At 66.4% G+C, this 57,671-nt stretch carries 45 protein-coding genes, 2 tRNA genes and 1 pseudogene (2 of these 48 only partly in view); 33 read left to right on the forward strand and 15 right to left on the reverse strand.

Annotated elements, in window-relative coordinates:
• Nucleotides 1-151: the beginning of a FadR/GntR family transcriptional regulator gene (locus tag LMQ14_RS08160; protein WP_267734256.1), read on the reverse strand. It extends 671 nt beyond the left edge of the window; the window shows 151 of its 822 coding nt (coding positions 1-151); the start codon lies at nucleotides 149-151; its stop codon lies beyond the left edge, outside the window.
• Nucleotides 152-281: 130 nt separating this feature from the next.
• Here LMQ14_RS08160 and LMQ14_RS08165 point away from each other — a divergent pair, with 130 nt between their 5' ends.
• The 3 genes from LMQ14_RS08165 to LMQ14_RS08175 are packed head-to-tail and all read left to right on the forward strand — an operon-like array spanning nucleotide 282 to nucleotide 3,336.
• On the forward strand, nucleotides 282-2,675 hold the full coding sequence (locus LMQ14_RS08165; protein WP_267734257.1) for a CaiB/BaiF CoA-transferase family protein: 2,394 nt from the start codon (nucleotides 282-284) through the stop codon (nucleotides 2,673-2,675).
• An 11-nt stretch (nucleotides 2,676-2,686) separates the two neighbouring features.
• The gene (locus LMQ14_RS08170; RefSeq protein ID WP_267734258.1) at nucleotides 2,687-2,878 is read left to right on the forward strand and encodes a ferredoxin; all 192 of its coding nucleotides are present in this window, start codon (nucleotides 2,687-2,689) and stop codon (nucleotides 2,876-2,878) included.
• 17 nt (nucleotides 2,879-2,895) lie between these two features.
• Nucleotides 2,896-3,336: a nuclear transport factor 2 family protein gene (locus LMQ14_RS08175; RefSeq protein WP_267734259.1), complete on the forward strand. Its 441-nt coding sequence runs from the start codon at nucleotides 2,896-2,898 to the stop codon at nucleotides 3,334-3,336.
• A 1-nt stretch (nucleotide 3,337) separates the two neighbouring features.
• Here the strand turns inward: LMQ14_RS08175 and LMQ14_RS08180 are convergent, their stop codons facing one another.
• Nucleotides 3,338-4,576, reverse strand: a complete 1,239-nt coding sequence (locus LMQ14_RS08180) for a cytochrome P450 (protein WP_267734260.1) — start codon at nucleotides 4,574-4,576, stop codon at nucleotides 3,338-3,340.
• Between the two features lie 149 nt (nucleotides 4,577-4,725).
• On the opposite strand from LMQ14_RS08180, the gene LMQ14_RS08185 reads away from it, so the two are divergent.
• The 6 genes from LMQ14_RS08185 (at nucleotide 4,726) to LMQ14_RS08210 (ending at nucleotide 9,426) form a co-directional block, all read left to right on the forward strand.
• Nucleotides 4,726-5,835 (forward strand): Rieske 2Fe-2S domain-containing protein, encoded by a 1,110-nt coding sequence (locus LMQ14_RS08185; protein ID WP_267734261.1) that lies wholly within the window; start codon nucleotides 4,726-4,728, stop codon nucleotides 5,833-5,835.
• A 9-nt stretch (nucleotides 5,836-5,844) separates the two neighbouring features.
• A complete protein-coding gene (locus LMQ14_RS08190) occupies nucleotides 5,845-7,425 on the forward strand; it encodes an AMP-binding protein (RefSeq protein ID WP_267734262.1) in 1,581 nt (526 codons plus the stop codon).
• Nucleotides 7,426-7,487: 62 nt separating this feature from the next.
• Nucleotides 7,488-7,913, forward strand: coding sequence for a nuclear transport factor 2 family protein (locus tag LMQ14_RS08195; protein ID WP_267734263.1), 426 nt, complete (start codon nucleotides 7,488-7,490; stop codon nucleotides 7,911-7,913).
• A gap of 70 nt (nucleotides 7,914-7,983) precedes the next feature.
• Nucleotides 7,984-8,457 carry an FAS1-like dehydratase domain-containing protein gene (locus tag LMQ14_RS08200; protein WP_420714669.1) on the forward strand — a complete coding sequence of 158 codons (474 nt, stop codon included), beginning with the start codon at nucleotides 7,984-7,986 and terminating at the stop codon, nucleotides 8,455-8,457.
• On the forward strand, nucleotides 8,454-8,897 hold the full coding sequence (locus tag LMQ14_RS08205; RefSeq protein ID WP_267734265.1) for a MaoC family dehydratase: 444 nt from the start codon (nucleotides 8,454-8,456) through the stop codon (nucleotides 8,895-8,897). Before LMQ14_RS08200 ends, LMQ14_RS08205 begins: the two co-directional genes overlap by 4 nt.
• Nucleotides 8,890-9,426: a maleylpyruvate isomerase family mycothiol-dependent enzyme gene (locus tag LMQ14_RS08210; RefSeq protein WP_267734266.1), complete on the forward strand. Its 537-nt coding sequence runs from the start codon at nucleotides 8,890-8,892 to the stop codon at nucleotides 9,424-9,426. The genes LMQ14_RS08205 and LMQ14_RS08210 overlap by 8 nt, the downstream gene beginning before the upstream one ends.
• On the opposite strand, the gene LMQ14_RS08215 is transcribed toward LMQ14_RS08210, so the two are convergent.
• The gene (locus LMQ14_RS08215) at nucleotides 9,421-10,899 is read right to left on the reverse strand and encodes an aldehyde dehydrogenase (protein WP_267734267.1); all 1,479 of its coding nucleotides are present in this window, start codon (nucleotides 10,897-10,899) and stop codon (nucleotides 9,421-9,423) included. The two genes, LMQ14_RS08210 and LMQ14_RS08215, sit on opposite strands and share 6 nt — an antisense overlap.
• Nucleotides 10,900-11,000: 101 nt before the next feature.
• Here LMQ14_RS08215 and LMQ14_RS08220 point away from each other — a divergent pair, with 101 nt between their 5' ends.
• Nucleotides 11,001-12,353: a lipocalin-like domain-containing protein gene (locus tag LMQ14_RS08220; protein ID WP_267734268.1), complete on the forward strand. Its 1,353-nt coding sequence runs from the start codon at nucleotides 11,001-11,003 to the stop codon at nucleotides 12,351-12,353.
• Here the strand turns inward: LMQ14_RS08220 and LMQ14_RS08225 are convergent.
• Nucleotides 12,336-13,487, reverse strand: coding sequence for an aromatic ring-hydroxylating oxygenase subunit alpha (locus tag LMQ14_RS08225; RefSeq protein ID WP_267734269.1), 1,152 nt, complete (start codon nucleotides 13,485-13,487; stop codon nucleotides 12,336-12,338). The two genes, LMQ14_RS08220 and LMQ14_RS08225, sit on opposite strands and share 18 nt — an antisense overlap.
• Before the next feature lie 209 nt (nucleotides 13,488-13,696).
• Between LMQ14_RS08225 and LMQ14_RS08230 the strand changes: the two genes are divergently transcribed.
• From LMQ14_RS08230 to LMQ14_RS08285, 12 genes and pseudogenes are all read left to right on the forward strand, one after another.
• Entirely contained in the window at nucleotides 13,697-14,416 is a 720-nt protein-coding gene (locus LMQ14_RS08230; RefSeq protein WP_267734270.1) for a glycoside hydrolase domain-containing protein, read from the forward strand.
• Nucleotides 14,417-14,475: 59 nt separating this feature from the next.
• Nucleotides 14,476-14,997 (forward strand): winged helix-turn-helix transcriptional regulator, encoded by a 522-nt coding sequence (locus LMQ14_RS08235; RefSeq protein ID WP_267734271.1) that lies wholly within the window; start codon nucleotides 14,476-14,478, stop codon nucleotides 14,995-14,997.
• 220 nt (nucleotides 14,998-15,217) lie between these two features.
• Nucleotides 15,218-15,619: a hypothetical protein gene (locus LMQ14_RS08240; protein ID WP_267734272.1), complete on the forward strand. Its 402-nt coding sequence runs from the start codon at nucleotides 15,218-15,220 to the stop codon at nucleotides 15,617-15,619.
• Entirely contained in the window at nucleotides 15,620-17,053 is a 1,434-nt protein-coding gene (locus LMQ14_RS08245) for an MFS transporter (RefSeq protein ID WP_267734273.1), read from the forward strand. It begins immediately after the preceding gene.
• Nucleotides 17,054-17,069: 16 nt separating this feature from the next.
• Complete coding sequence (locus LMQ14_RS08250; protein ID WP_267734274.1) at nucleotides 17,070-17,450, forward strand: tautomerase family protein; 381 nt, start codon at nucleotides 17,070-17,072, stop codon at nucleotides 17,448-17,450.
• Nucleotides 17,447-18,874 carry an amidase gene (locus LMQ14_RS08255; RefSeq protein ID WP_267734275.1) on the forward strand — a complete coding sequence of 476 codons (1,428 nt, stop codon included), beginning with the start codon at nucleotides 17,447-17,449 and terminating at the stop codon, nucleotides 18,872-18,874. The genes LMQ14_RS08250 and LMQ14_RS08255 overlap by 4 nt, the downstream gene beginning before the upstream one ends.
• A gap of 16 nt (nucleotides 18,875-18,890) precedes the next feature.
• Nucleotides 18,891-19,067: pseudogene (locus LMQ14_RS08260) on the forward strand (hypothetical protein); the annotation flags it as partial.
• Nucleotides 19,068-19,601: 534 nt separating this feature from the next.
• Nucleotides 19,602-28,838, forward strand: a complete 9,237-nt coding sequence (locus tag LMQ14_RS08265; protein ID WP_267734276.1) for a type I polyketide synthase — start codon at nucleotides 19,602-19,604, stop codon at nucleotides 28,836-28,838.
• Nucleotides 28,839-28,866: 28 nt separating this feature from the next.
• Nucleotides 28,867-29,259 (forward strand): holo-ACP synthase, encoded by a 393-nt coding sequence (locus tag LMQ14_RS08270; protein WP_267734277.1) that lies wholly within the window; start codon nucleotides 28,867-28,869, stop codon nucleotides 29,257-29,259.
• An 18-nt stretch (nucleotides 29,260-29,277) separates the two neighbouring features.
• A complete protein-coding gene (locus LMQ14_RS08275) occupies nucleotides 29,278-30,603 on the forward strand; it encodes a dipeptidase (RefSeq protein ID WP_267734278.1) in 1,326 nt (441 codons plus the stop codon).
• Between the two features lie 145 nt (nucleotides 30,604-30,748).
• On the forward strand, nucleotides 30,749-31,120 hold the full coding sequence (locus tag LMQ14_RS08280) for an MmpS family transport accessory protein (RefSeq protein WP_267734279.1): 372 nt from the start codon (nucleotides 30,749-30,751) through the stop codon (nucleotides 31,118-31,120).
• A 136-nt stretch (nucleotides 31,121-31,256) separates the two neighbouring features.
• Nucleotides 31,257-32,633 carry a cytochrome P450 gene (locus LMQ14_RS08285; RefSeq protein WP_267734280.1) on the forward strand — a complete coding sequence of 459 codons (1,377 nt, stop codon included), beginning with the start codon at nucleotides 31,257-31,259 and terminating at the stop codon, nucleotides 32,631-32,633.
• Here LMQ14_RS08285 and bcp read toward each other — a convergent pair whose 3' ends face one another.
• Complete coding sequence (gene bcp, locus LMQ14_RS08290; protein WP_267734281.1) at nucleotides 32,634-33,107, reverse strand: thioredoxin-dependent thiol peroxidase; 474 nt, start codon at nucleotides 33,105-33,107, stop codon at nucleotides 32,634-32,636.
• Between the two features lie 82 nt (nucleotides 33,108-33,189).
• Here bcp and LMQ14_RS08295 point away from each other — a divergent pair, with 82 nt between their 5' ends.
• The 5 genes from LMQ14_RS08295 to LMQ14_RS08315 all read left to right on the forward strand — a co-directional run bounded on the left by LMQ14_RS08295 (nucleotide 33,190) and on the right by LMQ14_RS08315 (nucleotide 37,096).
• Complete coding sequence (locus tag LMQ14_RS08295) at nucleotides 33,190-33,417, forward strand: DUF3618 domain-containing protein (RefSeq protein ID WP_267734282.1); 228 nt, start codon at nucleotides 33,190-33,192, stop codon at nucleotides 33,415-33,417.
• Between the two features lie 56 nt (nucleotides 33,418-33,473).
• Nucleotides 33,474-34,070, forward strand: coding sequence for a TetR/AcrR family transcriptional regulator (locus tag LMQ14_RS08300; RefSeq protein ID WP_267734283.1), 597 nt, complete (start codon nucleotides 33,474-33,476; stop codon nucleotides 34,068-34,070).
• Between the two features lie 316 nt (nucleotides 34,071-34,386).
• The gene (locus tag LMQ14_RS08305) at nucleotides 34,387-35,106 is read left to right on the forward strand and encodes an ABC transporter ATP-binding protein (RefSeq protein WP_267734284.1); all 720 of its coding nucleotides are present in this window, start codon (nucleotides 34,387-34,389) and stop codon (nucleotides 35,104-35,106) included.
• Nucleotides 35,103-36,272 carry an ABC transporter substrate-binding protein gene (locus LMQ14_RS08310; RefSeq protein ID WP_267734285.1) on the forward strand — a complete coding sequence of 390 codons (1,170 nt, stop codon included), beginning with the start codon at nucleotides 35,103-35,105 and terminating at the stop codon, nucleotides 36,270-36,272. The genes LMQ14_RS08305 and LMQ14_RS08310 overlap by 4 nt, the downstream gene beginning before the upstream one ends.
• A complete protein-coding gene (locus LMQ14_RS08315) occupies nucleotides 36,269-37,096 on the forward strand; it encodes an ABC transporter permease (RefSeq protein ID WP_267734286.1) in 828 nt (275 codons plus the stop codon). Before LMQ14_RS08310 ends, LMQ14_RS08315 begins: the two co-directional genes overlap by 4 nt.
• Nucleotide 37,097: 1 nt before the next feature.
• Here the strand turns inward: LMQ14_RS08315 and LMQ14_RS08320 are convergent, their stop codons facing one another.
• From LMQ14_RS08320 to LMQ14_RS08335, 4 genes are all read right to left on the reverse strand, one after another.
• On the reverse strand, nucleotides 37,098-38,837 hold the full coding sequence (locus LMQ14_RS08320) for a DUF3556 domain-containing protein (RefSeq protein WP_267734287.1): 1,740 nt from the start codon (nucleotides 38,835-38,837) through the stop codon (nucleotides 37,098-37,100).
• 170 nt (nucleotides 38,838-39,007) lie between these two features.
• Complete coding sequence (locus LMQ14_RS08325; protein ID WP_267734288.1) at nucleotides 39,008-40,996, reverse strand: flavin-containing monooxygenase; 1,989 nt, start codon at nucleotides 40,994-40,996, stop codon at nucleotides 39,008-39,010.
• 198 nt (nucleotides 40,997-41,194) lie between these two features.
• The gene (locus tag LMQ14_RS08330) at nucleotides 41,195-42,994 is read right to left on the reverse strand and encodes an N-acyl-D-amino-acid deacylase family protein (RefSeq protein ID WP_267734289.1); all 1,800 of its coding nucleotides are present in this window, start codon (nucleotides 42,992-42,994) and stop codon (nucleotides 41,195-41,197) included.
• 321 nt (nucleotides 42,995-43,315) lie between these two features.
• Nucleotides 43,316-43,391 (reverse strand) — tRNA-Lys (locus LMQ14_RS08335).
• A gap of 245 nt (nucleotides 43,392-43,636) precedes the next feature.
• Here LMQ14_RS08335 and LMQ14_RS08340 point away from each other — a divergent pair.
• Nucleotides 43,637-44,833 carry a L,D-transpeptidase gene (locus LMQ14_RS08340; protein WP_267734290.1) on the forward strand — a complete coding sequence of 399 codons (1,197 nt, stop codon included), beginning with the start codon at nucleotides 43,637-43,639 and terminating at the stop codon, nucleotides 44,831-44,833.
• A 15-nt stretch (nucleotides 44,834-44,848) separates the two neighbouring features.
• Here LMQ14_RS08340 and LMQ14_RS08345 read toward each other — a convergent pair whose 3' ends face one another.
• The 3 genes from LMQ14_RS08345 to orn form a co-directional block, all read right to left on the reverse strand.
• Nucleotides 44,849-46,510 (reverse strand): cyclic nucleotide-binding domain-containing protein, encoded by a 1,662-nt coding sequence (locus LMQ14_RS08345; RefSeq protein ID WP_267734291.1) that lies wholly within the window; start codon nucleotides 46,508-46,510, stop codon nucleotides 44,849-44,851.
• 525 nt (nucleotides 46,511-47,035) lie between these two features.
• A tRNA-His gene (locus LMQ14_RS08350) sits at nucleotides 47,036-47,111 on the reverse strand.
• A gap of 35 nt (nucleotides 47,112-47,146) precedes the next feature.
• Nucleotides 47,147-47,794, reverse strand: coding sequence for an oligoribonuclease (orn, locus tag LMQ14_RS08355; protein ID WP_267734292.1), 648 nt, complete (start codon nucleotides 47,792-47,794; stop codon nucleotides 47,147-47,149).
• 95 nt (nucleotides 47,795-47,889) lie between these two features.
• Here orn and LMQ14_RS08360 point away from each other — a divergent pair, with 95 nt between their 5' ends.
• A complete protein-coding gene (locus LMQ14_RS08360; RefSeq protein WP_267734293.1) occupies nucleotides 47,890-49,464 on the forward strand; it encodes a helicase HerA-like domain-containing protein in 1,575 nt (524 codons plus the stop codon).
• Between the two features lie 3 nt (nucleotides 49,465-49,467).
• Here the strand turns inward: LMQ14_RS08360 and cmrA are convergent, their stop codons facing one another.
• Nucleotides 49,468-50,274 carry a mycolate reductase gene (cmrA, locus tag LMQ14_RS08365; RefSeq protein WP_267734294.1) on the reverse strand — a complete coding sequence of 269 codons (807 nt, stop codon included), beginning with the start codon at nucleotides 50,272-50,274 and terminating at the stop codon, nucleotides 49,468-49,470.
• A 90-nt stretch (nucleotides 50,275-50,364) separates the two neighbouring features.
• Here cmrA and LMQ14_RS08370 point away from each other — a divergent pair, with 90 nt between their 5' ends.
• Nucleotides 50,365-51,708, forward strand: coding sequence for an MFS transporter (locus tag LMQ14_RS08370; RefSeq protein ID WP_267734295.1), 1,344 nt, complete (start codon nucleotides 50,365-50,367; stop codon nucleotides 51,706-51,708).
• On the opposite strand, the gene LMQ14_RS08375 is transcribed toward LMQ14_RS08370, so the two are convergent.
• Both LMQ14_RS08375 and LMQ14_RS08380 read right to left on the reverse strand, forming a co-directional pair.
• Entirely contained in the window at nucleotides 51,705-52,505 is an 801-nt protein-coding gene (locus LMQ14_RS08375) for an MmpS family transport accessory protein (protein ID WP_267734296.1), read from the reverse strand. The genes LMQ14_RS08370 and LMQ14_RS08375 overlap by 4 nt on opposite strands.
• Before the next feature lie 68 nt (nucleotides 52,506-52,573).
• Complete coding sequence (locus tag LMQ14_RS08380) at nucleotides 52,574-53,218, reverse strand: TetR/AcrR family transcriptional regulator (RefSeq protein ID WP_267734297.1); 645 nt, start codon at nucleotides 53,216-53,218, stop codon at nucleotides 52,574-52,576.
• A gap of 371 nt (nucleotides 53,219-53,589) precedes the next feature.
• Between LMQ14_RS08380 and LMQ14_RS08385 the strand changes: the two genes are divergently transcribed.
• The 3 genes in view from LMQ14_RS08385 to LMQ14_RS08395 are tightly spaced (at most 6 nt apart) and all read left to right on the forward strand, a layout consistent with a single transcriptional unit that may run on beyond the window.
• Nucleotides 53,590-55,176 (forward strand): carboxyl transferase domain-containing protein, encoded by a 1,587-nt coding sequence (locus LMQ14_RS08385; protein ID WP_267734298.1) that lies wholly within the window; start codon nucleotides 53,590-53,592, stop codon nucleotides 55,174-55,176.
• Between the two features lie 5 nt (nucleotides 55,177-55,181).
• Nucleotides 55,182-57,167 carry an acetyl/propionyl/methylcrotonyl-CoA carboxylase subunit alpha gene (locus LMQ14_RS08390; protein WP_267734299.1) on the forward strand — a complete coding sequence of 662 codons (1,986 nt, stop codon included), beginning with the start codon at nucleotides 55,182-55,184 and terminating at the stop codon, nucleotides 57,165-57,167.
• Between the two features lie 6 nt (nucleotides 57,168-57,173).
• Nucleotides 57,174-57,671, forward strand: the 5' portion of a protein-coding gene (locus tag LMQ14_RS08395; RefSeq protein WP_267734300.1) for an acyl-CoA dehydrogenase family protein. Its footprint extends 666 nt past the window's final position; only the first 498 of its 1,164 coding nucleotides appear in the window; the start codon lies at nucleotides 57,174-57,176; its stop codon lies off the right edge, out of view.

Here is a 57,671-nt window from a genome sequence, read left to right on the forward strand (position 1 = left end):
GTTCGACCAGTACTTCCTGGCGCGGCAGCAGATCGCCATCGGCAAGCTCGCCGTCGATGATTTGGCGGCGCAATTCGTCGGCTACGATTTCGGCAATCCTCGGCGCCGACAACCGGCGACGAGCATCGGGACCAATTCCCAGAGCGGGCATCCAATCCTCGCAGTCGCGGCAGGGCGAGCGGCGCGCTCCCAGGCGCGCGTACTCAGCTGGCTTAGCTATTTTAGCAGTAATGATATAAATAGCATCTCTGATCGCGTGGCGATCGGAAGGGCGGAGGCAATTGAGCCAGGGGTCAGATGACCGTCCGACACCGCTGCATGAGTTGCGTGTTGTCGAAATCAGCGACCGGATAGCTGGCAGCTACTGCGGCAAGTTGCTGGTTGACGCCGGGGCGCAGGTGCGCAAAATCGAACCGCCGCAAGGAGATTGGCTGCGGCGATATTCGGCGTCCTGTTCGCCCGTGCCGGATGGCCAGGCATCGCCGTTCTACAGCTATCTCAACGCCGGCAAGCAGAGCATGACCTTCGCGCCGGGCTCGGAGCGGTTGCGTGCCGAATTGGCGGCCGCCGACGTGATCATCCTCACCGCCGGCCCGTCGCGCGCCGCGGCGCTGGGCATCGATCCGCGCCGGCTGCTGGCGGATGCGCCGCGAGCGGTCATCGTCACGATCTCCGACTTCGGCTGGACCGGGCCGTATGCCGACCGCGCTGCCAGCGAATTCACCTTGCAGGCCTGGGCGGGCTCGCCCGGTTTCCGCGGCGATCCGGCCGGGCCCCCGATCTCGATCGGCGGCGACCTGGGGGAGTACATGGGCGGCGTGTTCGCCGCGTTCGGCGCGCTGGCCGTGCGCCGCCGCGTCGAGCACGGCGGTCCCGGTGAGCATCTCGACCTGTCCATGCTCGAGGCGATGACGTTGATGCAGAGCAGTGAATGGCTGCATTCGCAGCTGCTGCGGGTGCCGCCGATCAGCCGCACCACCGAAGTCCCGTCGATCGAGCCGGCCAAGGACGGCTACGTCGGGATCACCATGGTCACCGGCCAGCAATGGCTCGACTTCCTGGCGATGGTCGAGTGTCCGGCGCTCGAAGAGATTGAGCAGCTGCGTTTTCAGATCGGCCGCTGGGGCTACCGCGACCTGATCCGCGAGCAGATCGGCCCGTGGCTGGCGCAGCGGTCCGTCGCGGAGATCGTCGAGCTCGGCCAACTGTTCCGGCTGCCGATCGCGGCGCTGGGCAACGGCGCAACGATCCGCGAGGTGGAGTACGCGACCGAACGCGGGGTATTCCGGCAAAACCCCGCCGGCTTTCACCAGCCCCGCCCGCCGTGGCTGATGTCGGCCTGCGCGGCTCCTGCGGTCGGCGACACTGTTGACCCGGGCGCCGACAACGACGAGTCACCCTGGCGCACACGGGAACCCGAACGCGATCCGGCCAAACCGACCCGGCCGCTGGAAGGCGTCCGGATCGTCGACCTGACCGCGTTCTGGGCCGGGCCGGCGGCGACCCACCTGCTCGCGGCCTTTGGCGCCGAGGTGATCAAGGTCGAGTCGATCCAGCGCCCCGACGGCATCCGGTACTCCGGCGGGATGCGCAAAGACGTGGACGACTGGTGGGAGTACGGCTGGGTGTTCCACGCGATGAACACCAACAAGCGTTCGGTCACATTGGATTTGGGCTCCGGACAGGGGCGCCGCGTGTTCATGAAACTGGTGGCCGGCGCCGACGTGGTGATCGAGAACTTCTCCCCGCGCGTGATGGACCAATTCGGGCTGACCGCCGACGTGCTGCTCGACGTCAACCCCAAACTCGTCGTCACCCGCATGCCCGCGTTCGGGCTGGACGGCCCCTGGCGCGAACGAGTCGGATTCGCCCCCACAATGGAACAGCTCGCCGGGCTGGCCTGGGTGACCGGTCTGCCGGATGCCCCGCCGGTGACGCCGCGTGGAGCCTGCGATCCACTGGCCGGGGTGCACGCCGCGTTCGCCGTACTGGCCGCGCTGAACTTCGCCGAACGCACCGGCACCGGTCAGCAGCTCGAGCTGCCGATGCTCGAAACGGTGTTGAACGCCACCGCGATACAGGCGATCGAATTCGAGGTCTTCGGAAAGACGTTGAGCCGCCGCGGCAATCGCGGTTTCGGCGGGCTGATCCAGAATCTCTATCGGTGTGCCGGTGCACCAGAGAAAGACGACTGGATCGCGATGACCGTGAGCGACGACCAGCAGTGGTCCGCGCTCGTCGAGGTGATGGGGCGACCGGCCTGGTGTGACGAGGGTCTGGCCACGGCCGACGGCCGACGGGAGTGCGCCGACGACATCGATGACCGGCTGCGGGAGTGGTTCGCCACGCAGCCGCTGGAATCGACGGTGGAGCGGCTGGCAAGCGCGGGTGTTCCCGCGGCGCCCGTGGTCTCGCCGTCGCTGGTGACCGAGAACCCCCAACTGCGCGACCGGGGTTTCTTCGAGACGCTGCAACACGCGAGCATAGGGTCAGCCGAGTATCCGTGCCCGCCGTTCGCATCGCTGTCCGGCCAGGACAGGTGGCTATTGCGCCCGCCGCCGCTGCTGGGCGAGCACAATGGAGAAGTACTGCGCGATCGGTGCGGGCTGACCGACGAAGAGCTGGCGAACCTCGCTGCCAGCGGGGTGATCGGAACCCGCCCCAAGGGCCTATAAGGAGGCAACTCATGCGCGTGACCGTCGACGAGACCTTGTGCGAGGCCCAAGGCTTCTGTGAATCGCTCGCCCCGGACGTGTTCGAACTCGGCGACGAGGACGTGGTGCAGATCGCGGACGGCGAGGTGGCGCCGGACCGGGAGATCGACGTCCGCGCCGCGGTGGACCAGTGCCCGAAGGCCGCACTGCGGTTGCAGGACTGAGGAACTGCGAGCCGTCCATGTCATCGCGAGATATGGCGAAGTACGCCGGAATGCGGCCCTACTTCGAGCTTGTCGTCGGGGCCCTCGACGGTTTGGTCGACGGGGCCGACTTTTTCGATATCCACGCCGACGATGCGGTGGTCGAGTTCGTCATCACCGTTCCGACGTATCCGAGGAAAATCGTCGGGAGAGAAGCGCTGGCCGAACTGTATGCCGACTATGGGGATTCGATCGTCCAGAGTCACAGCAGCGACGTGCACCGCTACTTCGACCCCGAGCAGTCCACGGTGATTCTCGAGTACACGATGCACGGCACCGTCGTGAAGACGGGCGCGCCCTACGTCAACCGATTCGTCTCCGTGATCACGATCGACGGCCGGAAGATCGTGCACTGGCGCGATTACCTGGATCCGCTGGCGGTGTTCGCCGCGTTCGGCGAGGGACCCGCCCCGTACTGACTCAGCGCCGTTCGGTCAGCGAGATCGCCATTTCGTCGTAGATCGACATGTTGGTGGTCAGGTTCGGATACGACACCGTGGCGGGCCCGATTTCGATGCGGTCGCAGCGCAGCAGCAGCTCGTCGAGCGCCGCCCGCAGTTCGGCGCGCGCCAGCATCGCACCCAGGCAGTGGTGTGGCCCGCCGCCGCCGAAAGCCACATGCGGGTTGGGTTGCCGGCCGATGTCAAAGGTGAACGGGGAGTCGAACACTTCCTCGTCGCGGTTGGCCGAACGCAGCATCGACACCACCCGATCGCCCGCGGGGATGTGCAGGCCGTCCATTTGCACATCGACCTTCGCGGTGCGGGTCCAGTACGCGACCGGCGACGCCCAGCGCAGCACCTCCTCGACGGCACCGGGCCGCAGCGCCTCGTCTTCGCGATACCGTTCGATCTGCTCTGGGTTGGCGACGAACGCCTGCAGCCCCATGGCCAGGGCGTTCTTGGTGGTGTCACTGCCGGCGAACGCCAGCACGAAGAAGAAGAACTCGAGTTCGTGTTCGGGCAGGCTGAATTGCTCGCCGTCGTCACCGGTGATCACCGCGGACGCCAGCGTGCTCCAGATGTCGTCGGTCGGGTTGCGCCGCTTTTCGGCGGTGAGCTCCATCGCGTACCCGAAGACCGAGGCGAAGAGCTCGAGTTCAACCTGCCCGCTCGGGCTCGCCTCGGGCGCAAGCGCCTTCAGGATGCGATCGAAGATGTCGAAGATTCGCGCCCGGTCCTCGTCGGGGATGCCGATGATGTCGCCGATCACCGTCATGGGCAGCGCGTCGGCGACGTCCTCGATCCAATCCCCGCCGCCCTTGGCGAGCAATCTGTCGATCATCTGCGCCGCCCGCGCCCGAATGCCGTCCTCCAGCTTGGCGATGGCCCGCGGATTGAACGCGCCTGCGATGAGTTTGCGGCGCTTGTTCAGGTCCGGCGGGTCCAGCGTGATGATCGTCGGGTACGACGAGAACATGGCGACCGGCTGGATCAGCGGACCGTCGCCCGCGGTGAACGACTCGGTGTCGCGGTGCAGGCGGACCGCATGCCGGTGTTTGGTCGCCACCCAAAAATCACGGCGCACGGTTTGCGCCACACCCGGCGTCAGGTCGTGCCGGAAAAGCGGCCTGTTGCACCGCAACTCGGCGAACAACTCGTCGGGAAAACCGCTACGCCACAAGGCGAAATCGGAAAGATCCACTGCAGCAGCAGTCATGCGAACCCCGCTTGTTCACCCACCACGCGACCACCGGCTGGCACCGCGTTGACGTTCAATGCTTAAAATAGTAAAAATAGACTTTAGTCGTCGAAACGCGGTGAGGTAAGAGCGGCCCGATTGCGCCCGGCCGCGTGGGAAACGGAGTTGTGGTGAATACGATTTCAGAGCCCGACCCGTCGGAACGTGAGTTCGGACCGTCCGGCATTGCCCTGTCCACCTATCGGTTCCCGACGGGGTGGTTCATCGTTGCCTTCGCCAGCGACGTGGCGCCCGGGCAAGTCAAGCGGCTGCACTACTTCGGTGAGGAGATGGTGCTGTTCCGCACCGCGTCCGGCAAGGTCAACGTGCTGGACGCATACTGCCAGCACCTCGGCGCCAACATGGGCGTCGGCGGAACCGTCGAAGACGAGAACATCGTCTGTCCCTGGCACGGCTGGCAGTGGCGCGGTGATGGCAGCAACGCGTTGATCCCGTACAGCAAGATCGGTTGCAAGCAGAACGTCCGGATCAAGACCTATCCGAGCATGGAGTGGTACGGCTTCATCCTGGTCTGGCACGAACGCCACGGCCGCGCGCCGTACTGGCAGCCGCCGGCGCTTCCCGAACTGGAAACCGGCGAGTACTACCCGTTGCACCCGCACAGCCGGATGCTGAACCGGGTCAAGGTGCACGCGCAGATGATCATCGAGAATGCGGCCGATCCGTATCACGTGCAGTACGTGCACAAGGCCGCCAACCCCGCCAACACCGCCTCCTTCGAAGTGGCGGGCTATCACCTGCACGCCACCGTCAACGCTCACTTCGGCGGGGGCCGGGCCAAGACGTGGTTGACGCCCAACGGGCCGGTCGACGCCAAGATCATCTACGACAACTACTCGCTGGGGCTGGGGCTGGTCCGGTTCCCGAGTGACCTGGTGGCCACGATCGAGGTCACCGGACAGACGCCGGTCGACGAGGACTACACGGACTACTTCTACACGCAGGCCTCCATCCGCGAGCCCGGCGACACCGGCGACAAACCCACCGGCCGCGCCGCGAAATTCCTGGAGCTGCAGCAAGAAGTCATCAAACAGGACTTCTTCACCTGGGAGAACATGAAATACCTGGAGAAGCCGAACCTGGCTCCCGAAGAGGCACACGACTATGCGGCCCTGCGCCGCTGGGCGCACCGCTTCTACCCGGGCACGGAGCCCTCATCCAGCGACTTCGGATACACCGCCGAAGGCGAACCCGACCCGGCGGCTGCGAAAGCCTAAGTGGCGCCGATGCACTCGGTTCGGGGTAAGCCCCTCGGGCCCTCCGATTTCGGCGTGGATCGCTTCACCGTCCCGGCCGTGCTGGATCGCCGGGCCCAGCAGTCCCCCGATCGGGTGATGATGTCGATCGCCGGCACCGAGGTCACGTTCGAGCAGATGCGTCAGCGCTCCTGCGCGGCGGCCGCCCTGCTGAGCGAATTGGGCGTGGGCCGCGGCGACGGGGTGGCGCTGTTCACCGGCACCTGCCCGGAATGGGTGTACTTCTGGCTGGGCGCGGCCCGCATCGGCGCGGTGAGCGCGGCGGTCAACGCCGCCAACAAGGGGGACTTCCTGCTGCATACCCTGCAGTTGTCGCGGGCCAAGGTGATTCTCACCGACGCCGAGCGGCGTGCCCCGGTCGACGAGGTCGCCGACCGGCTGGACGCGGTGACCGACATTGTGGTGCAAGGCGATTCGCTGAGCCGCGCGCTTACCCGCGAAGCCCGCTGTCTTGACGATCCCGCCGAGCCCGACCAGGTGGGGGCGTTGTTCTACACCTCGGGCACCACCGGGCCGTCGAAAGCCGTTGCCACGAGCTGGAATTACCTGTTTTCGGTGGCCGCGACGGCCGCGTCGGCCTGGGAGCTACGGTCGGGGGAGTCGTTGTGGACGGCGATGCCGTTGTTCCACCTGAGCGCCGCACCGAGCGTGCTGGTCCCGATGCTGACCGGCGCAACGACCGTGCTGGCGGGCGGATTCCATCCCGGCCAGGTGTGGGATGACATCCGCGCCCACGGTGCCATCGGCTTTGTCGGGGCCGGCGCGATGGTGTCGATGCTGTACAACTTGCCCGACGATCCGCGTGACGCGCGGTTGCCGCTGCGGTTCATCTCGGCCGCGCCGATCGACGCGAGCTCCTACCACGACATCGAAAAGCGTTACGGCTGCCGCATTGTCACGATGTACGGGATGACCGAGGCCTTCCCGATCGTGGTCAAGGGCGTTTCCGACGAGGGCGTCCCCGGAACGTCCGGCCGACCCAATCCCAACTTCGACGTGCGCATCGTCGACGACGACGGCAACCCGCTGCCCGCCGGCGCCGTGGGCGAGATCGCCTGCCGGCCCCGACACCCGCACGTGATGAGCGAGGGCTATGTCGGCCCGGACGCCCGGGTGGCCCCGCACCCGGAATGGTTTCGCACCGGTGATCTCGGCCGACTCGACGCCGATCAGAACCTGACGTATATGGACCGGATCAAGGATTCGCTACGCAGGCGCGGCGAGAACATCTCCTCGGTCGAGGTGGAGCGCGTCGTCGTGAGCCATCCCGCGGTGGCCGAAGCCGCGGCGATCGGGGTGCCCAGCGAATTGGGCGAGGACGACATCCTGCTCGTGGTGGCGGTGCGCGCGGATGCCGTGCTGGATTGCGCGGAGTTGCTCGACTTCTGTGCGGCCCGGATGCCGTACTTCTGCGTGCCCAGATACGTCGAGCAGGTCAACGAACTCCCGAAGAACGTTATCGGACGGGTGCGTAAAGATTTACTGCGAGTCAAGGGTTTGACGTCGGGGGTCTGGGATCGAGAAGAATACGGATATATTGTTAAGCGGTAAGTAAAGTCGATGTTACGTAGTTCGTTTCTTTTTTCCTTCGGGGAGAGGCTGGCGAGTAGAAGATGACGATGACCTACCAGCAGGAACAGTTCCTGCAGGCTGCGACCGGCCGCGATGCGATCTTGAATTTGAACGCCCGGCACAATCGCGCTTACTCCGACGGCGACCGCGATAGCTGGATCGCGACGTTTCGTCATTCCGGAGCCAGCTACGTGCGTGACGGTGAACTCTTCGCCGACCTGCGTTTGGCGTTCGACGGGGGCGAAGGACAACGCTTGGTGACCGTCGATCACGAGATCGCTGTCGAGGGTGTCCACGCGATGCAGCGCTGTGTCGTCGTGCTGTTCTCCGCTGCCTTCGGCGACACCACGCTGCGCGCCACCGGGACATACCGGGATGAGCTGATCTACGAGCGCGGCGCCTGGTACTACACGTCGCGCAATCTCTCCTGGGATTTGGTGCCCAGCCGGCACCCGCTTGTCATGTAAGCGGCACCGATACGTGGATCGTGATCTCAGCTATCAACTAGCCTTCGGCACCTACGAAGACGCGCTGCGAATGGTCGGCGTGGCAACCGAACCGCGGACCGCCGTGACGCCGGTCAGTGGCGCGCGTATTCAGTTGTATGCCTCGATGATTCACGACGGCAATCGTTCGTACTGGGACCCGGAGTTCGCGCGGCAGCAGTGGGGAGGCCTGTTGGCCCCACCGGGTTTGTTGATGGGATGGCTGATACCTCCGCCATGGGAGCCCGGCGGCCGGCGACCCGCCGCGTCGCTGATCTTGCGAGTACCGTTGCCGGGCACCACATTCATCAACGCCGCCAACGACGTCGAGTTCCTGGAGCCCATCGTGGAGGGCGACGTGCTCACCAGTGTCGAGGAATTGGTGTCGGTGTCACCGGAGAAGCAGACCCGGCTCGGTGTCGGGCATTTCATCGAGATGCTGGAGACCTATCGCCGTCAGGACGGCACCGTCGTCGCCCGATCGCGGAATACGTTGTTCCGCTTCACCCCGGCAGCGCCGGCATGACCGGTGCGGAATTGGACTGGAACGAGATCACCGTTCCCGTCGAGCTGCCGGAAGTGGTCGACGAGATCAGCTACCAGCGGGTGGTCGAGAACGCCGGAGCGACGTGGGACTATTTCCCCGGCCACTTCGATCCCGAATATGCCCAGAGGCAAGGCAACCCAACGATTTACCTCAACACCATGCACCTTGCCGGGTTCGCCGACCGCATCGCGACCGATTGGGCCGGCCCGAGTAGCCGGGTGGTGCGCCGCTCGCTGCGACTGGCCGGTTCGATCTATGCCGGCGATACGATGATCGGCCGGGGCCGGGCGGTGGCCAAGCGACGGGACACCTCGGTGGACCCACCGCGCTGCCTGGTCGATATCACGATCGAAGTGACCAATCAGCATGGCGTCCTGTGCTGCCCGGTCGAGCTCACCCTGCAGTTGCACGGTGGATGACGGCGTAGCCGAACTGCATCTGGCCGTGTGTCGACGGTTCGGCCAGGCGGTCGCGTCGGCCGATGGCAAGTGGGATCGTCGCAGCCCGTGCGAGGCTTGGGACGCCCGGGCGGTGCTCGAGCACGTTATCGGCTTCCACGACGTACTTCTGTTGCGGCCGTTGGGATTAAAGCCCCATCGGCCCGACGATCCGCAAGCGCGGTGGCAACTGACCTATGCGTCGCTGACAGCGGCTCTTGAATCCGGCAGCGCGGCAGAACTGGATGCGTATCGGCTGATGCCGAACCTGACCCGCGACGTCCTGGTCCACTGCTGGGATCTCGCTCGCGCGGTCGGGGCCGACGATCGCTTGGATGCCCGGTGGTGCGAGCTCTGCTATGCCGGACTCCCGGTGGATCCCCGCGAATTGGCCGCGTCGGGAATGTTCGGTGCTCCCGTCGCGCCGAGCAGCGACAGTGATGTGCAGGCCAAACTCCTTGCGCGCCTTGGTCGTGATCCCGCATGGCAGCCGGAGCGCACTAGCTCATAGCGGCGGCATCTGCCCCTTGGCGATCACCGTCTGCAGCTCGACATATTCGTCGAGGCCTTCCGGCCCGAACTCGCGGCCGATGCCCGAGTGCTTGAAACCGCCGAACGGACTGCCGATGTCGAGTGTGTACATGTTGATGCCGTACGTGCCCGCGCGCACACTGGCTGCGACGTCCAGGCCGTGGGCGATGTCCGACGTCCACACCGAACCGGCCAGACCATAGTTGCTCTCGTTGGCGATGCGGACCGCGTCGGATTCGTCGCGATAGCGCAGCACCGTCAACACCGGGCCGAAAATCTCCTCGCGGGCGATGCGCATGTCGTTGGTCGCATCGACGAAAAGCGTTGGCCGCACGTACCAGCCGCGCTCGGCCGGACTGTCTTGTGCGGTATTGAGGCCACCGAGCACGATACGGGCGCCCTCGCTTTGTCCGGACTGGATGTACTCCTGCACCTGGCGTTGATGCCGTTGAGCGAACAGCGGCCCGATGTCGGTCGCCTCGTCGGTCGGATCCCCGACGTTGAGATTCGACATCATCTCGGCCAGCGCGTCGACGAACTCATCGTGCCGTCGTTCGCTGACCAAAAGGCGGGTCTGCGCGACGCAGGCCTGTCCGTTGTTCATCAGGCTGGCCGACTTCAGGCCGGCCACCGTCTTGGCGATGTCGGCGTCGTCGAGAATGATCGCCGCCGACTTGCCGCCCAGCTCCAGGCTCACCCGTTTGAGCTGCTCTCCGCACAAGGCGGCAATGCGGCGTCCGACGGCGCTGGAACCGGTGAAGGAGATCTTGTCCACGCCGGGATGGCGCACCAGCGCCTCACCAACGTCGGTACCGCCGGGCAACACCGACACCACACCCTCGGGCAGGCCGACCTGCTCGATCATTTCGGCCAACCACAAAGCGTCCAAAGGTGTTTCGGGTGCGGGTTTGATGATGACCGTGCAGCCGGCGATCAGTGCCGGAATGAGCTTGGGCATGATCAGGAATTGCGGTACGTTCCACGGCACGATCGCCCCGACCACCCCGACCGGCGCCCGGCGGAGGTGCACCTCGCCGAGCACACCTTGGCGGCGTTCCGCCCAGGGGAAGTCGCGGGCGGCGGCCAGCGTCAGGTGGATCAACGCCGCCGCGGCGGCGCCCTGGCCCATCCGGCTGAAGGTACGCGGCGACCCCATCTCGTCGGTGATCAGGTCGGCCATCTCGTCGACATGGCCGGCGTAGATCGCGGCGAACTCTTCGACCTTGGCCATCCGCTCGGCGTGGGTCAACCGTGGCCACGGGCCATGGTCGAAGGCGTGGCGCGCGGCGGTGACCGCGGCATCGACGTCCTCGGGACCGGCAACTTGGACGTGGCCGATCGGCTCTTCGGTATGCGGGGAGATCACGTCGAGCTGGCTCGGGTTGGCGGGCTTGCGCCACTGCCCTCCGATGAACAGTTCGGCATAGGTCCGATGGTCGGTATTTTCTGTCATCGGGGCACTTCCTTGCGGCGGGGATGAGGCCGTGACCGTAATTTTGCTATTGACGCTAACATAGCAAAGAAGCAAGATGGCGCGGTGGCAAGGAAGCCGAGATGAATACCGATTGGCGCAGTTACCCGTATCAGTTGGTGCCCGGCGATAGCCAGCTGGACTTCCCCGCGGCGGAGGGCGAACATCCGGGCCAGGAGTCCGACACGTGGTTCATCGCCGGTCAACTGCAGGCCGTCGAGAGCGACCGGTCGTTTGCGTTCCTGACCATCTTCAACAAGAACCAACCCGGGGGAACGGTCGTCGCCGACTTCTACACGATGGCACTGTTCGACCTCGACACCGGTGATTACGGCACCTACACCGACTACGACATGCCGCCGGCCAATATGGAGCCGGGGGCACAGCGCAAAATGGCAATGGCCGCAGGCTATCTCGACATCAGCTATCAGAGCAGTGCCGGCACCGCGTCGTGGATCACGTGCCGTGACGCCGACGACCAGTTGCTGCCCTATACCTATCGAGTCAGCCTGGTGGGCCAGGACCACCAGGGGCGGTCCATGCGATTGGACTTGGTCGTCACCCCGACACGCGCACCGGTGCCGGTGGGCGCATCGACTTACAACGGCAAGATCGTCTGCTTCGGTCAAGCGGACACGTACTCGTATTTCCAGACCGGTATGTCGATGACCGGAACACTGCGCTGGGGCGAGACGGTCGAGCAGGTTTCCGGTAGCAGCGGACATGTCGATCGCCAGTGGTTCCCGAAGTATGCGGGCGGCGGCGGCACCGGGGGAGACCCGCGAGCCCGCTCGCACGAATGGCGCACGATCAATTTCGACAACGGCGTCGACCTGAGCATCTGGCGGCAGTTCGACCGCACGAACGGCAATGCGCTGCAACCGTTTACCGGCATAACGACCAGTCACCCGGATCCGGCCATCGCGCCGGAATGCGCCGAGGACATCGAGGTCACCGTCAGCAGTTACGTCAAATGGCCCACTAACGTGCGACCGCTGGTGCGCCCGCTTGCCCCGGCCCGCTACCTTGCCGACCGGCACCGGATTACTTGCGCCACACTGCAACTGGATCTCGTCGGCGAGCCGCTGGTGCCGGCGCCCGCGCACGGTCTGCCGATCGAGTACATGGAGGGGCCATACCGCTACCAGGGGACGCTCTGGGGTAAACCGGTGAGCGGCTTCGCGTTCAACGAGCGCTCGGTGGCGCTGTACCGGGACTGGGAGCTGCTCGAGGTGCTGGCCACCACCGTTGCCGACGTCGACCCGGACTTGCAGTCGGTGGTCGATCAGCTGGTGCCGTTGGTGGCCGCGGGCCGTCGCGGTGCGGCAGTCGAACTGCTCAGCGCAGCGCTTCCCGTGCAAAACGGCATGCTGGCAACGCTTCTCGACGATCTGATCGCCGTGCTGTCCGAAGCGCAGTCAGCCGCCGGCAGCTGACGCGGCGAGGGCCTCGGCCCACGCGATGTGGCGATGCTGCAACCCCGGCTCGTTGCGGCCGAACACCAGGTGATCGCGAGCGCCCGACGCGAGATTGGCCTGCAGCCCCTCGACCAGCCGGTAGTCCTCGTCGCGCACCGTGGCGTGCGCGTACTCAAACACGGCTTGAGCGCCGGCCGCCACGGATTCCTCGGAAATGTCCAGCGGTGTCGAGTTCTGGTGCACGGTGATCGACCGGCCGGGTTCGTCGCCGGGGTAGATCCGGAACAGCTCGCCGTTGGCGATCGTCACCGACAGCACGATGTTGGGGAACAGCGCGTAGATCACCACCATGTTGTGGAACGGGTCCCACTGCTCCTCGGGAACATTCTCCAGCTCGAGGATCGCGTTGAGCGGGAAGATCAACCGATGGTGGGGTCCGTACGAATCGAAAACCGTGCAGTTGCTGCGGGCGATGGTGGCGAAGGTGTCCCGGTGCACGGTGGCGAAGTGGTAGTTCTCGGCGAACGTGTCGACGGCCAACTTCCAATTGATCGGGGCGTCGAGCACCTTCTCGCCCAGCGGGGCCCATCGTCCGATGCCCCACGAGTCCAGCTCGTCGGCCAGCGGTCCCAGGTGCGCGGCGACGTCGAGGGTGGCGTCTTTATCGAGCGCCACCCAGAGGAATCCGGCGAACTCGGCGGCGGGGAGTTCGGTCAACGAGTCGGACTTGACCGTCGCATCCGGGAAGCCCTCGCGACCGGGCAGGCCGACCAGCTTGCCGGTGTTGTCGTAGGTCCAGGCGTGGTACGGACAGCTGAACCGCTTCGCGGTGCCGCAGCCCGTCACCACCGGCGACTGGCGGTGCAGGCAGACATTGTCGAAGGCTCGGACCGACCCGTCGGAGGTTCTGGTGAGCAGGATCGATCGCCCCATCACCGTCTTGGTGCAGTAGGCGCCGGGCTCGGCGAGCTCCGAGACGTAGCCGACGAGTTGCGGGCTGGCCACTAGCAACGCCTTTTCGCTGAGGTGGCGCTGCGCCGAGGTGTAATCGCTCGCGTCGACCGTGTGCTGGTGCGGAGCCAGGTCGGTGGTCTTGTCGCGGGCCAACTTCAACGCCCGTCGAGTCAGGTCGATGAGCTGGTCATGATCCATTGGAGCCCCCCTCGGACGCTAACTTTATAAAGTTAATAGTGACAATAATAATGCGGCCCGCCCCGGCGTGTCGCCACCCTGACCGCACACTCAACGCCGTCACCGCACACTGGCTGCCGGCGTCCCAAACCCGAGTACGCCAAACGTGATTGATCTGTGACCGGTGTGATTGGTGTGTCTGTTGGTGTTTGTGTCGTACCCTGTCCGATGTGTCGATTTCGCGCCGTGACGTGCTCAAATTCGCGGCCGCGACCCCGGCCTTGGTTGGTCTGGGCGTCGCGGCTTCGTCGTTGTGCGCCGCGCCGGCCTCGGCTTCCCTGGGCACCCTGTTGGACTACGCCGCGGGCGTGATTCCGGCCAGCCAGATCCGGGCCGCCGGCGCCGTGGGGTCGATCCGCTATGTCTCCGACCGGCGGCCGGGCGGTAACTGGATGCTGGGCAAGCCGATTCAGGTCGCCGAAGCCCGTGACCTGCACAGCAACGGACTCAAGATTGTCTCCTGCTATCAGTACGGCAAGGGCAATTCGGCCGACTGGCTGGGCGGCGCCAACGCCGGGCTGCAACATGCCCAGCGGGGGATGGAGCTGCATGCCGCCGCCGGTGGTCCCGCCAACGCACCCATTTACGCGTCGATCGACGACGACCCGTCCTATGAGCAGTACAAAAGCCAGGTAGCTCCCTACCTGCGGTCCTGGGAATCGGTGATCGGACACCAGCGGACGGGCGTTTACGCCAACTCGAAGACGATCGACTGGGCGCTGCACGACGGCCTGGGTTCCTGCTTCTGGCAGCACAACTGGGGCTCGCCCAAGGGCTACGCCCATCCGGAGGCCAATCTGCACCAAGTCGAGATCGATAAGCGCAGCGTGGGCGGCGTTGGGGTGGACATCAACGAAATCCTCAAGCCGCAATTCGGGCAGTGGGCCTAGCAACCGCGCACCGTCGCAAAGATTCAATCACTGTACTGTTCCCGGCGTATGATCCTGAAGTGGCTTTGCGGCGAGAATACGATCGTGAGCTGTGCGCGGTAGCGCGCTCGCTCGAGGTGATCGGTGAGCGGTGGACACTGCTCATAATCCGGGATGCTTTCTACGGCGTGGTCCGCTTCACCGATTTTCGCGAGCACCTCGAGATCCCGCCTGCAGTCCTCACCGAGCGACTCAGGCTGCTCGTAGCACACCAGATCATGACGACCTCAGTCGGCGCCAGCGGCCGAAGCGAGTACTCGCTGACCCGCAAGGGTGAGCTGCTATGGCCAGTTGTGTGGTCAATGATGAACTGGGGCAACGAATTCTATGTTGAGCCCGGTCTGCGCCGCCCTATCGTGCATTCCGGCTGTGGAGGTGAACTCACACCGTTGGGCAACTGCGGAAAGTGTGGTGTGGTTCCCGCGCCCCGCGATCTCGACGTCCATCCGCGGCGTTCGCGGGATGCCGGACACGACGACCGGATCAGTCGCCTGCTGAGGAAGCCCCACCGGATGCTGGAACCTTTCGTGGACGCCCCTTAGCAACAGCGGACGAGCTCAGTCGGCTGATTCGCTAAGCGGATTCCATGGGTTGCAGAACTTCATCTATTGAAGTTCATTGAATGAACTTGTACCGTGATGTCTGGAAGCCGCCGCGACACAGTCGGGACGCGCGACCCATTGACCGTCATCCACTAGATCCCAGGATTGGAATCTGAACCATGACAACGCTTTTCGATCCACGGCAACGCTAGGACACGTCATGCACCCACTGCGCGCACTCCGCGAACGCGGAAACAACACACCCGAAGAGGTCGCCGCACTGCTGGCCGACGACGTCGAATTCCACACACCGATTCTGACCAAGGTGGTGACCGGCCGCGAGCTCATCAGCCGGATCTGGGCGCTCTCCTCACACGTGCGCTCCGGTCACTACCTGCGCGAGCACAAGATCGACGAACGGACGACCTTCCTGCAATGGCAGGGTGAGATCGGCGGACGCGACCTCGAAATCCTCGAACTCATCGATGACAACGACAGCGGCCTGATTACCAAGCGTATCGCCGCCTATCGCCCGTTGCCCGCCGTCGAATTGTTCCGATCGGCGATGTACCCGAGCATCAAGGACTGGCTCGGGCCCGAATACTTCGGTTACGAGGACTAAATGAGCGGTGAGGATCTGGCTCCCTGCGCAGCCGAGGCCGACGACGATGCCGGCCATGTCCGTAAGTGGGCGGCACTCGGCGTATTGGGTGCCGTCGCATTCATGGCGCAACTGGACCTGTTTGTTGTCAACGTGGCGCTGCCGGCGATGGGCCAGTCTTATCGTGGGGCGTCGCTGACCGACCTGTCCTGGGTGCTCAACGCCTACACTGTCGTCTTTGCCGCGTTGCTCATTCCCGCCGGCCGTCTGGCCGACCACTACGGGCGCCGCCGCTTCCTGATCGCAGGTACCTGGCTGTTCACGCTCGCTTCGGTGATCTGTGGGGCCGCGCCGACGCTGGCTGTTCTGGTCGCCGGCCGAATGGTCCAGGCGGCCGGTGCCGCCGTGATCGTGCCGGCATCGCTCGGGCTGCTGCTGCACGCCTTCCCCGCCCGGCAGCACAGTCTGGTCGTTGGTCTGTGGGCCGGACTCGCTGCGGTCGCCGGCACTTTGGGCCCCACCGTCGGCGGTCTGCTCGTCGGGCTCAGCTGGCGGTGGATCTTCCTGATCAATCTGCCGATCGGGATCCTTATCGTCGCGCTGGCGCGTCCGATGGTGCCCCGGCACCGCGCTGCCCACGACAGCCGGCTGCCCGACGCGCTATCAGCCGTGTCGCTGCTGATCGCCATCACCGCACTCGTGCTAGCGACGGTCAAGGGTCCCGATTGGGGCTGGATGAGCCCAGTCACGCTCGGGCTCTACGCCGCCGCCGTGGCGGCAGCACTGATCACGTTGTGGCGCACCGTCGTTCATCCGCACGCCATGATCGAGGCTTCGGTGTTCGCCTCCCGGGCGTTCAGCTGCTCAACCATCGCGCTACTCGCGTTCTTCATCGGATTCGGGGCGTGGCTGCTGATCAGCGTGCTGTTCCTTCAGGACGCGTGGCACTACAGCGCGCTGCGCACCGGTCTGGCGATCGCACCCGGCCCACTCGTGTCCTTGCTGTGGGCCGTCAACGCCGCGGCGGTCGCTGCCCGGTTCGGCCGCACCGCGCCGGCGATCGCAGGGTCGCTGTGCATGGCCGCGGCCGCGGCGTTGTGGTTGCTCGGGGCCTCGGCAGCGCCGGATTACGCGCAGGGCTTTTTGCCGGGTCTGCTCCTGATGGGCTGCGCCGCCGGATTGGTCCAGGCGCCGTTATTCGCTGCGGCAAGCGCTCTTTCGGCACACCGCGCGACGACCGGTAGCGCGGTGCTGAACACGGCACGCCAGGTCGGCAGCGCCATCGGAGTGGCATTGCTGGTGGTGCTGGTGGGCAGCGGCCATGCCACGTTGGCCTCCTACCAGCGCGGGTGGTGGCTGCTGGTGGCCAGCGGGGTGCTCTCGGCGGTCGCGGTCATGCTCGCCCGCACCAGGCGCCGCACCGCCGCGGCATCAACACTTACGACCGCAGCCTAAGAAAGGACTGATCTCCATGCCCCTAGTTCGCATCGATCTACCGGAATCTATTGTGCCAGAACGCCGAACCGTGATTGCCGACGTCGTTTATGAGACTCTGGTCGACACCCTCAATGTGCCCGTCCACGATCGCTTCCAGGTCGTCACCCCCCACGCTTCCGGCGATTTACTGATCGATTCGACTTACCTCGGCATCGAGCGTTCCGATGAAGCCTTTATCATCGACATCACCCTCAATGCCGGACGTTCGGTAGCGGCAAAACAGCATTTCTACGCCGCCCTGGTGCGGCGTCTCAGTGACCGGGCCCAGCTGCGACCGCAGGATGTCTTCGTGAGTCTCACCGAGGTAGTCAAAGAAAACTGGTCGTTCGGCGACGGCGAAGCGCAGTACGCATGAAACGAGATGCGCACTCAGAACCACTGCACTACCAGGACGCAACCAGCCTCGCGGCCCTCATCGCGCGCAAGCAGGTGTCCAGCCGCGAAGTGGTCCGGGCGCACCTTGATCGCATCGCCGAGGTCAACCCGAGCGTCAATGCCATCGTCACCTTGCTGGCCGAGGAGGCCTTGCGCGCCGCCGACGCTGCCGACGCCGCCGTCGCTAGCGGCACCGAACTTGGTCCCCTGCATGGTGTTCCGGTAACGGTGAAGGACTCCATCGACACCGCCGGCGTCCTGACCCAGGGCGGCACGAAGTTATTCGCCGGCCGCGTCCCCGACGCCGACGGCACCTCGGTGTCCCGATTCAAGGCTGCGGGAGGCATTGTCCTGGCGAAGACCAACATCCCCGAGTTCTCGGCGTGGACCGAGACTGACAATTTCGTGACGGGCCGCACCAATAACCCGTGGAGGCTGGACCGCACCCCCGGTGGATCCTCGGGCGGCGAGTCTGCGGCGATCGCGTCGGGCATGTCACCGATCGGGATCGGTAGCGACGTAGCGATCTCGTTGCGCGGCCCGGCGGCTTACACCGGGATCGGCGCCCTCAAGGCTACGCACGGCCGGATCCCCTTCACCGGCCACCTCGCGCCCATGACATCCGCATGGTTCCATGTGGGGCCCATGGCCCGCACTGTCCGCGATATCGCACTGGGCTATTCGCTGCTGAGTGGTCCCGACGGCCGCGACGGCTATGCCGTACACGCGAAGGACACCGAGTCCGCCAGCACCCGAATCGCCGGACAGACCATCCGGGTCGGGTGGGCCGTCGACTCCTTCGGGCCGGTCGATCCCGAGATCGCCGCCGCCGTGGCCGACGCCGCGGCCCGGTTGGTCGACCTGGGTTGCCGGGTCGACCGGATAGACCCGCCCTTCCTGCGCGAGACCGACGCTCTGACCGCGGTGATGACATTCTTCTATTCGCAGCTGGTCCCGCACGTCAAGGCCTTGGCGGCCGGCCGCGAAGACGAACTGTTCGCGACCGGAGCGGGCATCGTCGCCATGGCGGACCCCACCTTCGCCCAGCTGCACGCCGCCCGGCGAACACAGGAGGACCTGCGTTCGGCGTTCGCCGGGTACTTCGGCGATTACGACGTGTTGCTGTGTCCGGTTAATCCGGTGACCGCGCCGCCGCACGGCCTGCAGGAGCTGGTGGTCGACGGTGTCACCGTGTCGTGGGCGCACGTCATGGACATCACCTCGTTCTTCAACCTGACCGGTCTGCCGGCACTTTCAGTCCCGTACGGCTTCAGTTCCGAGAGTCTGCCGATCGGTATCCAGCTCGTCTCGCGGTGGTTCGACGAGTCGACCATTCTGCGACTCGGCGCACTGCTTGAACGCAAAGGCGGACTCGGCGACCGCCGTCCGCCGATCCCGGTCTAGCCGCATCATCCGTGCGTCGGTGATCGGGCACCAGCGGACGGACGTTTACGGCAATTCGAAGACGATCGGCTCGGCGCTGCACGACGGCCTGGGCTCGTGTTTTTGGCCTCACGAGTGGCGCTCGCCCAAGGGATACGCCCATCCGGCGGCCAATCCGGGCCTGGCAACCGCGCACCGCCGCAAAGAACTCTGACCCGACAGCTCATCCGGCCGGGGTTGCGCAAGCCGACTCCAGCAAACACTTGTTCGCTGTTTGTCGCGCCGCGCGGACGGCGGCGAGCGCGAGACGGCTCAGTCGCCGCGGCGCGAGGGGCGGCGCGCACTACAAATTCTTAACATAACGATTTGATAACAATGCCGCCTTGAACAGCGCAGTTATAGCTACTCGACCGTAACCACCTGCATGCAGGACGTTTGTTCTGGATACCCGGAAGGCCGGTTAATCCGGGTGTTACCCACAACACGGTTACCCGTGCGTAGAACTCACCAGTAACCGATCTGCGCAGAAAAACGACCCGAATCCTTATGACACTCTTAGTACAGCCGATGCAGTCCGCCGCGCCGCTTGGTCCACACGAGTGGCCCGCCGACAACACAACGGTCAGCCGCTATTAGGGCTGCGATTCAAAGCGGAATCGACCCACCGCCAGCCGGGACCCCGCTCGCCGGGGCTCTGCGCAGGCCGAACGAACCGATACGTGAAGACGCATACAGGGAGATATACAAGGTGACGATCCACGAGCACGACCGGGTGTCCGCTGACCGCGACGGGAATGGCCCGCACAGCACCCATGCTCTGGTCGACCGTCTCACGGCCGGCGAGCCGTACGCCGTCGCATTCGGCGGTCAGGGCAGCGCCTGGTTGGAGACCCTTGAAGAGCTGGTGTCCTCGGCGGGCATCGAGACCGATATCGCCACGCTGGTCGGCGAAGCGGAGCTGCTGCTCGAACCGGTGGCCAAAGCGCTGGTCGTGGTGCGCCCGATCGGCTTCGAGCCGCTGCGGTGGGTGCGCGCCCTGGCGGCCGAGGACCCGACGCCCGCGGACAAGCACCTGACGTCGGCCGCGGTGTCGATGCCCGGCGTGCTGCTCACCCAGATCGCCGCCGTCCGTGCCCTGGCGCGACAGGGCATGGACTGGACCGCGACCCCGCCGGTCGCCGTCGCCGGCCACTCGCAGGGCGTGCTGGCCGTCGAGGCGTTCAAGGCCGAGGGCGCGCGCGACGTCGAGCTGCTGGCCCTGGCCCAGCTGATCGGTGCGGCCGGGACGCTGGTGGCCCGTCGGCGCGGCATCTCCGTGCTCGGTGACCGCCCGCCGATGGTGTCGGTCACCAACGCCGATCCCGAGCGCATCGTCGCGCTGCTCGACGAGTTCTCCCAGGACGTTCGCACCGTGCTGCCCCCGGTGCTGTCCATCCGCAACGGCCGGCGTTCGGTCGTCATCACCGGCACCCCGGAGCAACTCTCCCGCTTCGAGCTGTACTGCCAGCAGATCTCCGAGAAAGAAGAGGCCGACCGCAAGAACAAGCTCCGCGGCGGCGACGTCTTCGCGCCGGTCTTCGACCCGGTGCGGGTCGAGGTGGGCTTCCACACCCCGCGGCTGGCCGACGGCATCGACATCGTCGGCGCCTGGGCCGAAAAGGTCGGCCTGGACGTGGAGCTGGCCCGGCGCCTGACCGACGCCATCCTGGTTAGCGGTGTCGACTGGGTGGAAGAGATCACCGGCGTGCACAACGCCGGCGCGCGCTGGATTCTCGACCTGGGTCCCGGCGACATCCTGACCCGCCTCACCGCACCGGTGATCCGCGGCCTCGGCGTCGGCATCGTGCCCGCCGCGACCCGCGGCGGCCAGCGCAACCTCTTCACCGTCGGGGCCACCCCCGAGGTGGCACGGCCCTGGTCGAGCTACGCGCCGACCGTCGTGACCCTGCCCGACGGCCGCGTCAAGCTCTCGACGAAGTTCACCCGGCTGACCGGGCGCTCGCCGATCCTGCTCGCGGGCATGACCCCGACCACGGTCGACGCGAAGATCGTCGCCGCCGCGGCCAACGCCGGACACTGGGCCGAGCTGGCCGGTGGCGGGCAGGTCACCGAGGAAATCTTCGGTGCCCGCATCGAGGAGCTGTCCGGATTGCTCGAGCCGGGCCGCACCTACCAGTTCAACACCCTGTTCCTCGACCCCTACCTGTGGAAGCTGCAGGTCGGCGGCAAGCGCCTGGTACAGAAGGCCCGCCAAGCCGGCGCCGCGATCGACGGCCTGGTGATCAGCGCCGGCATCCCGGACCTCGAGGAAGCCGTCGAGCTGATCGACGAGCTCAACGACGTCGGCATCAGCCACGTCGTGTTCAAGCCCGGCACCATCGAGCAGATCCGTTCGGTCATCCGCATCGCGACCGAGGCGCCCACCAAATCGGTGATCGTGCACATCGAGGGTGGGCGCGCCGGCGGTCACCACTCGTGGGAAGACCTCGATGACCTGCTGCTGGCGACCTACTCGGAGCTGCGCTCACGCTCCAACATCACCGTCTGCGTCGGTGGCGGTATCGGCACGCCCGAGCGGGCCGCCGAGTACCTGTCCGGCCGTTGGTCGGAGTCCTACGGCTTCCCGTCGATGCCGATCGACGGCATCCTGGTCGGCACCGCCGCGATGGCCACGCTGGAATCCACCACGTCGCCGTCGGTCAAGCAGATGCTGGTCGAGACCAACGGCACCGATCAGTGGATCGGCGCCGGAAAAGCCCAGGGCGGCATGGCTTCCAGCCGCAGCCAGCTCGGTGCCGACATCCACGAGATCGACAACTCCGCCTCACGCTGCGGCCGGCTGCTCGACGAGGTCGCCGGTGACGCCGACGCCGTTGCCGAGCGCCGCGACGAGATCATCGCCGCGATGGCCGGCACCGCCAAGCCGTACTTCGGCGATGTCCGCGAAATGACCTACCTGCAGTGGTTGCAGCGCTACGTCGAGCTCGCCATCGGTGCGGGCAACTCGACCGCGGACACCGCCTCGCCCGGCAGCCCGTGGCTGGCCGACACCTGGCGCGACCGCTTCCAGCAGATGCTGCAGCGCGCCGAGGCCCGGCTGCACGCCCAGGACCACGGTCCGATCGAAACGCTGTTCGACGACGACGCGCTGCTGGAAAGCCCCCAACAGGCCATCGCCACGCTCGTTGGCCGCTACGCCGACGCCGAAACCGTCGTGTTGCACCCGGCGGATGTGCCGTTCTTCGTCACGCTGTGCAAGACGCTGGGCAAGCCGGTCAACTTCGTGCCGGTCATCGACAAGGACGTGCGGCGCTGGTGGCGCAGCGACTCGCTGTGGCAGGCGCACGACGCCCGCTACGACGCCGACCAGGTGTGCATCATCCCCGGCACCGCGGCGGTCGCCGGCATCACCCGGGTCGACGAGCCCGTCGGTGAACTGCTCGACCGCTTCGAGCAGGCCGCCATCGACGACGTGCTGCGCGCCGGTGGCGAAGCGAAAGCCGTCCGGTCGCGCCGGCTGGGCCGCCCGGATGTGACCGGGCCGCTGGCCGTCGTGCTCGACGCCCCCGATGTGCGGTGGGCCGGGCGCACCGCCACCAACCCGGTGCATCGCATCGCCGACCCGGCCGACTGGCTGGTCCACGAAGGTCAGCGCGCCACGCACTCGTCCACCGGAGCTCGCCTGCAGGTCAAGTCCGACGGCGGTGCCGGCAACGAGCAGGTCGTGCTCAGCGTCCCGGTATCCGGGGTCTGGATTGACATCCCATTCACGTTGCACGCCAACACCATTGACGGCGGCACGCCGGTGGTCTCCACCGACGACGCCACCGCCGCGATGCGCGCGGTCCTGGCGATCGCCGCCGGTGTCGACGGACCGGAATTCCTCCCGCCGGTGACCGACGGGACGGCCACCGTGACGGTGGACTGGGACCCCGAGCGGGTAGCCGACCACACCGGCGTCACGGCCACCTTCGGCGAGCGCCTGGCGCCCAGCCTCACCACGGTGCCCGACGCGTTGGTCGGTCTGTGCTGGCCCGCGGTCTTCTCCACCATCGGCTCCGCGGTCACCGAGGCCGGCGTCCCGGTCGTCGAGGGCTTGCTGAGCCTGGTGCACCTGGACCACGCCGCCCACGTGGTCGGCAAGCTGCCCGCGCAGCCGGCCCAATTGACCGTTACCGCAACGGCTTCGGCGGCGATCGACACCGACATGGGCCGGGTCGTCCCGGTCGCGGTGACGGTGGCCGGCCCCGACGGCGCGACGATCGCCACCCTCGAGGAGCGATTCGCGATCCTCGGGCGGACCGGTTCCGGCGAACTCACCGACCCGTCCCGGGCCGGCGGCGCGGTGTCCGAAAACACCACCGACACTCCGCGCCGGCGCCGCCGCGACGTCACCATGACCGCACCGGTCGACATGCGGCCGTTCGCCGTCGTGTCCGGAGACCACAACCCGATCCACACCGACCGGGCCGCCGCACTGCTGGCCGGCCTGGAATCGCCCATCGTGCACGGCATGTGGCTGTCGGCCGCCGCCCAGCACACGGTGACCGCGACCGACGGCCAGGCCCGCCCGCCGGCTCGCCTGATCGGCTGGACCGCGCGATTCCTGGGCATGGTGCGTCCGGGCGACGAGGTCGACTTCCGGGTCGACCGCGTCGGAATCGACCAGGGCGCAGAGGTTTTGGAAGTCACCGCCAAGGTCGGCACCGACTTGGTGATGTCGGCGACCGCGCGACTGGCCGCGCCGAAGACGGTCTACGCCTTCCCCGGTCAGGGCATCCAGCACAAGGGCATGGGCATGGAGGTCCGGGCCCGGTCCAAGGCCGCCCGCAAGGTGTGGGACGACGCGGACAAGTTCACCCGTGACACCCTGGGTTTCTCGGTGCTGCACGTGGTGCGCGACAACCCGACCAGCCTGATCGCCAGCGGTGTGCACTACCACCACCCCGACGGTGTGCTGTACCTGACGCAGTTCACCCAGGTCGCGATGGCGACCGTGGCGGCCGCACAGGTCGCCGAGATGCGCGAGCAGGGCGCCTTCGTCGAAGGTGCCATCGCTTGCGGGCATTCGGTCGGTGAATACACCGCGCTGGCCTGCGTGCTGGGCGTCTACCAGCTGGAAGCTTTGCTAGAGACCGTGTTCCACCGTGGGTCGAACATGCACGACATCGTGCCGCGCGACGAGATGGGCCGCTCCAACTACCGGTTAGCCGCGATCCGTCCCTCGCAGATCGATCTGCCCGACGACGAGGTCACCGACTTCGTCGCCGAAATCGCCGAGCGCACCGGGGAATTCCTGGAGATCGTGAACTTCAACCTGCGCGGCTCGCAGTACGCGATCGCCGGTACGGTCCGCGGTCTCGAGGCTCTCGAGGAGGAAGTGGAGCGACGCCGCGAGATCAGCGGTGGCAAGCGGTCGTTCATCCTGGTGCCGGGCATCGACGTGCCGTTCCACTCCCGGGTGTTGCGGGTCGGGGTTGCCGACTTCCGCCGCTCGCTGGAGCGGGTCATGCCGCGCGATGCGGATCCCGAGCTGGTGATCGGGCGCTACATCCCCAACCTGGTGCCGCGTCCGTTCACGTTGGATCGCGACTTCATCCAGGAGATCCGGGATTTGGTGCCGGCCGAACCGCTCGACCCGATCCTGGCCGACTACGACACCTGGCTTGCCGAGCGGCCGGGCGAGATGGCCCGCACGGTCTTCATCGAGCTGTTGGCGTGGCAGTTCGCCAGCCCGGTGCGCTGGATCGAAACTCAAGACCTGCTCTTCATCGAGGAGGCCGCCGGTGGCCTGGGTGTGGAGCGGTTCGTCGAGATCGGCGTGAAGTCCGCGCCGACCGTCGCCGGACTGGCCACCAACACCCTCAAGCTGTCCGAATATGCGCACAGCACAGTCGAAGTGCTCAACGCCGAGCGCGACGCGGCGGTGCTGTTCGCCAATGACACCGATCCCGAGCCGGAGGCCGACGAGGCCGCTGAGTCGGCCGCACCGGAAGCCGCGGCAACTCCCGAAGGCGCCGCGCCCGCTCCGGCACCCGCGCCGACCGCGCCCTCGGGCGCGCCACGGCCCGATGACATCGGGTTCGACGCGGCCGATGCGACTTTGGCGCTGATCGCGCTGTCGGCGAAGATGCGCATCGACCAGATCGAGCAGCTGGACTCCATCGAGTCCATCACCGACGGTGCGTCGTCGCGGCGTAACCAGCTGCTGGTCGACCTGGGTTCGGAATTGAACCTGGGCGCCATCGACGGTGCCGCCGAGGCCGACCTGGCCGGGTTGCGGGCGCAGGTGACCAAGCTGGCACGCACCTACAAGCCTTACGGCCCAGTGCTTTCCGACGCGATCAACGACCAGCTGCGCACGGTTCTCGGGCCGTCCGGCAGGCGGCCGGCCGCCATCATCGAGCGGGTCACCAAGACCTGGGAGCTCGGCGAGGGCTGGGCCAAGCACGTCGTCGTCGAGGTCGCGCTGGGAACCCGCGAGGGCACCAGCGTGCGCGGCGGTGCCATGGGGCACCTGCATGAGGGTGCGCTGGCAGACGCCGCTGCCGTCGACAAGGCCATCGACGCCGCGGTCGCCTCGGTCGCTGCACGCCAAGGTGTTTCGGTGGCGCTGCCCTCGGCGGGCGGTGGCGGCGGAGCGACGATCGACGCCGCTGCACTGTCCGAGTTCACCGATCAGATCACCGGCCGTGACGGCGTACTCGCTTCGGCGGCCCGCCTGGTGCTGGGCCAGCTGGGTCTGGACGACTCGGTCAGCGCCGCGCCGGTGGCCACCGACGCCGAGCTCATCGACTTGGTTACCGCCGAATTAGGTTCGGAATGGCCACGTTTGGTGGCGCCGGCGTTCGAGGCCAAGAAGGCCGTCGTGTTCGACGACCGCTGGGCCAGCGCCCGCGAGGACCTGGTCAAGTTGTGGCTGACCGACGAGGGCGACATCGACGCCCAGTGGGTGAGCCTGTCGGAGCGATTCGAGGGCGCCGGCCACGTCGTCGCCACCCAGGCCACCTGGTGGCAGGGCAGGGCGCTGGCGGCGGGCCGTCAGATCCACGCCTCGCTGTTCGGCCGCATCGCCGCGGGCGCCGAGAACCCGGACCCCGGTCCCTACCACAGCGAAGTCGCGGTCGTCACCGGTGCTTCGAAGGGTTCGATCGCCGCGTCCGTCGTGGCCCGACTGCTCGACGGCGGTGCCACCGTCATCGCGACGACGTCCAAGCTGGACGAGGAGCGGCTGGCGTTCTACCGCACGCTGTACCGCGACCACGCTCGGTTCGGTGCGACGCTGTGGGTGGTCGCGGCCAACATGGCCTCCTACTCCGACATCGACGCCCTGGTCGAATGGGTCGGTGCCGAGCAGAGTGAAAGCCTTGGGCCACAGTCGATTCACATCAAGGACGCGCAGACCCCGACACTGCTATTCCCGTTCGCGGCACCGCGGGTGGCCGGCGACCTGTCGGAGGCCGGTTCGCGCTCCGAGATGGAGATGAAGGTTCTGCTGTGGGCGGTGCAGCGGCTGATCGGCGGCCTGTCGAAGATCGGCGCCGAGCGCGACATCGCGTCGCGGTTGCATGTGGTGCTGCCGGGCTCGCCCAACCGCGGAATGTTCGGCGGTGACGGCGCCTACGGCGAGGCCAAGTCCGCGCTGGACGCTCTGGTGAGCCGCTGGCACGCCGAATCCTCGTGGGCCGCGCGAGTCAGCTTGGCGCATGCGCTGATTGGCTGGACCCGTGGCACCGGGCTGATGGGTCACAACGACGCCATCGTCACCGCCGTCGAGGAGGCCGGTGTCACCACCTACTCCACCGACGAGATGGCCGCGATGCTGCTGGCCCTGTGCGATGTGGAGTCGAAGGTCGCCGCGGCCAGCGAGCCGATCAAGGCGGACCTGACCGGCGGTCTGGGCGACATCGAGCTCGACATGGCCGAGCTGGCCGCCAAGGCACGCGAGCAGGCCACTGCCGCAAGCGAAGAGGCGGACGACGAGAGCGGCCGGGGTAACCCGGGAACCGTTGCCGCGCTGCCGTCCCCGCCGCGCGGGTACACCCCGGCACCGCCGCCGGAATGGGCCGACCTCGACCTGGACCCGGCCGATCTCGTGGTGATCGTCGGCGGCGCCGAACTCGGCCCGTACGGGTCGTCGCGCACCCGCTTCGAGATGGAGGTGGACAGCGAGCTGTCGGCCGCCGGCGTCCTCGAACTGGCGTGGACCACCGGGCTGATTCGCTGGGAGGACGACCCCCAACCGGGTTGGTACGACACGCAATCCGGTGATCTGATCGACGAGGCCGAGCTGGTCGAGCGCTACCACGACATCGTCGTCGAGCGCTGCGGCATCCGGGAGTTCGTCGACGACGGCTCGATCGACCCCGATCACGCGTCGCCGCTGCTGGTGTCGGTGTTCCTGGAGAAGGACTTCGCGTTCGTCGTCTCCTCGGAGGCCGACGCCCGCGCCTTCGCCGAGTTCGACCCCGAGCACACGGTGATCCGGCCGGTGCCGGAGTCGAGTGACTGGCAGGTGATCCGCAAGGCGGGCACCGAGATCCGGGTGCCGCGGAAGAACAAGCTGTCGCGCGTCGTCGGCGGCCAGGTCCCGACCGGGTTCGACCCGACGGTGTGGGGCATCAGCCCGGACATGGCCAGTTCCATTGACCGCCTTGCGGTGTGGAACATCGTCGCGACCGTGGACGCATTCCTGTCCGCCGGGTTCAGCCCCGCCGAAGTGATGCGCTACGTGCACCCGAGCCTGGTGGCCAACACCATGGGCACCGGCATGGGTGGCGGCAGCTCGATGCAGACGATGTACCACGGAAACCTGTTGGGCCGTAACAAGCCGAACGACATCTTCCAGGAAGTTCTGCCGAACATCGTTGCCGCGCACGTGGTTCAGTCCTACATCGGCAGCTACGGCTCGATGATTCACCCGGTCGCCGCCTGCGCGACGGCCGCGGTGTCGGTCGAGGAGGGCGTGGACAAGATCCGGCTGGGCAAGGCCGAAATGGTGGTGGCCGGCGGCATCGACGACCTGACGCTGGAAGGCATCATCGGCTTCGGTGACATGGCGGCCACCGCCAGCACCGAGATGATGCGGGACCGGGGCATTGACGACTCGAAGTTCTCCCGGCCCAACGACCGCCGGCGGCTCGGCTTCGTCGAAGCCCAGGGCGGTGGCACCATCCTGCTGGCGCGCGGTGACCTGGCGCTCAAGATGGGCCTGCCGGTGCTCGCGGTGGTGGGCTTCGCGCAGTCGTACGGCGACGGCGTGCACACCTCGATCCCGGCCCCCGGCCTGGGCGCGCTGGGCGCGGGTCGCGGCGGCAAGGAGTCGCCGCTGGCACGCGAACTGGCCAAGCTGGGCGTCGGAGCCGACGACATCGCGGTGATCTCCAAGCACGACACGTCGACCCTTGCCAACGATCCCAACGAGACCGAGCTGCACGAGCGGCTGGCCGACTCGCTGGGCCGGTCCGAGGGTGCTCCGCTGTTCATCGTGTCGCAGAAGAGCCTCACCGGGCACGCCAAGGGCGGCGCGGCGGTCTTCCAGATGATGGGGCTGTGCCAGATGCTGCGCGACGGCGTGATCCCGCCCAACCGCAGCCTGGATTGCGTCGACGACGAGCTATCCGGTTCGGCCCACTTCGTCTGGGTGCGTGACACCCTGCGGCTCGGCGGGAAGTTCCCGCTCAAGGCCGGGATGCTGACCAGCCTCGGGTTCGGTCACGTGTCCGGGCTGGTCGCGCTGGTGCACCCGCAGGCGTTCATCGCAACGCTGGACCCCGAGCAGCGGGACGACTACCAGCGGCGCGCGGACGCACGCCTGCTGGCCGGTCAGCGCCGGCTGGTGTCCGCCATCGCCGGTGGTGAGCCGATGTACCAGCGGCCACCGGACCGTCGCTTCGACCACAGCGCCCCGGAGAAGCGGCAGGAGGCCGCCATGCTGCTGAATCCGGTCGCGCGACTGGGCGATGACGAGGCCTACGTCGGCTGACTTTGGTGATCGGTTAACCTGGCCAGCCATGGGCATTGTCGGTGTGGGGATCGATCTCGTCTCCATTCCGGATTTCGCCGACCAGGTTGACCAACCGGGAACGGTGTTCTCCGAAACGTTTACGCCGGGTGAGCGTCGTGACGCCTCCGACAAGAGTTCGTCGGCGGCACGTCACCTGGCCGCGCGGTGGGCCGCGAAGGAAGCCGTGATCAAGGCCTGGTCCGGGTCGCGGTTCTCCCAGCGGCCGATCCTGCGTGAGGACATCCACCGCGACATCGAAGTCGTCACCGACATGTGGGGGCGACCGCGGGTGCGGTTGACCGGGGACATCGCCAAGCATCTGGCCGACGTGACGATCCATGTCTCGCTGACTCATGAAGGGGACACCGCGGCCGCGGTCGCGATCCTCGAAACGCAGTGAGGGCCTAGCCTCGAGGACATGAGCGATCTGGTTGAGCGCGTCCGCGACGTCTTGCCGTCGGTGCGCCGCGATCTTGAGGACCTGGTGCGGATCGAATCGGTGTGGGCCGACCCCGCCCGCCGCGACGAGGTGCACCGCAGTGCGCAGGCAGTAGCGGATCTGTTGTCACAGGCTGGTTTTGGCGATGTGCGCATCGTCAGCGAGGGTGGCGCCCCGGCGGTCATCGCGCAGCATCCCGCACCCGCCGGCGCGCCGACCGTGCTGCTGTACGCGCATCACGACGTGCAGCCCGAGGGTGACCGCGATCAGTGGGCATCGCCTCCGTTCGAGCCGACCGAGCGCAACGGACGGTTGTACGGGCGTGGCAGCGCCGACGACAAGGCCGGTATCGCAACGCATTTGGCCGCATTCCGGGCACACGACGGCCAACCGCCGGTGGGTGTCACGGTCTTCGTCGAGGGGGAAGAAGAATCCGGGTCGCCGTCCCTGGGCCGGCTGCTGGCCGCCCACCGTGACGCGCTGGCCGCCGACGTGATCGTCATCGCCGACTCGGACAACTGGAGCACCGAAATCCCGGCGCTGACGGTAACCCTGCGCGGACTGGTCGACTGCGTCGTCGAGGTCGCCACACTCGACCACGGGTTGCACTCCGGCATTTGGGGCGGCGTGGTGCCCGACGCGCTGAGCGTGCTGGTGCGGCTGCTGGCCAGCCTGCACGACGACGATGGAAACGTGGCGGTGGCCGGTCTGCACGAAAGTACCGCCGCCGCCGTGGATTACCCGCCCGAGCGGGTGCGTGCCGACTCCGGGCTGCTGGACGGGGTGTCGGAGATCGGCACGGGTTCGGCCCCGCAGCGACTGTGGGCCAAACCCGCGATCACCGTGATCGGCATCGACACCACACCGATCGAGAAAGCGTCGAACACGTTGATCCCGCGGGCCCGCGCCAAGATCAGCATGCGGGTCGCGCCCGGTGGCGATTCCGCGGCGCACCTGGACGCGCTGACCGCTCACCTGCGGCGGCATACGCCGTGGGGTGCGCAAGTCAGCGTCACCCACGGCGATATCGGGGAGCCTTACGCCATCGATGCCAGCGGCAGCGTCTACGACGCGGCGCGAGCGGCGTTTCGGCAGGCGTGGGGCACCGACGCGATCGATATGGGCATGGGCGGATCGATCCCGTTCATCGCCGAGTTCGCCGACGCGTTCCCGCAGGCGAAGATCCTCGTCACCGGAGTGGAAGACCCCGCCACCCAAGCCCACAGCATCAACGAGAGCCTGCATCTGGGCGTGCTGGAACGCGCGGCGATCGCCGAGGCGCTACTGCTGGCGAACCTGGCCTAACCGGACAGCAGGTTGCTGTCATACCATGGCTGACCGGACTAAGGTCCGCTTATATTCCGCCCGTGAGGTAATTTGCTCTTAAGACTTGCTGATATGCGTGAAAGAGCGCAGAGTACCAGTCAGCGGGGGCAACAAAGGAGCGCCGATGGGTAGGACACAGTTTGCTGCAGCCGCCGCGCTAGCAGTGGGAGCTGCCCTGATCACCGCGCCGGCCTCGGTGGCCGCCGTCGGCGATGCGGTCGTGTACACCGTGACTTCGGATGCCCCGCTGGCGGTGGTGTCGTACTACGACGCAACGGGCGTCCTGCAGAGGGTGACCAACCAGCCGGTTCCGTGGTCCCTGTCGTTTACCAACAAGGACGCCAGTCCGACGTCGTTGCTGGTCGTGACCGCGAATCCCACTGGCCAGAAGACGACGTGCACGGTCAGCGTCAACGGAACGGTCAAGGACACCCAGTCCAAGACCGGAGCCGGCGAAGACAACATGGTCCAGTGCTCGACAATGGGTAACCCCTGATCGCGTCGAGGACCTAGCGCCGGGTACCGATGTCCTAGCGTCAAACTCGACCCCAGATTGCCTTTGTAGACGGACAGTCTCGTCGCATACTGCTCAATGTAGGCAGCGCAGCCATTCGTCCGCAGGAGACGCCACCGTGAGCACGGAAGACACCCTGACCGGCACAGCCGATGAAGCCGGCAAGATCAACCGTTACCACTTTGATCGCCACACCCCGGAGTACCGCGAGCGGTTCACGGCGATCACCGAGGAGATGCACGCCAGGTGCCCGGTCGCGTGGACCGACACCTATGACGGGCACTGGGTGGCCGCGGGCAGCCGAGAAGTCTTCGAGCTCGCTCGATGCCCGCACGTGTCCAACGACAACGACGTCACCGGCCAACGCCCCGCCTACAAGGGCATCACCATTCCCACCACGCCGCAGGGCTCCGGTATCCGCGGCGGCATGCTCGAGATGGATGAGCCCGAGCACAGCGCCTACCGCAGCGTGCTGAATCCGTACCTGTCGCCGGCCGCGGTCAAGCGCTGGGTGCCGTTTGTCGACGAGATCGTGCGGGCGAGCATCGACGAAAAGATCGAATCCGGACGGATCGACTTCGTCGACGATCTCGCCAACATCACGCCCGCCGTGCTGACTCTCGCGATGATGGGCGTTCCGCTGAAGAAGTGGACGCTTTACTGCGAACCGGCCCACGCCGGCGTGTACACGCCCACCGATTCCCCCGACTTCCCAGAAGTGATGAAGCAGTCGATCGCGATGGGGATGGACCTGTTCAACCACCTCCTCGAGATCCGGGATAACCCGCGCCCGGGCCTGGTGGACGCGATGGCAAGACTACGGATCGACGGCGAGCCCGCCCCCGACCTCGAACTGGTCGGAATGCTCGGCTTGATCATCGGCGGAGGTTTCGACACGACGACCGCGCTGACCGCCCACTCACTCGAATGGCTGGGCGAAAACCCCGAGCAGCGCGAATTGCTGAGGCGGGAATCGGACACGCTGCTCGACTCCGCGACCGAGGAATTCCTGCGTTACTTCACACCTGCTCCGGGCGACGGTCGCACGATCGCCGCCGATCTCGAAATAGCGGGCACGAAGTTCAAGGAGGGCGAGCGCCTGTGGCTGTCCTGGGCGATGGCCAACCGCGACCCCGCGGTGTTCCCCGATCCGAATCGACTGGACCTCAGTCGTAAGAACAACCGGCACTTCAGCTTTGGGCTCGGCATTCACCGCTGCATCGGCTCCAACGTCGCGCGGGTCGTGTTCAAGTCGATGCTGACGGCGGTGCTCGACCGGATGCCTGACTACCGCTGCGATCCCGACGGCACCGTGCACTACCAGACCATCGGGGTGATCCAGGGTATGCAGCACCTGCCGGCCACCTTCACACCCGGCAAGCGGCTCGGACCGGGAATCGACGAGACGCTGGAGAAGCTGCAGCGGGTCTGCGACGAACAGGGGATCGCGCGGCCGATCACCGAGTGCAAGGAGGCCGCCGTCATCGGCGACTGACTAGACGTCTAGGTCGCGGCGAAGCTTGGCGACGTGGCCGGTGGCCTTCACGTTGTACTGGGCGACGGCGATCTTGCCCAACGCGTCGACCAGGAAGGTGGAGCGGATGACGCCGGTGACCGTCTTGCCGTACAGCTGCTTCTCGCCGTACGCGCCGTAGGCGGTGAGCACCTTGCGGTCGGGGTCGGACAGCAGCGGGAACGTCAGCTGCTCGGCGTCGCGGAACTTCGCCAGCTTCTCGGGCTTGTCGGGGGAGATGCCGACGACGTCGATGCCGGCGCCGTTGAGTTCGGTCAGGTTGTCGCGGAAGTCGCAGGCCTGTTTGGTGCACCCCGGCGTCGACGCTGCCGGGTAGAAGTAGACAACGACCTGGCGGCCCTTGTAGTCGGCCAGCGACACCTTGTTTCCGTCGGCGTCGGGAAGGCTGAAGGCGGGCGCTTTGTCCCCGGGTGCTAGCCGCGTGGTCTCGGTCAAGGTGCTTCCCCTTTCGGTTCACCAGAGCGTCGGCACTAGGGTAGTGCCTCAGGTGCACGAGGCTCAGTTGGAGGACAGACACGTGGTGGACCGCGACCCCGACGCCATCAAGCAGGAGATCGATGCCGCCCGCGACCAGCTCGCGGCCACCGTCGACTCGCTGGCCGAGCGCGCTAACCCGCGCCGCCTCGCCGACGACCTCAAAATCCGCGTTATCGGGTTTGTGACGAAGCCCGCGGTCGCCGCCTCGCTGGCGGGTGTCGGTGCTCTCGTCGTTCTGGTAGTGGTCCGCCGCGTCAGGAACCGCTGAGCCGCACCGAGCAGACAGACAGCTCTGTCTACGGGGCTCTGCTAGCGTCGGTGCACATGGAGATCCTCGACCGGGAGGCCGCCGCACCGGATGCGCGACGGCCGGCGTCCCCGGCCGATCGCCTGCTTGCGGTGGCGACAAAGCTCTTCGCAGCGCATGGGATTCGCGCGGTCGGTATCGAACGGATCCTGCGCGAATCGGGATGCGCGAAGGCGAGTCTGTACGATTTCTACGGTTCCAAAGCAGCTTTGGTGACCGCTTACCTGGCCGAGCTGGACCACGCCGATCGGGCCAAGTGGGAAATGGCCGCAGCGGCACTGACCGATCCCACCGAAAAGGCTTTGGCCTTCTTCGATCTCGCGATTGCCAATGGGCTTCGATGCAATTTTCCGGGTTGTCTGTACGCCAACGTCGCGACGGAGTTTCCCGGCGAGCGGTTCGAACCGATCGATGCGCATCGCGAATGGGTGCGGTCATGTCTGACCGAGCTGATGACGTCGACCGGCGCCAAGCGTCCTGACGAGACTGCCCGGCAGCTTCAGTTGCTCTACGACGGTGCGCTCGCCGGCTCCAAGCTGGACCAATCGGTGGAGCCGATCCGACTCGGACGGCAGCTGGCGGCCGAGTTCATCGGTCGCGCCTGCGGCCGATAGCGGCCGATCGATTCAGATCAGCGCGATCCGATTATGTGGGGTGCACCGTCTCCCCAGCACGAAGACGGCCCGGACCTACCGTTGACATCCGAATCTGCGCTTGAACACATTGCGCTGCAAAGATTTTCGGCCTGCATGTAGCAGTGCTCGCGCGGTTGGCGCGCCGCGGTGGACGCGCCGCGGCCGTGCGGATGAATTCCACTGGCCAACGCCGAGCATCAGCGTCATAGACAGAGCGGTCTGTCTGTGGCAGCGTCGCCCTCGTGCCTGCCCTGCGGTGTGCGAGGCGTTCCGGGCTTCCCGAAAGGACAACAACGTGGCAACTGGCACAGTGCGGATAGTCAGCGGCCACAAGAGTTTTGGTGCCGGCGCACCCGCGCTCGCCGGCGTCGACCTGACCATCGACGACGGAGACTTCCTGGCCATCCTCGGACGCAGTGGCAGCGGCAAGTCCACCCTGTTGCGGGTGATCGCCGGGCTGGAGCAACTCACCTCCGGAACGGTCGAGTGGTCCACCGGCAACGGCGTGGCCCGACCGCACACGGGTGTCGTATTTCAACAACCGCTCCTGATGCCCTGGCTCAATGCCCGGGAAAACGTCCTGTTCGCAGGACGATTCGCGGCGAACCGGAAGACCTTCGAACCCGAATACGCTCAGGAACTGCTGCGGCGTTTCGACCTCGAGCGGGTGGCGGACCAATATCCCGACCAATTGTCCGGCGGGCAGGCCCAGCGCGTCTCGATCATCCGCGCGGTCGCCACCCGGCCCCGGCTGCTCCTACTGGACGAGCCGTTCAGCGCTCTGGATCCTGCCATTCGCGGCGACTTGCGGACCTGGCTGGCCGGTCTCGCCGTTGAGCTCGGGATCACCGTCGTGCTGGTCACCCACGACGTCGACGAGGCTCTGCAATTGGCCAGCCGGATTGTGCTGCTCGGCCCCGACGGCCGGATCCGCCGTGACTGGCAACCCGGGGCCAGCGCCGGCGAGGAACTCCGACAGGAGATCCTCGACCATTACCGATTGGTCGACCAATGACCGGCGTGCTCTCGCGCCGGTCGCTGTTGGCCGGAAGTGTCGCGCTGGCCGCGGCGGGGGGTGTGGCCGGGGTGGCCGACCTGGCCCGCGCCGCGAGCATCGACCGGACCAATACCAGCGGACAGCTTCGCATCGGCTATCTGCCCATCACCGATGCGGCGCCGCTGCTGATCGCCCACGCCGCCGGGCTGTATGAGCGCGGCGTGGTCAGCTCGGCCAAGCCGATACTGTTTCGCAGCTGGGCGTCGCTGGCCGAAGCGTTCGTCACCCGTCAGGTCGACGCCGTGCACATGCTGATGCCGATGGCCATCCAGCTTCGCTTCGTGTTGGGCAGCGCCGTCCGGGTCTTGGCCTGGAACCACACCAACGGTTCGGCGCTGACCGTCGCCCCGAACATCAGCGACATCGGGCAACTAGCGGGAACGCAAGTGGCGATACCGTTTTGGTGGTCGATCCACAACATCATTCTCCAGGAACTGCTGCGCGCGCACGACCTGGTTCCGGTGGTGCGCCGAAGTGCCTCGCGCAGCGCCCGCACGGTCGAGCTGATCGTGATGAGCCCGTCGGACATGGTGCCCGCGCTGGCCAACCGTTCCATTAGCGGCTATGTGGTGGCCGATCCGTTCAACGCCATGGCTCAGGTGCGCAAGATCGGCCGCATCCAGACCTTTCTGGGCGACGTGTGGCGCGACCACGCCTGCTGTGTGGTCCTGGCCCACGAGGACCTGATCGAAAACCGGCCACAGGCGGCGGGCTCCCTGGTCAACTCGATTGTGCTTGCGCAGCAACGTATTAACGACAACCGCTCGGCCGCCGCGGCGGCACTGTCGACCGGTGCGTATTTGCCGCAGCCGCTGCCGGCCATCAAGACCGCACTCACCTACAACCCGAAGGACTATCGACTCGCGCATCCGGATTGGCAGCCGCAGCGGTTGGGTTATCAGCCATTCCCGTTCCCGAGCTTTACCCGTCGGCTGGTGGAGGCGATGTACGACACCGTGGTCGACGGCGACCGGCGGTTCCTGGATCGGCTCGATCCCGCGGTCGCTCACTCGCAACTGGTTCACGACAGCTTCGTGCGGGCGGCGCTGGACGCGCATGGCGGTGCCGCAAGCTTCGGTATTCCTGCCGACCTGACCCGAATTGAAGAGGTACAGCCGCTATGACCGCACAGGGAATCGAGACCTCAGCGCCGGGAGAAACCGTCCCACCGGCGACGACGTCCGCACCCAAGTGGTCACTGCTGCGGCGCTGGTGGCCGCCCGCGCTGGCCATCGGGGCGGCGGTTGCGCTCTGGTGGCTGGTCACCGCCGTGCTCGCATCTGGGCAATCGCTGCTGCACCAGACCACACCGGGCCAGGTGGCCAAGTCGTTGGTCGAGCTGTACAAGCGGGGCGTGCTGCTGTCCGACACCGAGGTGAGCCTGTGGCGGCTGCTCGTCGGCTTGCTGGTGGCCGCGGTCATCGGGATTCCTGCCGGACTGCTGGTCGGGCTCAGCGACACCGCCGATCGCGCCACCCGTCCCGTCATCCAATTCCTGCGGATGATCTCGCCGCTGTCGTGGGCTCCAATCTCGGTGGCGATCTTCGGAATCGGCAATGAGCCGGTCATTTTCCTGATTGCCGCGGCGGCGGTGTGGCCGATCCTGATCAACACCGCGGCCGGCGTGCACAGCGTCGACCCCGGCTACCTCCAGGTGGCGAAGTCGTTTGGGGCAAGCCGAAGAGAGCAGCTGACCGTCGTGGTGCTGCCCGCCATTCGTGGCCACCTGCAGACCGGCCTACGGGTTGCGCTGGGAATCGCGTGGGTGGTGCTGGTGCCGGCCGAAATGCTCGGTGTGCGTTCCGGTTTGGGCTACCAGATCCTCAACGCGCGCGATCAACTGGCCTACGGCCAAGTGGTCGCGGTGATTGTGGTCATCGGTGTCATCGGGTACGCGCTGGATCTTGCCGCACGGCGGCTGCTGTCGTCGCGGCGCGGCGACCGCTGAGTCAGGCCGTGTCGGTTGCGGCGCTGCGCTGCACGTGCACCGGCAGGTCGTCCGCCCACGGCTGAGCGGTGACCATGTCGTCGACATCGACGTAGCCACGCTCGAATTCGCCGGTCGCCGCATCCACCAGTCGATATTCCTGCCGCTGCTTGTGGATGGGCTGCGCGTCGAGAATCACCACCCGCACGTCGCCGGGCTCGAACCCGCACCGCTGCTGCAGCGCCTCGACGAGGCACTCGTTGTGCAGGTGCCCGTCGCCGAAGTTCCAGCCGAGCACCATCGCGCAGAGGACCTCGCCCTCGCACAGGTTGTAGTCGTCCTCGTCGTAGCCGGCCAGCGCGCGGTGCACCAGCGTGAGCAGCGCGCGGCCGTGGGTGTTCATGCCGCGGAAGGCCAGCGCCAGGTGCATCGGGATCAGCGTTTCCTCCTTGCTGCCGTACAACCGCTCGAGCTGCAGGTGCTGCATCGGGCCGAGCGCACGAGAGCCGGTGCGGAACTTCTCGTCCAGCGACGGCTTGACGCACCACAGGGTGGTGTCCCAGTTGCCGGCGTAATAACGCATGCCGGGCAGGAACGAAACCTTGCGCGGGAAGAGGTTTCCCACCACCACGACCGTGGTGATGACCGCGAACAGCACCACGGGCCAGGGGCTGGTCAGATCCGAGAGCCCGACGGGGGCGTGCGCCACGAACAGCCACAGCACACCGAAGATCATGAAGACGTTCCACTCCAGCGGCACGCCCATCGGGAAGGCCAGCAGGATGTTCAGGTGGAACACGATCATCACGAACGCGGCGATCGTGGTCGGCCAGCCGCCGTGTGAGAAGAGCAGCGCCAGTGGCACCAGGCCCTCCACCGCCGTCGAGAAGTGCGCGATGAAACCCGCTAATCCGCTGGGCCGCAGATCGTCGGGATAGTGCTTGAACATCGACCGCTTGAGCGGGCCCGAGGGGATGAACGGGTTGTTGGCCAGCATTGTCGAGATCACAAAGGGGAAGTGGCGGTTGAGCTTCGACGTCGCTGCGCCCAGCCAGATCACCATGAAGACGAGTTTGGCCCCGATGACGATGTCGGCCCCGGCGAACAGGAACGCCACCGCCAGCGGCGCGTACACCTCGGCGCGAGCGGCCAGGAAGATTATCTTGTCGCGCAGGCTGATAACGGCGAGGACGGCTAGGATCGTGACGGTCTGCCACCGCGGTAGCACGCCAATCACCGTGTCCAGAGCCGGAATTGGGCCGGCGCCGTCGGACACCAGCGCCGTCGCGAGCAACACCAGCAGCGCGCCGTAGAGCAGCGTGTCGAGCGGCGTCCGGTCGACGCCTTTGGTCAGCGGTACCCGGTCGGGCCAGGGTGGCAACCGGATGGTGCCGGGCCGCAGCCAGTACAGGATCGATCCCATCGGCGGGAAGTAGCGCCCGGCCAGCGGCCCGAAACAACAACCGAGACCGACGACTTCGAACAGCATGGTGAACAGCACGGCCTTCTGAAACACGATCGGCTCCGACCACCACGCGGTGACATCACCGAAGCCGCCGATGCCGGTCGTGCACCATCCGAAGAACCAGCCGCCGAGGATGTAGAGCGCGATCTTCACGCCGTACATCACATGCATAACCAGGGGAATGCCGAAGCCGTTCTCCGCGATGTGGCGCGTCATCGGAATGATCCGCTCGGCGCGGGTGCGCTTGCTCCACTCGGCAATGTCGACGACGGGCAGGTTGGGCTGGATGAACCCCATTGCAGCTCCTCTGACGCAACTCGTTCACCGGGTGCCAATCGCCGGTCCTGGCGCGAATCGGTGGTGACGAAGAAATTACCTGCAAAAAGGACGAATGCGTAGGGGTATCCCGTCCACCGGAACGGACAAATCCGCAGCGGCGGGATTGCGGGCCGGGCGGTCGACTGTCATCACGCCTGCTGCTTGAGAGACGCACCCGCGCATTGCAACTCGTAGTCGTCAGGGTTTGGACGGTTGGTCCATCGCCAATAATCGAAGATGCGGAACCCGTACAACGTGGGCACGTGGCCGGCGGCGTTCTTGTAGTAGCTGCTGGAGACCGCCGGATGCGTGTACACCATCTCCTTCAGCCGTTCCTGGCTGCGGCGGTTGTAGTCATCGCACACCTGCGCCCGCGGCATGGCGGAGGCGAAACCGCCCGCCAGCACCATGTCGATACAACCCATGATGTAGCGCATCTGGCACTCCGAGTTGTAGATGATGCTGGCGCCGTTCACCGCGTTGGTGCCCGGGCCGAACATGCAGAAGAAGTTCGGGAATCCCGGCACGGTGACACCCAGATAGGCGTACGCGGAATCGCCCCAGGCCGTGTTGAGTTCGACGCCGTCGCGACCGCGGACATTGATAGGCCCGAGTTGGTGGTTGACGTCGAATCCGGTGGCCCACACCAGCACATCGGCGGGTCGATGCACGCCGTCGATGGTCCTCACCCCGTCGGCCGTGATCTCGGTGACGCCGTCGGTGATCAGTACGACGTCGTCGCGTTGCAGTGTGGTCAGCCAGGTTCCGTTGTCCTGCAAGGTCCGCTTGCCCATCGGGGGATAGTTCGGCGTCACCTTCGCCAGGAGTTCCTCGTCGGCGCAGAAGACCCGCATCCACGCGATGAACATCTCGCGGATCGCGTGGTTCGACTCGCTGCACGAGAGTCCGCCGTTGTCCCAGGCCGGGTCGATCTTCACCTGCTCGTCGAGCGCATCGGCGATCGGCCACCACGACACGAACCGCGACCATCGTCCGTAGTACGGCAGATGGCGGATCGCCCACCTGGCTCCGTCTGGGATCTCGTCGTGGTAGATGGGGTTAGGCGCCATCCACTGCGGCGTGCGCTGGTAGACGTCGACATGTTGAGTCGAGTCGGCGATCGCGGGCACGAGCTGGAATCCGCTGGCGCCGGCCCCGATGACCGCGACCCGCTTACCCGTCAGGTCGATATCGTCGCGCCAATCCGCGGTGTGGAAAGACGGCCCGCGGAAGTCCTTGGCGCCGTTGATGTCCGGAATCACCGAGTTGCTGAACTGGCCGACCGCGCAGATCAGGGCACGCGCGGTCAGCGTTTCCTGGCCGCCGTCCGCCCCGCGGATCGTCACCCGCCAGGTTGCCGATTCCTCGTCCCAGTCCGCGCCGGTCACCTCGGTGTTGAATCGCGCGTTGGGGGCGATGTTGTAGCGGGTGGCGACTTCGTTGAGGTACCGCAGGATCTCGGGCTGCTCGGAGAAGTAATGCGTCCAATGGTCAAGTGGCTCGAACGAGTACGCGTAGTACTGGTTGGCGATGTCCACGCGACAGCCCGGATAGCGGTTGGCCAACCATGTTCCGCCGACGCCCGACTGCTTTTCGATGATCGTGAACGGTATGCCCGCCGCCTGCAGCTTGATCCCGGCCAACAGCCCACCCTCACCGCACCCGATGACGACGACGGGGAAGTCGGCGCGCTGCTCGGGTGTCGACGCCAATATCGGCCCGCACTGATCGGCATCGCTGAACCGCAGGTCCGCGGCGACGTAGTCGATGTACTCCTCGGTGACCTGGCCAGCGGATATCGTCTCGAACATCACCCGCATCTGCTCGGCATTCGGGACGAACGGCGGCGGACAGCCGCGGTCGCGGTAGTCGCGAATCACGTCGAAGGCGCGCTTGCGTACTAACTCCTTGTCAGGCTCGCTCATCGCGCCCTGCAGATCCATCGCAATGAGCATGAACGGCCGCGGAAGCTCGTCCAGCAGACCCATGTCGCCGGTCATGTGCACCATCGACATCAACAGCGCCGGAACACTGGCTTGCTCGACGGCCGACCGGATAACGTCGTCGGGGTCGTCGAACGGCTGACCGAGCAGTCGGCTGAGGTCCGTCGATGCGGATGACACAGCAGGTGGGGACACGATTCCTCCGCGTGACTAGACAGATCTTTAGTGATGTCTAGTCGTAGGTTAGCATCGTGGCCGTCCTTCTCAGGTGAAGGAGGTCCGATCCCATACGTCGACTACAGGGACATGACTGTGACCGCGGCCCTGGAGACCACTCATTAATGGCAGCGGTGCGTGGTCAATCGGAAAACGGCAACGGAGGCGAGACCAACGTCAGTGGCGCACAAAGCTGTTCGTGTGTTCCGCCGGCTGCGGGTCCACCGCGGGTGACCGCCGGCCGACCCGCAGGAAGCTGCCGGTGCGTACCTTGCCGAGGATGTCGGTGGGTTCCCCGTTTGCGACGACCTGCTGGCCACTGATGAACACCGCAACGACGGTGGCGTCGTTGCGATTCACCATGCGGGACAACCCGCCATACTGTTCGACGCGCTCTTCGGCGTACGCATCCAGGGAGTCGTCGAGGCGCTCGGGATCGATGATCGACAGATCCGCCCGGTCACCGATGCGCAGGTGGCCGGCGTCGAGTCCGTACCAGTCGGCGATCTCGCCGCTGAGGCGGTGGATTGCGTATTCGATTGACATGAAAGGTGTTCCGGTATTGTCCGCGTCCCGCACGTGTCTGAGCAGCCGCAGGCCCATGTTGTAGAAGGCCATATTCCGAAGGTGCGCACCGGCATCCGAGAACCCCAACTGGGTGTAGGGCTCCGTGGCGAATTTCTTGAGCACTTCGGGGCGATGGTTGGAGATGGTGGTGAACCAGCGGAGTTTGGTGCCGTGCTCGAGGACCAGGTCGAGGAACGCGTCGACCGGGTGCAGGCCGCCGCGATCGAGGCCGACCTCACCGAACGACTTTCCGATGACGGACGAGTCCGGGCAATCGGTGATCATCGCGTCGAAGAAGTCGCGGTGCCACACCCGAATTCCGAACTTCTGGTCGTAATCCTTGCGGAACCGTCGCCGGTAGGCTTCGTCGCGCATCAACTCGTCGCGTTCCAGGCAGTCCGCCAGGTGCATCGCTTCCTGTCCCGATCCGAACTCCTCGAAGATGACGAAGTCGATGCCGTCGGCGTAGACGGTGAACGGTACCGGGAGATGCTGGAAGCGGAAGTTGGCGCCGAGCGCATTGACGGCCGTGGCCAGTCCCTTGAGGAAGTAGAACGCGACAGGATTCGACTTGGCGTCGGCCGCGGCCAGCAGGCTGGTCTTCAGCGGCTTGCGATACAGCCCTATCGACTGCAGTGCCTGAAAGACCAGATTCACCGGCATGGCGATGTCGGGAGCCGATTGCAGGATGCGGCCCCGGGCGCGCACCAATTTCTTGAGCCGACGGTTTTCGCGCCACTTCGCGTAGGTCGACGGCAGGGTGCGGGACCGGCAGGTCTGCCCGTCGAGTTTGTCGAAACGAAGCTGGTTGGTCGACAACCCGATGAAGCCGGCGTCCAGCGCCTCGGTCAGCATCCGCTCCATGCGGGCCACTTCGGCGCGGGTCGGCTTGATGTCGTCGTCGGTGGAGCGGTCGAGTCCCATGGTGACGGTGCGGATGTCCGAATGTCCGATGAAGGAGCACAGGTTTGGGCCCAGCGGCAGGTCCTCGATCGCGGTGATGTACTGCTCGCCGCTGCTCCACGTCTTGTGTGCGCCGATCGACTTGATCACGTGTTCGCGCGGAATCGCCTCGACTCGGCCGAAGAGGTCGCCGGCGTCCTCGGCATCGACGTGAATGGTTGATATCGAGCACGATCCCGTTGCCACCGTCGTCACGCCGTGCCGGACGGACTCTGCCAACCCGGGACCTTCGAGGACCTCGATGTCGTAGTGCGTGTGAATGTCGAGGAACCCCGGGACAACCCACTTCCCGGATGCGTCAATGACGCTGCGGCAACCGGCTTCGTCGAGGTCGTTGGTCGAGACCGCGGTCACGTGCCCGCCCGAAATTCCGATATTGCGGATGGCCGAGGGCGCTCCGGTCCCGTCAAACCACCGTCCGTTGCGGATGATCGTGTCGTATGACATATCCGTTCCTCGCCGTTGGGTGCGACCGTCGCCTTGCGGCGCTGCTCGCGTTCTCTAGACCATACGCTCTTACCGCACATGGATGGTGACAGGCGGGAAAATCTACACCATACAAAAGTCAAAAGTGTATGTTCTCGCGGAGCCCGTCGACGCGCCTGGGGATGCGGAAATCACTCATTTTGGCGGTGCGACTCTTCGTCGGGGGTCGAGCTCGACACGGAGGCTCCGCGGTGCCGCCCAGATGGCCCGCTAAGACATTTTGGGCTGATGGGGTTGGTGCGATGCCGCACGCGAAGCATCGCGGTGCAGCGGAACTGCGATTGGTGCGCCGTCAGGGTTTCGAACCCCGGACCCGCTGATTAAGAGTCAGCTGCTCTACCAACTGAGCTAACGGCGCTTGGTCAGCCGAGATTGCGTTGCGACTTTAACAGGCATCCCGTCGCAGTGCGAAATCGCTGGACCACCCAGTGTAGAGCCTGCGCGGCGAGCGGTCGTCCAGCGTTTTGCGGGCCTTGGGCGGCTGGCTTAAGGTCATCCAGCTGAGTTGCCATGAGCACTGGGCGTAACCCATTAGAATATTTGCAAGTATTCTCCGGTCAGCGGTGACCGTACATCAACATAAATATTGTGGAAGGTCACTTGATGGCGCCTTTGCGTAGACGTCGATCGTGGCTGGCTGCTGGGTTGGTCATGTTTGCTGTCATCGGTGTCGCCTGCAGTAGCAACCACACCGCCGCCCCGCCGAAAATCATCTTCGACAAGGGCACGCCGTTCGCCGATCTGCTGGTTCCCAAGCTCACCTCCTCGGTGTCGGACGGCGCCGTCGGCGTCACCGTCGATGCACCGGTCACCGTCAACGTTGCCGATGGCGTGCTGGCGTCGGTCACGATGGTCAACGACAACGGCAAGACGATCAACGGCCAACTGAGCCCCGATGGACTGCGCTGGTCGACGACCGATCAGCTCGGCTACAACCGCCACTACACGCTGAACGTGAAGGCGCTCGGGCTCGGCGGCGCCGCGAGCCGCCAGATGAGCTTCTCGACCAGTTCGCCCGCGCACCTGACGATGCCGTACGTCGCTCCGGGCGACGGCGAGGTCGTGGGCATCGGCGAGCCGGTGGCGATCCGGTTCGACGAGAACATCGCGGACCGCGCCGCCGCTCAAAAGGCGATCAAAATCACCACCAACCCACCCGTCGAGGGCGCGTTCTACTGGCTGAACAACCGCGAAGTGCGTTGGCGCCCAGAGCATTTCTGGAAAGCCGGAACAGCCATCGACGTGGCGGTCAACACCTATGGCGTCGACCTGGGCGACGGAATGTTCGGCGAGGACAACGTCAAGACCCACTTCACCATCGGCGACGAGGTCATCTCGACCGCCGACGACAACACCAAGATGGTGACCGTCCGGGTCAACGGTGAAGTCGTGAAGACGATGCCGACGTCGATGGGCAAGGACAGCACCCCGACGGCCAACGGGTTCTACATCATCGGCGGCCGGTACCGGCACATCATCATGGACTCGTCGACGTACGGGGTTCCGGTCAACTCGCCCAACGGGTATCGCACCGAAGTCGACTGGGCCACGCAGATGTCCTACAGCGGCGTTTTCGTACACTCCGCGCCCTGGTCGGTCGGTGCGCAAGGCCATACCAACACCAGCCACGGCTGTCTGAACGTGAGCCCGAGCAACGCCGAGTGGTTCTACGACCACAGCAAGAGCGGGGACATCGTCGAGGTCGTCAACACGGTCGGGTCGACGCTTCCCGGCACCGAGGGCCTGGGCGACTGGAACATCCCCTGGCCGCAGTGGAAAGCCGGCAACGCCAACACGTGATGGCGGCTGGGCGAGTCAGCCCTTCGGTTTGAGGCCGGTGCTGCCGGCGTGCTCGAGTCGCTGGTCGGCGATCGCCTTGATCGCGTCCTGGGTGGTCGAATTTCCGGTGATGGCCCTCAGGAAATCCTCCCGGCGCAGCCGCCAGAGCGTGCCCGCCTGCAAGCATCGCACCGTGGCGGTGCGCGGCACATCGAACAGCAGGGCGATCTCCCCGAAGTGGTCACCGTCATGCAGCGTTCGCACCGGCTCGCCGTCGACGACGGTTTCGTAGCCACCGGAGCCGATCAGGAACATGTCGTCGGCGGAGTCACCTTGCCGGACAACGACATCGGCTTCGGCGACCGCAACGGCGATCAGGGCCGAGGCAAGCTGGTCGGCGGCCGCGACGGACAACGGCCGGAACGCTTCCACGCTCCTGATCGCGTCCAGTTCCTGGCGCCGCACCGGTGAGCGCCGTTCCACCCGCAGGACCCGGAACAGGCCATAGATCGCACCGAGCAGCGCCAAACCGGCTGCCACCCGCAGCGTCCCACGCACTCCGATCGCGGCGTTGACCTGGGCGGCGCAGAATCCGGCCACGCCAACGACCGAGACGGCGATCACCGCGTTGATTCCGGCGAGCAGGTCCAGCGACCGCCCTGACGCGCTGCGCTGCAGCAGGGTGCGCCCGCACACGATTTGATAGGCGATACCGATACCCAACGTGCTCAGCAGTGGGATGGCCAGAGCCACTGTCGAGGTCACCGCGAGGGCGAACAGGACCACTGCGCAAGCCAGAAATCCGACGACCATCGGCAACGACATCGAATGGCGACCGAGCGAGAGACTGGCGATGCCGCCGACCAGACCGCCGATACCGACCGCCCCGATCAGCACCGGCGTACCCGACGACCCCATGTGTAAAAGGTCGCTCGCGATGCTGGCGACGATGCTTTGCGCGATGCCGGTCAGCGATGCGGTGATGGCCATGACAGCGACCACCACCCGGGCGTTCGTCGACCTCCGAAGGACACCGATTCCGCCGGCGAGTTCGTTGGCGACGCGCGAGCCCTCGTTGCGGACTCGGGTGTCTATCCCGCGAATGGTCAACAGCGGCCACGCTCCGAGTGCGCAAAAGACCACGATGGTCGCCAGGGCGGCGGGCGGCCCGGAGACCCCCAAGGCCACCGCGGCCACACCCGCACCCACCAGCACTCCGGAGGTCTCGAGCAGGGCGGCAACCGCATTGGCGGCGACCAGCTGGGCCGGTGAATCGGCCAACCACGGCAGCAGGGCGTCGTGCAGTGCCTTCGGGGCGGACTGGGTGAACCCTTCCAATGCGAGCACCAAAAACAGGAGCGCGGTCGCCGTGTGAAGTTCCAACAGCGGAATCACCAGCGCCACTGCGACACCCCGGGCGACGATGGAGCCGGCCAGCACCCGCTCGCGCCGGAACCTGCCCGCCAGGGCGGCATAAACGGGGGCGCTGATCGCCCCGGTGATCTGCCGAACGAAGAGGAACCAGCCCGGGCCGATCGGGCCTAGCAGTTCGAAGGTGACGACCAACATCGTCGAAACCCAGGCGACATGGGCGACCACACCGGCGGCGATCGATGCTTCTACTCTGGCGATATTCGGATTGGAGAAGGCGTTGCGAAACGCGGACCACCGACTTGCTCGTGCCGGCGCCTCGGCCATTCGGTCAGCATATCGTCACGTCGGCAGGTGCGCTTGGCTTTGGGTCGACGAACTAGTTGCGGCGCAACAGATTACAACAGATACATGAGTTCGCTTGCGGCGCAGTCGCTTTACGAGCCGCGGCGGATATTCGGGCGCCGCAAACTGCTATGCGCAGGTGAAGAGCGGGTCGCACACGACGGTGAATGTGCACCCCGATGCCGCCGGGGCCGTGAACGCGAGGACCAGCGCGAGGACGACCTTGTACTTCAGACCAGACATGACCACTCCGAACCTATGCAATGGGGTGATAGTACGCCATGCGATCTTGAAAAAACATGGCGCTGGCAAACACCGGCCGCGGGGCCTCGCCGCCCGCCGGTGCCGGGGTGGTCAGGGCAGCCACCAGGATAGCAAGGCCGCTGCGCCACAACGTAATAGGTGATCGGGTTCGGCGACGTACACGGTCGATTCCGGTGCCCGTCGAGCTTGCCAGCGCCCGGGCGAAGCAAAAAGGTCAGAGGGCGGATATGCCCCCTGACCTTGTGGGGTGAGTGACGGGACTCGAACCCGCGACATTCAGGATCACAACCTGACGCTCTACCAGCTGAACTACACCCACCACGGCCGCGTGCTAACACGCAGCGACTGTCGATACTAGCGGTTCGGTGGCTCGGCGGCCGAATCAATTGCCTCCTGGGCGCCGTCGCTGCCCTCTAGTTCGGTGGCCACGGCCGCGATTTCGCTGGTAGAAGGCCCTGGCAGGGGCACGAAGGCGGTACGCCGGTAGAACTTCAGCTCGCGGATGGACTCGCGGATGTCGGCCAGGGCCCGGTGTTTGACGCCCTTGGCCGGCTGGCCGAAGTAAATGCGGGGGTACCACCGGCGGCAGAGTTCCTTGATCGAGCTGACGTCGATCATCCGGTAGTGCAGAAACGAGTCCAGGGCCGGCATATCGCGGGCGATGAACGAACGATCCGTGGCGATCGAATTGCCCGCCAGCGGCGCCGTCTTGGGCTGCTTGACGTACTTGCCGATGTATTCGAGCACCATCGCCTCGGCGGTGGCCAGGTCGACGGTCGACGCCCGCACCTCATCGATCAGCCCCGAGCGGGTGTGCATTTCGGTGACCACGTCGATCATCGACGACAGGGCGGCGTCATCGGTGTGAATCACCACGTCTACGCCGTCGCCCAGAATATTCAGATCGGCGTCGGTGACCAGGGCCGCGATCTCGATCAACTTGTCCGATCCCAGCTCCAACCCGGTCATCTCGCAGTCGATCCACACCAGTTCGTCGCGCACAGCGCCCAGCGTATGCCCACGTGAGCCCTGCCCCTGTCTCCCCCTGGCAAGTAGTGTTGAGCGTTGCAACTTTCTCCGGAGTGGGGCGGAGCGCGATGACCACAGAATCGGCGGACGGCGGACCCGCGCAACGGATCGCCAGCGGCTACGCCGTCGAAGGCCAGGCACTGGAATTGGGCACCGTTGTCATCGACGGCACCGCCGACCCGGGCGCGCAGATTCGCATCCCGCTGGCCACCGTCAACCGGCATGGTCTGGTGGCCGGGGCGACCGGGACCGGCAAGACCAAGACGCTGCAGCTGATCGCCGAACAGCTCAGCGCTGCCGGCGTTCCGGTGCTGATGGCCGACGTGAAGGGTGACCTGTCCGGCCTGTCCCGGCCGGGGGAGGCCAACGACAGGACGGCGGCGCGGGCAAAGGACACTGGGGACGCGTGGGCGGCGACCGGCTTCCCGGTGGAGTTCTTGTCGTTGGGCACCGACGGGCTCGGCGTACCGATACGCGCCACCGTCGCCAGTTTCGGTCCCGTCTTGTTATCAAAAGTGTTGTCGCTCAATGCCACTCAAGAGTCAACCCTGGGACTGATCTTCCATTGGGCGAAGGAGAACAACCGCTCGCTGGTCACCCTTGACCAACTTCGCACCGTCATCAGCCACCTGACCGGCGACGAAGGCAAGGCCGACCTGAAATCGCTTGGCGGGGTGTCATCGACGACGGCCGGCGTCATCTTGCGCGCGCTGGTGAACCTCGAAGGCGAGGGCGGCGACACCTTCTTCGGCGAACCGAAGCTCGATCCGCAAGACCTGCTGCGCGTCGACAACCAGGGCCACGGCACCATCTCGCTGCTCGAGTTCAGCGGTCAGTCATTGCGTCCGGTCATCTTCTCGACCTTCCTGATGTGGTTACTCGCCGACCTGTTCGACGAACTGCCCGAGGTGGGCGACATCGACAAACCCAAGCTGGTGTTCTTTTTCGACGAGGCGCATCTGTTGTTCACCGACGCGTCCAAAGCGTTCCTCGAGCAGGTTGAGCAGACCGTCAAGCTGATCCGCTCCAAGGGCGTCGGGGTCTTCTTCTGCACCCAGTTGCCCACGGATCTGCCCAACGACGTGCTCTCCCAGCTGGGCGCCCGGATCCAGCACGCGCTGCGCGCGTTCACCCCCGATGACCAGAAGGCCCTGTCCAAGACCGTCCGTACCTATCCGAAGACCGATGTCTACGACCTGGAGTCGGCGTTGACCTCGCTGGGCATTGGCGAGGCCGTCGTCACCGTGCTGTCCGAGAAGGGCGCGCCGACGCCGGTTGCCTGGACGCGCATGCGCGTACCCCGGTCGTTGATGGGCGCCATCGACACCGACGAGATCACCAAGGCGGCGAAAGATAGTCCGCTGCAGGCCAAATACGGACAGACCAAGCAGCAGCCGTCGGAACCCGAAGTGCCGCAACCACCTCCGCCGTCACCGGCGGCTCCGCCGCGCGGGCAATTCGACCCGCTGCCTTCTTATCCGGATCCATACGACATACCGCCGATGCCCGCGCCGGCCGAGCCGCAAGGCCCCGCCATGTGGGAGGAAGTCCTGAAGAATCCGACCGTGAAAAGCGGCATCAACACCGCGATTCGCGAAGCGGTGAAAAGCATCTTCGGCACCGGCCGCGGCCGCCGCAAATAGCGTTTAGCCGCCGCCGAGTTTCTTGTAGAAGGCGCCGACGATCGGCGCCACGATCGCGCGGGGAGCATACCCGCTGCCGACCGACATCGCCTTGGAGGTCAAGCCCGGGACGACGCGCATCTTGTTGCGCTCCAACGCATCCAGCGAGAGCCGGGCGGTGTGCTCGGTCGAGATCCACAGGAAGTCGGGCACCAGCCGTTCGACCAGTGACCGCTCGGCATCGTCGGGCAGGTCGGTGCGCACCGGGCCGGGTGCCAGCAGCGTGACGTGCACACCCGAGCGGCGCAGTTCGCCGCGTAATGACTCGCTGAAGGTGTTGACGAATGCTTTCGAGGCGGCATAGGTCGCGTTGTAGGGGATCGGCGAATTACCCGCCGCCGAGCCGGAAATCAAGATGCCGCCCGCGCCGCGCTCGACCATCCCCGGCAATGCCGCCAACGTAAGGTCGTGCACCGCTACGGCATTCAGTTGCACCTGAGCCTTTTCGCCCGCCGGGTCGAGGCCGGAGACCGGCCCGAACGTGCCGGTGCCCGCGTTGGCGCACAGGATCGAGATGTTGCGGGTCGCCAGCTCGTCGCACAGTTTGGCCCGTTCCGTCGGGTCGGCGAGATCGGCAGGCCGCACTTCCACGGTGACGCCGTACTTCTCGGCTAGCCGAGCGGCAAGGTCGTTGAGCTTGTCTTCGCGTCGCGCGGTGACGATCAGGTGGTGTCCGCGCGCGGCCAATTCCGTGGCCAGCGCCTCGCCGATGTTTTGCGAAGCTCCGGTGACAACGGCGCGCGCATCGGGGCTGGGAGCGGGTACCGGCATGCGCCAATCGTAGACAGCGGCCAAATCCTCGACGGCAACGGCCGCAGCCGCGCGCGGCGGCTTGTCGGCTCAACAAATAGAGTGCCGGGCATGGGTCGGCCAGAACCGGGGGTGGGCGAGATCGCGCGATCTCGGGTGGCGGCGTGGGCGCTGTGGGACTGCGGGTCAACGGGTCTGAACGCGATCGTGGCGACATTCGTGTTCTCCGTCTACCTGACCAGCAGCGTGGGCGTGGGCATACCCGGCAGCACCACGCCGGAGAGCTGGCTGGGCCGCGCGGGCGCGCTCGCCGGGTTGACGGTCGCGCTGCTGGCGCCGCTGGTCGGCGTGTGGGTGGAGTCGCCGCATCGCCGACGCGTGGCCCTGAGCGTGCTGACCGGCCTGGCGGTGACGCTGACCTGCTCGATGTTCCTGATCCGGGATCGGCCCTCCTACTTGTGGGCCGGGTTGGTGCTGCTGGGCGCGACGGCGGCCTGCGGTGACCTGGCCAGCGTCCCGTACAACGCGATGCTGCGTCAGCTCTCGACTCCGCAGACGGCCGGCCGGATCTCCGGTCTGGGCTGGGCGTCGGGTTACCTCGGCAGCGTCCTGCTGCTGTTGCTGATCTATACCGGCTTCATCTCCGGCTCCGGGTCCGACGCGGAGCGGGGACTGCTGCACGTGCCCGCGGCCGACGGACTCTACGTCCGGGAGGCCATGCTGGCCGCCGCGGCGTGGCTGGCGGTGTTGGCGCTCCCGTTGCTCCGCGTCGCGCACCGGCTTCCCGACACCGGCGAGGTCCACCAGCCGACGACGATGCTGGGCGGCTATCGCAAGCTGTGGACCGAAATCTCCGCCGAATGGCGGCGCGACCGCAACCTGGTCTATTTCCTGGGCGCCAGCGCCCTATTCCGCGACGGACTCGCGGCGATATTCGCGTTCGGCGCCGTACTGGGTGTCAACGTATACGGCATCTCGCAGGCCAACGTGCTGATCTTCGGCGTGGCGGCCAGCGTGGTCGCCGCCGTCGGCGCGGTGGCGGGCGGCTTCGTCGATCACCGGATCGGGTCCAAACCGGTCATCGTCGGGTCGCTGGTGGCGATCGTCACCACCACGCTCACCATGATGGTGCTCTCCGGTCCGGTGGCCTTCTGGGCGTGCGGCCTGCTGCTCTGCTTGTTCATCGGGCCGTCGCAGTCCTCGGCCCGCGCCCTGCTGTTGCAGATGGCCACCAACGGGCGGGAAGGCGTGGCGTTCGGGCTGTACACGATGACGGGCCGGGCCGTCGCATTCGTCGCGCCCTGGCTGTTCTCGGTGTTTGTCGATGTCTTCGGCGCGGTGCGCGCCGGGCTGGGCGGGATATCGCTGGTGCTGATCGCCGGGCTGATCGCGATGATCGCGGTCCGTGTCCCGCCGCGCCACGCCGCCGCGGTCGAACCAGTCGAACAGGCCTAGCGGCCGGCCGCGTCGCAGACGGTGATGCCGGCCCCGAGCCGTTGGCGCACCTGCACGCCGTCCACGCTGACCGAACAGGTGACGTTGTGGCCAATGTTGATGATCGTGACGCTGGCCGGGTGGGCGGCCGACTGCGACAGGCTGACCTGCTTGGTCCACGGCAGCGAGACATTGAACTCAGTCTGGATGACGTCGCCGGTGTCCCAGTAGGTGATGCTGATCGCGCGCCCCTCGCCGCTGACGTTGTAGACGACGTTCTGTATCGCGCCCGGGGTGGGCGCGGGCCCGGCCGAGCCGCTGGGCGGCGGTGCCGGCACCAGGGTCTGTGACGGTCGCGCAGCCCGTGTCGACGGGGTAGGCGTCGGGCTCTGCGCACTCGATCCGGGCATCGCGGGCAACGGCGGCACGGCCGTCTGGGTCTTGAGCGCGCCATTGGTGAGGACCAGCGCGATCAACAGCGCGACAACCAGCAGCACCGCCGCGCCGGCACCGATCAACAGCCAACGGGGCGATCTCGGCCCTTCGGGCGGCGGGGGAGCCATGCCCCCGGGGGGCAGCCCGCCCGGTGGCGGCTGGTCCTGGTCCTGTTGCCAGTACGCCGGCAGCCGTTTCGTCGGGTTGGTCTCGTTCAGGCTCGGCGCCCATTGCGGGGCGTACCCGCCGTAGGTGGGCGCATAGGGCGCTTGGTCGGCATAGGCCGGATCAGCGAGCGGCGCGTTCCGCGGGCCAATCGGCCCGGTCGGTTCCGACCCCGCTTGAAGGGGACTAAACCGCTCGGGTCGACGTGGATCGTTCATGTCCACCTCACAGATTGCAGGGTACCTAAGCCGAGCGGCTGGGCGGGGAATCTCTCGATGCGCCCAATTCAGCGGACTTGGCCCCCGGCTCCCAGTGCGGCGATCGTCATGGCCCGCATGACGGCGCGCGACCGCGTCCCGCGGGCCGGCTTTTCGGCCGCCTTCATGCTGTGCGGCGTCGAGTTCAGCAAGCCGAACACCGCGTGCGCCGCCAGCCGGGCATCTGCCTCGGCCAGCGTCGGGTCCAGCTCGCGCAGCACGCCGACCCACACCTCTACATATTGGCGTTGCGCTTTGCGTACCTGCCGCTCGGCGGCCGCGGGCAGGTACGCCAGGTCGCGGTCCTGGATGCGGATCAGGTCGGGCTCGCCGAACGCGAAGTCGAGGTGAAAATCGATCAGCCCATCCAGCGCGTCTGCCGCGTCGGCATTGCGGGCGGTCACCTCGCGGGCCCCGGCGAGCAGGCGGGCGCTGATCCCGACCAGCAACTCGACCAACATCGATTCCTTGTTGGGGAAGTGGCGGTAGATGGCCGGGCCGCTGACCCCGGTGGCGGCGCCGATGTCTTCGAGTCGCACCGCGAGAAATCCGCGCTCGGCGAAGAGCCGTTCGGCCGCGGCCAGGAGTTGCAGTCGCCGGTCGGATTTCAACTGGCTGCGGCGATTTGGCGGTTCGGATTGACCGGGTGGGGTGTCCGGGGTGGACGCTGTCATGACGGCGCTGGGCCTACCTCAGAAAGTTTCGGTTAATCGTCACTAACGTAGCACGAGTTATTGGCGATTAACTCAGATCGCGCAGATATCCGGACACGTCGGCGACGCGACCAGGCCGGCGATCGAGCGTGAAAGACGCAGCGTCGGCGCACTAATCCGGGCCCGCAAGGACGGGCGACCGGTAATTCGGCGGCCGCCTGGGAGCACACATCCGTTGTCTTTTCCGCCGGAATTGGCGGTTGACACGTCCCTGGACGCGGTGGTGTGCGCGCTGGTATCCTCAGCCCCAGTTAATGAGCATTAACTGAAGTGCCTAGACCCCCCGACGACGAGGAGGCTGCTGCGGCGATGGACGAGGTGCTGGAGCGGTCATGAGTGCGTCGGTGAAGGTCGCACCGTCGTTCGCCGATGAGCACCGTCGGCTGGTCGATGAGCTGAACGCCAAGCTGGCGGCCGCGGCGCTGGGCGGCAACGAGCGTGCGCGGGAGCGTCACGTCAGCCGCGGCAAGTTGTTGCCGCGCGAACGGGTGGACCGGCTGCTCGACCCCGGCAGCCCGTTTTTGGAGCTGACCCCGCTGGCCGCGAACGGGATGTACGACGACGAATCCCCGGGCGCCGGGATCATCACCGGCATCGGGCGGGTGTCGGAGCGCGAGTGTGTGATCGTCGCGAACGACGCGACGGTCAAGGGCGGCACCTATTACCCGGTCACGGTCAAGAAGCACCTGCGCGCCCAAGAAGTCGCGTTGCAGAATCGGCTGCCGTGCATTTACCTGGTCGACTCCGGCGGCGCCTTTTTACCCCGTCAAGACGAGGTGTTTCCCGACCGCGAACATTTCGGGCGAATCTTCTACAACCAGGCGACCATGAGCGCCAAGGAAATTCCTCAGGTCGCCGCGGTGCTCGGCTCGTGCACGGCGGGCGGCGCCTATGTGCCGGCGATGAGCGACGAGGCCGTCATCGTCCGCGAGCAGGGCACCATCTTCCTGGGCGGCCCACCATTGGTGAAAGCCGCTACCGGAGAGATCGTTTCGGCCGAAGACCTCGGCGGTGGCGACCTGCACTCGCGCGTCTCCGGTGTCACCGACCACCTTGCCGACGACGACGAACATGCACTGCGCATCGTGCGCGCGATCGCCGCGACGTTCGGTCCGCGCGAGCCGAGCCCGTGGGAGGTGTTGGCAGCCATCGAGCCCAAGCATGCGCAGACCGAACTCTACGACGTCGTCCCTCCGGATCCGCGGGTGCCCTACGACGTGCACGAGGTCATCCTGCGGCTGGTCGACGGCAGCGAATTCAGCGAATTCAAGGCGAAGTACGGCAAGACGCTGGTGACCGGGTTCGCGCGTATCCACGGCCACCCGGTCGGGATCATCGCCAACAACGGCGTGCTGTTCAGCGAATCCGCGCTCAAGGGAGCGCATTTCATCGAGCTGTGCGACAAGCGCAAGATTCCGCTGCTGTTCCTGCAGAACATCGCCGGCTTCATGGTCGGCCGCGACTACGAGGCCGGCGGCATCGCCAAGCACGGCGCCAAGATGGTCACCGCCGTGGCCTGCGCCCGGGTACCCAAGCTGACCGTCGTGATCGGCGGATCCTATGGCGCGGGCAACTATTCGATGTGCGGGCGCGCGTACTCGCCGCGCTTTCTGTGGATGTGGCCCAATGCCCGGATCTCGGTGATGGGTGGCGAGCAGGCCGCCTCCGTGTTGGCCACGGTGCGCGGCGAACAACTCAGTGCGGCGGGCAAACCGTGGTCGCCCGACGAAGAAGAGACGTTCAAGGCGCCGATCCGCGCCCAGTACGAGGACCAGGGCAACCCGTACTATTCGACGGCCCGGCTCTGGGACGATGGCATCATCGACCCGGCCGATACGAGAACGTATGTCGGGCTTGCCCTTTCGGTGTGCGCGCAGGCGCCACTGGAACCGGTCTCCTACGGCGTCTTCCGGATGTGAGTGCAGTGTTTGACACCGTCTTAGTGGCCAACCGCGGCGAGATCGCCGTGCGAGTGATTCGGACCTTGCGCCGGCTCGGTATCCGGTCCGTGGCCGTCTACAGCGATCCCGACGCCGACGCGCGACACGTGCAGGAAGCCGACACGGCGGTGCGGCTGGGGCCGGCACCCGCCCGGGAGAGCTACCTCGATATCGAGAAGGTGCTCGATGCCGCGGCACGCACCGGCGCTCAGGCGATTCACCCCGGTTACGGGTTCCTTTCGGAGAACGCGCATTTCGCCGCCGCGTGTGAGCGAGCCGGGGTGGTGTTCCTGGGTCCTCCGGCCCGCGCGATCGAGGTGATGGGCGACAAGATCACCGCCAAGAACGCGGTCGCCGCCTTCGACGTTCCGGTGGTCCCCGGTGTGGCGAAATCGGGACTGACGGATGACGAGCTCGTCGCCGCGGCCGCCGAGGTCGGCTATCCGGTGCTGATCAAGCCGTCGGCCGGCGGCGGCGGTAAGGGCATGCGGCTGGTGGAAGACCCGGCCCGGTTGTCCGAGGCGCTGGTCGGCGCGCGCCGCGAGGCCGCGTCCTCGTTCGGCGACGACACGCTGTTCCTGGAGCGATTCGTGTTGCGGCCCAGGCATATCGAGGTGCAGGTGCTTGCCGACGGCCACGGCAACGTGGTGCATCTGGGCGAGCGTGAGTGCAGCCTGCAGCGCCGTCATCAGAAGGTCATCGAGGAGGCGCCCTCGCCGTTGCTGGATCCGCAGACGCGCGCGCGGATCGGGGCCGCGGCCTGCAACACCGCCCGCAGCGTCGACTACGTCGGGGCCGGCACGGTGGAGTTCATCGTCTCCGCCGAACAACCCGACGAGTTCTTCTTCATGGAGATGAACACCCGCCTGCAGGTGGAACACCCGGTCACCGAGGCGATCACCGGCCTCGACCTCGTCGAGTGGCAGCTGCGGGTGGGCGCCGGCGAGAAGCTGACGTTCGCCCAGGACGACATCGAGCTGCACGGGCACGCGATCGAGGCCCGGGTTTACGCGGAGGATCCGGGGCGCGGCTTCCTGCCGACCGGCGGGCGGGTGCTCGATGTCTTCGAGCCCTCGGGTCCCGGTGTGCGAGTGGACTCGTCGCTGCTGGCGGGCACGGTGGTGGGTAGCGACTACGACCCGATGTTGAGCAAGGTGATCGCCCACGGAGCCGATCGCGACGAGGCGCTCGCCGAACTCGACCGGGCGCTGGCGCAGACGACGATTCTGGGCGTGCAGACCAACATCGAATTCCTGCGCTTCCTGCTCGCCGACGAACGAGTGCAAGCCGGCGACCTGGACACCGCGCTGCTCGAGGAGCGGCTGCCGGACTTCGCGCCGTTGCCGGCACCCGATGACGTGCTCGCGGCCGGCGGTCTGTACCGCCAGTGGGTGTTGGCCCGTCGCGCGCGGGGCAACGTGTGGGCGCAGCCGTCGGGCTGGCGCGTCGGCGCCGCTGCCGCGCCGGTACGCACCGCGATGCGCACGCCGCTGCGCACCGAGACCGTCTCGGTGTCCGGTCTGCCGACGGCCGCCGCGGTACAGGTCGGCGACGGCGAAACCCATTCGGCGAGTGTGGAAGTCGAGCGACGACAGATGAGTGCGACGCTCGATGGGCTGCGCCGCGAGTACCGGTGGGCCGAGGCCGACCGCCATCTGTGGATCGCCAACGAGCGGGGAACCTGGCACCTGCGCGAGGCCGAGGAAACCAAGATCCACCGTGCGACCGACACAACGCAGGCCGAGGTCCTCAGTCCCATGCCCGGCAGCGTGATCGCCGTGCAGGTCGACTCCGGCGCCGAGGTGTCCGAGGGCGAGGTGGTCGTGGTCGTCGAGGCGATGAAGATGGAACATTCTTTGGCCGCACCGGTTTCGGGACGCGTCGAGCTGCTGGTGTCGGTCGGCGATCAGGTGACGGTCGACCAGGTGCTGGCCCGCCTGGTCCCAGACTCCGAAGAGAAAAAGGATTAGAGGATCATGACGACAACGATCACCGCGGGGACGCTGCCCAAGGAATACGAAGACCTTCGCGACACCGTCGCCGAATTCGCGCGCACCGTCGTCGCACCCGTATCGGCCAAACACGATGAGGAGCACAGCTTTCCCTACGAAGTCGTCGCCAAGATGGCCGAAATGGGGCTGTTCGGGCTGCCGTTCCCCGAGGAGTACGGCGGCATGGGCGGCGACTACTTCGCGCTCTCGTTGGCGCTCGAGGAACTCGGCAAGGTCGACCAGTCGGTGGCGATCACGCTGGAGGCCGGGGTGGGCCTCGGTGCCATGCCGATCTACCGATTCGGCACCGAGGAACAGAAGCAACAGTGGCTACCCGACCTGGTGGCCGGCCGTGCACTGGCCGGCTTCGGGCTCACCGAGCCCGGCGCGGGTTCGGACGCCGGCGGCACCCGCACCACGGCCAAACTCGACAACGGCGAGTGGGTGATCAACGGATCCAAGCAATTCATCACGAATTCGGGT

The organism is Mycobacterium sp. Aquia_213 (genome assembly GCF_026625985.1).
GTDB lineage: Bacteria > Actinomycetota > Actinomycetes > Mycobacteriales > Mycobacteriaceae > Mycobacterium.

Bases quoted from the DNA above. Each gene is read 5' to 3' on its own strand.
- LMQ14_RS08170 (WP_267734258.1), top strand. From the start codon at position 2,687: ATGCGCGTGACCGTCGACGAGACCTTGTGCGAGGCCCAAGGCTTCTGT.
- LMQ14_RS08175 (WP_267734259.1), top strand. From the start codon at position 2,896: ATGTCATCGCGAGATATGGCGAAGTACGCCGGAATGCGGCCCTACTTC.
- LMQ14_RS08180 (WP_267734260.1), bottom strand. From the start codon at position 4,576: ATGACTGCTGCTGCAGTGGATCTTTCCGATTTCGCCTTGTGGCGTAGC.
- LMQ14_RS08190 (WP_267734262.1), top strand. From the start codon at position 5,845: ATGCACTCGGTTCGGGGTAAGCCCCTCGGGCCCTCCGATTTCGGCGTG.
- LMQ14_RS08195 (WP_267734263.1), top strand. From the start codon at position 7,488: ATGACGATGACCTACCAGCAGGAACAGTTCCTGCAGGCTGCGACCGGC.
- LMQ14_RS08200 (WP_420714669.1), top strand. From the start codon at position 7,984: ATGGTCGGCGTGGCAACCGAACCGCGGACCGCCGTGACGCCGGTCAGT.
- LMQ14_RS08205 (WP_267734265.1), top strand. From the start codon at position 8,454: ATGACCGGTGCGGAATTGGACTGGAACGAGATCACCGTTCCCGTCGAG.
- LMQ14_RS08215 (WP_267734267.1), bottom strand. From the start codon at position 10,899: ATGACAGAAAATACCGACCATCGGACCTATGCCGAACTGTTCATCGGA.
- LMQ14_RS08220 (WP_267734268.1), top strand. From the start codon at position 11,001: ATGAATACCGATTGGCGCAGTTACCCGTATCAGTTGGTGCCCGGCGAT.
- LMQ14_RS08225 (WP_267734269.1), bottom strand. From the start codon at position 13,487: ATGGATCATGACCAGCTCATCGACCTGACTCGACGGGCGTTGAAGTTG.
- LMQ14_RS08240 (WP_267734272.1), top strand. From the start codon at position 15,218: ATGCACCCACTGCGCGCACTCCGCGAACGCGGAAACAACACACCCGAA.
- LMQ14_RS08245 (WP_267734273.1), top strand. From the start codon at position 15,620: ATGAGCGGTGAGGATCTGGCTCCCTGCGCAGCCGAGGCCGACGACGAT.
- LMQ14_RS08250 (WP_267734274.1), top strand. From the start codon at position 17,070: ATGCCCCTAGTTCGCATCGATCTACCGGAATCTATTGTGCCAGAACGC.
- LMQ14_RS08255 (WP_267734275.1), top strand. From the start codon at position 17,447: ATGAAACGAGATGCGCACTCAGAACCACTGCACTACCAGGACGCAACC.
- LMQ14_RS08270 (WP_267734277.1), top strand. From the start codon at position 28,867: ATGGGCATTGTCGGTGTGGGGATCGATCTCGTCTCCATTCCGGATTTC.
- LMQ14_RS08275 (WP_267734278.1), top strand. From the start codon at position 29,278: ATGAGCGATCTGGTTGAGCGCGTCCGCGACGTCTTGCCGTCGGTGCGC.
- LMQ14_RS08280 (WP_267734279.1), top strand. From the start codon at position 30,749: ATGGGTAGGACACAGTTTGCTGCAGCCGCCGCGCTAGCAGTGGGAGCT.
- LMQ14_RS08300 (WP_267734283.1), top strand. From the start codon at position 33,474: ATGGAGATCCTCGACCGGGAGGCCGCCGCACCGGATGCGCGACGGCCG.
- LMQ14_RS08310 (WP_267734285.1), top strand. From the start codon at position 35,103: ATGACCGGCGTGCTCTCGCGCCGGTCGCTGTTGGCCGGAAGTGTCGCG.
- LMQ14_RS08315 (WP_267734286.1), top strand. From the start codon at position 36,269: ATGACCGCACAGGGAATCGAGACCTCAGCGCCGGGAGAAACCGTCCCA.
- LMQ14_RS08320 (WP_267734287.1), bottom strand. From the start codon at position 38,837: ATGGGGTTCATCCAGCCCAACCTGCCCGTCGTCGACATTGCCGAGTGG.
- LMQ14_RS08330 (WP_267734289.1), bottom strand. From the start codon at position 42,994: ATGTCATACGACACGATCATCCGCAACGGACGGTGGTTTGACGGGACC.
- LMQ14_RS08340 (WP_267734290.1), top strand. From the start codon at position 43,637: ATGGCGCCTTTGCGTAGACGTCGATCGTGGCTGGCTGCTGGGTTGGTC.
- LMQ14_RS08345 (WP_267734291.1), bottom strand. From the start codon at position 46,510: ATGGCCGAGGCGCCGGCACGAGCAAGTCGGTGGTCCGCGTTTCGCAAC.
- LMQ14_RS08360 (WP_267734293.1), top strand. From the start codon at position 47,890: ATGACCACAGAATCGGCGGACGGCGGACCCGCGCAACGGATCGCCAGC.
- cmrA (WP_267734294.1), bottom strand. From the start codon at position 50,274: ATGCCGGTACCCGCTCCCAGCCCCGATGCGCGCGCCGTTGTCACCGGA.
- LMQ14_RS08370 (WP_267734295.1), top strand. From the start codon at position 50,365: ATGGGTCGGCCAGAACCGGGGGTGGGCGAGATCGCGCGATCTCGGGTG.
- LMQ14_RS08375 (WP_267734296.1), bottom strand. From the start codon at position 52,505: ATGAACGATCCACGTCGACCCGAGCGGTTTAGTCCCCTTCAAGCGGGG.
- LMQ14_RS08380 (WP_267734297.1), bottom strand. From the start codon at position 53,218: ATGACAGCGTCCACCCCGGACACCCCACCCGGTCAATCCGAACCGCCA.
- LMQ14_RS08385 (WP_267734298.1), top strand. From the start codon at position 53,590: ATGAGTGCGTCGGTGAAGGTCGCACCGTCGTTCGCCGATGAGCACCGT.